The sequence below is a fragment of the Streptomyces sp. NPDC096046 genome (assembly GCF_040303285.1).
GTDB lineage: Bacteria > Actinomycetota > Actinomycetes > Streptomycetales > Streptomycetaceae > Streptomyces.
The window spans coordinates 315,144-371,305 of sequence record NZ_JBEOSZ010000001.1 but is presented as its reverse complement, the minus strand read 5'-3'; the positions used below and the strand labels follow the sequence as shown (position 1 = coordinate 371,305).

General features: G+C 70.6%; 50 protein-coding genes, 2 tRNA genes and 4 pseudogenes (2 of these 56 cut by a window edge). 34 read left to right on the top strand and 22 right to left on the bottom strand.

Annotated features, from left to right (window positions below):
- The 3 genes from ABTX62_RS01760 to ABTX62_RS01750 form a co-directional block, all read left to right on the top strand.
- A protein-coding gene (locus ABTX62_RS01760) for a bifunctional DNA primase/polymerase (RefSeq protein WP_352114314.1) crosses the window boundary here: on the top strand, positions 1-521 show its 3' portion. 346 nt of this gene lie to the left of the window's left edge; 521 of the gene's 867 nt are visible here — the last part of the coding sequence; its start codon lies off the left edge, out of view; the stop codon is at positions 519-521.
- 43 nt (positions 522-564) lie between these two features.
- Positions 565-1,029: a hypothetical protein gene (locus ABTX62_RS01755; RefSeq protein ID WP_352114313.1), complete on the top strand. Its 465-nt coding sequence runs from the start codon at positions 565-567 to the stop codon at positions 1,027-1,029.
- 296 nt (positions 1,030-1,325) lie between these two features.
- Entirely contained in the window at positions 1,326-1,898 is a 573-nt protein-coding gene (locus tag ABTX62_RS01750; RefSeq protein WP_352114312.1) for a GNAT family N-acetyltransferase, read from the top strand.
- 165 nt (positions 1,899-2,063) lie between these two features.
- On the opposite strand, the pseudogene ABTX62_RS01745 reads toward ABTX62_RS01750, so the two are convergent.
- Both ABTX62_RS01745 and ABTX62_RS01740 read right to left on the bottom strand, forming a co-directional pair.
- Positions 2,064-2,635 (bottom strand): annotated as a pseudogene (locus tag ABTX62_RS01745) (WD40 repeat domain-containing protein); the annotation flags it as partial.
- Positions 2,566-3,120 carry an nSTAND1 domain-containing NTPase gene (locus ABTX62_RS01740; protein WP_352114311.1) on the bottom strand — a complete coding sequence of 185 codons (555 nt, stop codon included), beginning with the start codon at positions 3,118-3,120 and terminating at the stop codon, positions 2,566-2,568. The gene ABTX62_RS01740 and the pseudogene ABTX62_RS01745, both read right to left, overlap by 70 nt.
- Positions 3,121-3,219: 99 nt before the next feature.
- Here ABTX62_RS01740 and ABTX62_RS01735 point away from each other — a divergent pair, with 99 nt between their 5' ends.
- From ABTX62_RS01735 to ABTX62_RS01720, 4 genes and pseudogenes are all read left to right on the top strand, one after another.
- Positions 3,220-3,687: a hypothetical protein gene (locus ABTX62_RS01735; RefSeq protein ID WP_352114310.1), complete on the top strand. Its 468-nt coding sequence runs from the start codon at positions 3,220-3,222 to the stop codon at positions 3,685-3,687.
- Between the two features lie 224 nt (positions 3,688-3,911).
- Positions 3,912-4,124, top strand: a complete 213-nt coding sequence (locus ABTX62_RS01730) for a ferredoxin (protein WP_352114309.1) — start codon at positions 3,912-3,914, stop codon at positions 4,122-4,124.
- A gap of 9 nt (positions 4,125-4,133) precedes the next feature.
- Positions 4,134-4,649, top strand: a pseudogene (locus tag ABTX62_RS01725) (PIG-L deacetylase family protein); the annotation flags it as partial.
- A gap of 293 nt (positions 4,650-4,942) precedes the next feature.
- Complete coding sequence (locus ABTX62_RS01720; protein ID WP_352114308.1) at positions 4,943-5,566, top strand: hypothetical protein; 624 nt, start codon at positions 4,943-4,945, stop codon at positions 5,564-5,566.
- Between the two features lie 83 nt (positions 5,567-5,649).
- Here the strand turns inward: ABTX62_RS01720 and ABTX62_RS01715 are convergent, their stop codons facing one another.
- The 3 genes from ABTX62_RS01715 to ABTX62_RS01705 form a co-directional block, all read right to left on the bottom strand.
- Positions 5,650-5,904, bottom strand: a complete 255-nt coding sequence (locus ABTX62_RS01715; RefSeq protein ID WP_352114307.1) for a hypothetical protein — start codon at positions 5,902-5,904, stop codon at positions 5,650-5,652.
- 391 nt (positions 5,905-6,295) lie between these two features.
- Positions 6,296-6,382 (bottom strand) — tRNA-Ser (locus ABTX62_RS01710).
- Positions 6,383-6,441: 59 nt separating this feature from the next.
- Positions 6,442-7,977, bottom strand: coding sequence for a S1C family serine protease (locus tag ABTX62_RS01705; protein WP_352114306.1), 1,536 nt, complete (start codon positions 7,975-7,977; stop codon positions 6,442-6,444).
- A gap of 288 nt (positions 7,978-8,265) precedes the next feature.
- On the opposite strand from ABTX62_RS01705, the gene ABTX62_RS01700 reads away from it, so the two are divergent.
- From ABTX62_RS01700 to ABTX62_RS01690, 3 genes are all read left to right on the top strand, one after another.
- Complete coding sequence (locus ABTX62_RS01700) at positions 8,266-9,093, top strand: glycerophosphodiester phosphodiesterase (protein ID WP_352114305.1); 828 nt, start codon at positions 8,266-8,268, stop codon at positions 9,091-9,093.
- Between the two features lie 167 nt (positions 9,094-9,260).
- Positions 9,261-9,899: an ATP-binding protein gene (locus ABTX62_RS01695; RefSeq protein ID WP_283972281.1), complete on the top strand. Its 639-nt coding sequence runs from the start codon at positions 9,261-9,263 to the stop codon at positions 9,897-9,899.
- Between the two features lie 110 nt (positions 9,900-10,009).
- Positions 10,010-10,999: a DUF5926 family protein gene (locus ABTX62_RS01690; protein WP_352114304.1), complete on the top strand. Its 990-nt coding sequence runs from the start codon at positions 10,010-10,012 to the stop codon at positions 10,997-10,999.
- 231 nt (positions 11,000-11,230) lie between these two features.
- Here the strand turns inward: ABTX62_RS01690 and ABTX62_RS01685 are convergent, their stop codons facing one another.
- Both ABTX62_RS01685 and ABTX62_RS01680 read right to left on the bottom strand, forming a co-directional pair.
- The gene (locus tag ABTX62_RS01685; protein ID WP_352114303.1) at positions 11,231-11,881 is read right to left on the bottom strand and encodes a hypothetical protein; all 651 of its coding nucleotides are present in this window, start codon (positions 11,879-11,881) and stop codon (positions 11,231-11,233) included.
- Between the two features lie 55 nt (positions 11,882-11,936).
- Positions 11,937-12,602: a bifunctional DNA primase/polymerase gene (locus ABTX62_RS01680; RefSeq protein ID WP_283972278.1), complete on the bottom strand. Its 666-nt coding sequence runs from the start codon at positions 12,600-12,602 to the stop codon at positions 11,937-11,939.
- A gap of 504 nt (positions 12,603-13,106) precedes the next feature.
- Between ABTX62_RS01680 and ABTX62_RS01675 the strand changes: the two genes are divergently transcribed.
- From ABTX62_RS01675 to ABTX62_RS01665, 3 genes are all read left to right on the top strand, one after another.
- Positions 13,107-14,621: a PP2C family protein-serine/threonine phosphatase gene (locus tag ABTX62_RS01675; RefSeq protein ID WP_352114302.1), complete on the top strand. Its 1,515-nt coding sequence runs from the start codon at positions 13,107-13,109 to the stop codon at positions 14,619-14,621.
- Between the two features lie 82 nt (positions 14,622-14,703).
- Positions 14,704-16,161 (top strand): aminopeptidase P family protein, encoded by a 1,458-nt coding sequence (locus tag ABTX62_RS01670; RefSeq protein WP_502997885.1) that lies wholly within the window; start codon positions 14,704-14,706, stop codon positions 16,159-16,161.
- 331 nt (positions 16,162-16,492) lie between these two features.
- Positions 16,493-19,531: a glycine--tRNA ligase gene (locus tag ABTX62_RS01665; protein ID WP_352114300.1), complete on the top strand. Its 3,039-nt coding sequence runs from the start codon at positions 16,493-16,495 to the stop codon at positions 19,529-19,531.
- Positions 19,532-19,624: 93 nt separating this feature from the next.
- Here the strand turns inward: ABTX62_RS01665 and ABTX62_RS01660 are convergent, their stop codons facing one another.
- Positions 19,625-20,089, bottom strand: a complete 465-nt coding sequence (locus ABTX62_RS01660) for an ATP-binding protein (protein ID WP_283972274.1) — start codon at positions 20,087-20,089, stop codon at positions 19,625-19,627.
- A gap of 244 nt (positions 20,090-20,333) precedes the next feature.
- Here ABTX62_RS01660 and ABTX62_RS01655 point away from each other — a divergent pair, with 244 nt between their 5' ends.
- The 9 genes from ABTX62_RS01655 (at position 20,334) to ABTX62_RS01615 (ending at position 30,188) form a co-directional block, all read left to right on the top strand.
- Positions 20,334-21,152, top strand: coding sequence for a hypothetical protein (locus ABTX62_RS01655; protein ID WP_352114299.1), 819 nt, complete (start codon positions 20,334-20,336; stop codon positions 21,150-21,152).
- Between the two features lie 188 nt (positions 21,153-21,340).
- Complete coding sequence (locus ABTX62_RS01650) at positions 21,341-22,081, top strand: YcnI family copper-binding membrane protein (protein WP_352114298.1); 741 nt, start codon at positions 21,341-21,343, stop codon at positions 22,079-22,081.
- A 91-nt stretch (positions 22,082-22,172) separates the two neighbouring features.
- Positions 22,173-22,826 (top strand): SCO family protein, encoded by a 654-nt coding sequence (locus tag ABTX62_RS01645; protein ID WP_352114297.1) that lies wholly within the window; start codon positions 22,173-22,175, stop codon positions 22,824-22,826.
- Positions 22,823-23,293: a copper chaperone PCu(A)C gene (locus tag ABTX62_RS01640; RefSeq protein ID WP_352114296.1), complete on the top strand. Its 471-nt coding sequence runs from the start codon at positions 22,823-22,825 to the stop codon at positions 23,291-23,293. Before ABTX62_RS01645 ends, ABTX62_RS01640 begins: the two co-directional genes overlap by 4 nt.
- Before the next feature lie 13 nt (positions 23,294-23,306).
- Entirely contained in the window at positions 23,307-25,286 is a 1,980-nt protein-coding gene (locus ABTX62_RS01635; protein WP_352114295.1) for a copper resistance CopC/CopD family protein, read from the top strand.
- A gap of 6 nt (positions 25,287-25,292) precedes the next feature.
- Entirely contained in the window at positions 25,293-26,582 is a 1,290-nt protein-coding gene (efeB, locus tag ABTX62_RS01630) for an iron uptake transporter deferrochelatase/peroxidase subunit (RefSeq protein ID WP_352114294.1), read from the top strand.
- Between the two features lie 63 nt (positions 26,583-26,645).
- Entirely contained in the window at positions 26,646-27,578 is a 933-nt protein-coding gene (gene pheA, locus ABTX62_RS01625; protein ID WP_352114293.1) for a prephenate dehydratase, read from the top strand.
- A 517-nt stretch (positions 27,579-28,095) separates the two neighbouring features.
- The gene (serS, locus tag ABTX62_RS01620) at positions 28,096-29,373 is read left to right on the top strand and encodes a serine--tRNA ligase (protein WP_352114292.1); all 1,278 of its coding nucleotides are present in this window, start codon (positions 28,096-28,098) and stop codon (positions 29,371-29,373) included.
- Entirely contained in the window at positions 29,370-30,188 is an 819-nt protein-coding gene (locus ABTX62_RS01615) for an HAD family hydrolase (RefSeq protein WP_352114291.1), read from the top strand. The genes serS and ABTX62_RS01615 overlap by 4 nt, the downstream gene beginning before the upstream one ends.
- Before the next feature lie 39 nt (positions 30,189-30,227).
- Here ABTX62_RS01615 and ABTX62_RS01610 read toward each other — a convergent pair.
- The 6 genes from ABTX62_RS01610 to ABTX62_RS01585 all read right to left on the bottom strand — a co-directional run bounded on the left by ABTX62_RS01610 (position 30,228) and on the right by ABTX62_RS01585 (position 34,454).
- Positions 30,228-30,316 (bottom strand) — tRNA-Ser (locus ABTX62_RS01610).
- A gap of 281 nt (positions 30,317-30,597) precedes the next feature.
- Positions 30,598-30,840 (bottom strand): SGM_3592 family protein, encoded by a 243-nt coding sequence (locus ABTX62_RS01605; RefSeq protein WP_352114290.1) that lies wholly within the window; start codon positions 30,838-30,840, stop codon positions 30,598-30,600.
- Between the two features lie 101 nt (positions 30,841-30,941).
- Complete coding sequence (locus tag ABTX62_RS01600; protein ID WP_104779072.1) at positions 30,942-31,661, bottom strand: ABC transporter permease; 720 nt, start codon at positions 31,659-31,661, stop codon at positions 30,942-30,944.
- Positions 31,662-31,670: 9 nt separating this feature from the next.
- Positions 31,671-32,582, bottom strand: a complete 912-nt coding sequence (locus ABTX62_RS01595; RefSeq protein WP_352114289.1) for an ABC transporter ATP-binding protein — start codon at positions 32,580-32,582, stop codon at positions 31,671-31,673.
- The gene (locus ABTX62_RS01590) at positions 32,579-33,496 is read right to left on the bottom strand and encodes an ABC transporter permease (RefSeq protein WP_352114288.1); all 918 of its coding nucleotides are present in this window, start codon (positions 33,494-33,496) and stop codon (positions 32,579-32,581) included. Before ABTX62_RS01590 ends, ABTX62_RS01595 begins: the two co-directional genes overlap by 4 nt.
- Complete coding sequence (locus tag ABTX62_RS01585) at positions 33,486-34,454, bottom strand: ABC transporter ATP-binding protein (RefSeq protein WP_283972260.1); 969 nt, start codon at positions 34,452-34,454, stop codon at positions 33,486-33,488. Before ABTX62_RS01585 ends, ABTX62_RS01590 begins: the two co-directional genes overlap by 11 nt.
- A 168-nt stretch (positions 34,455-34,622) precedes the next feature.
- On the opposite strand from ABTX62_RS01585, the gene ABTX62_RS01580 reads away from it, so the two are divergent.
- The 4 genes from ABTX62_RS01580 (at position 34,623) to ABTX62_RS01565 (ending at position 39,136) form a co-directional block, all read left to right on the top strand.
- Complete coding sequence (locus tag ABTX62_RS01580; protein WP_352114287.1) at positions 34,623-36,380, top strand: SDR family oxidoreductase; 1,758 nt, start codon at positions 34,623-34,625, stop codon at positions 36,378-36,380.
- A 161-nt stretch (positions 36,381-36,541) separates the two neighbouring features.
- Positions 36,542-37,090 (top strand): RNA 2'-phosphotransferase, encoded by a 549-nt coding sequence (locus ABTX62_RS01575; protein WP_352114286.1) that lies wholly within the window; start codon positions 36,542-36,544, stop codon positions 37,088-37,090.
- Positions 37,091-37,197: 107 nt separating this feature from the next.
- Positions 37,198-38,100, top strand: a complete 903-nt coding sequence (locus tag ABTX62_RS01570) for an LLM class flavin-dependent oxidoreductase (RefSeq protein ID WP_352114285.1) — start codon at positions 37,198-37,200, stop codon at positions 38,098-38,100.
- Between the two features lie 148 nt (positions 38,101-38,248).
- Positions 38,249-39,136 carry an HAD hydrolase family protein gene (locus ABTX62_RS01565; protein WP_352114284.1) on the top strand — a complete coding sequence of 296 codons (888 nt, stop codon included), beginning with the start codon at positions 38,249-38,251 and terminating at the stop codon, positions 39,134-39,136.
- A gap of 18 nt (positions 39,137-39,154) precedes the next feature.
- On the opposite strand, the gene ABTX62_RS01560 is transcribed toward ABTX62_RS01565, so the two are convergent.
- The 4 genes from ABTX62_RS01560 to ABTX62_RS01545 all read right to left on the bottom strand — a co-directional run bounded on the left by ABTX62_RS01560 (position 39,155) and on the right by ABTX62_RS01545 (position 46,355).
- Complete coding sequence (locus ABTX62_RS01560) at positions 39,155-40,210, bottom strand: M23 family metallopeptidase (protein WP_352114283.1); 1,056 nt, start codon at positions 40,208-40,210, stop codon at positions 39,155-39,157.
- Positions 40,211-40,311: 101 nt separating this feature from the next.
- A complete protein-coding gene (gene cydD / locus ABTX62_RS01555; protein ID WP_352114282.1) occupies positions 40,312-43,809 on the bottom strand; it encodes a thiol reductant ABC exporter subunit CydD in 3,498 nt (1,165 codons plus the stop codon).
- Positions 43,810-43,821: 12 nt separating this feature from the next.
- Positions 43,822-44,826 (bottom strand): cytochrome d ubiquinol oxidase subunit II, encoded by a 1,005-nt coding sequence (gene cydB, locus ABTX62_RS01550; protein ID WP_352114281.1) that lies wholly within the window; start codon positions 44,824-44,826, stop codon positions 43,822-43,824.
- 20 nt (positions 44,827-44,846) lie between these two features.
- Positions 44,847-46,355: a cytochrome ubiquinol oxidase subunit I gene (locus ABTX62_RS01545; protein ID WP_352114280.1), complete on the bottom strand. Its 1,509-nt coding sequence runs from the start codon at positions 46,353-46,355 to the stop codon at positions 44,847-44,849.
- Between the two features lie 149 nt (positions 46,356-46,504).
- Here ABTX62_RS01545 and ABTX62_RS01540 point away from each other — a divergent pair, with 149 nt between their 5' ends.
- Positions 46,505-46,897 (top strand): cyclophilin-like fold protein, encoded by a 393-nt coding sequence (locus tag ABTX62_RS01540; protein WP_352114279.1) that lies wholly within the window; start codon positions 46,505-46,507, stop codon positions 46,895-46,897.
- Positions 46,898-46,911: 14 nt separating this feature from the next.
- Here ABTX62_RS01540 and hisC read toward each other — a convergent pair whose 3' ends face one another.
- Complete coding sequence (gene hisC, locus ABTX62_RS01535; protein WP_352114278.1) at positions 46,912-47,991, bottom strand: histidinol-phosphate transaminase; 1,080 nt, start codon at positions 47,989-47,991, stop codon at positions 46,912-46,914.
- 431 nt (positions 47,992-48,422) lie between these two features.
- Between hisC and ABTX62_RS01530 the strand changes: the two genes are divergently transcribed.
- From ABTX62_RS01530 to ABTX62_RS01520, 3 genes are all read left to right on the top strand, one after another.
- Complete coding sequence (locus ABTX62_RS01530; RefSeq protein WP_352114277.1) at positions 48,423-49,535, top strand: LacI family DNA-binding transcriptional regulator; 1,113 nt, start codon at positions 48,423-48,425, stop codon at positions 49,533-49,535.
- 325 nt (positions 49,536-49,860) lie between these two features.
- Positions 49,861-50,952 (top strand): metallophosphoesterase, encoded by a 1,092-nt coding sequence (locus tag ABTX62_RS01525; protein ID WP_352114276.1) that lies wholly within the window; start codon positions 49,861-49,863, stop codon positions 50,950-50,952.
- Positions 50,953-51,134: 182 nt separating this feature from the next.
- Entirely contained in the window at positions 51,135-51,998 is an 864-nt protein-coding gene (locus ABTX62_RS01520) for a hypothetical protein (protein WP_352114275.1), read from the top strand.
- Positions 51,999-52,072: 74 nt separating this feature from the next.
- Here ABTX62_RS01520 and ABTX62_RS01515 read toward each other — a convergent pair.
- Positions 52,073-52,205: pseudogene (locus ABTX62_RS01515) on the bottom strand (thiamine biosynthesis protein ThiC); the annotation flags it as partial.
- Between the two features lie 71 nt (positions 52,206-52,276).
- Here ABTX62_RS01515 and ABTX62_RS01510 point away from each other — a divergent pair.
- The 4 genes and pseudogenes from ABTX62_RS01510 to ABTX62_RS01495 all read left to right on the top strand — a co-directional run bounded on the left by ABTX62_RS01510 (position 52,277) and on the right by ABTX62_RS01495 (position 54,488).
- Positions 52,277-52,696, top strand: coding sequence for a recombinase family protein (locus ABTX62_RS01510; protein WP_352114274.1), 420 nt, complete (start codon positions 52,277-52,279; stop codon positions 52,694-52,696).
- An 84-nt stretch (positions 52,697-52,780) separates the two neighbouring features.
- Positions 52,781-53,035 (top strand): annotated as a pseudogene (locus tag ABTX62_RS01505) (recombinase family protein); the annotation flags it as partial.
- Between the two features lie 35 nt (positions 53,036-53,070).
- Entirely contained in the window at positions 53,071-53,841 is a 771-nt protein-coding gene (locus ABTX62_RS01500) for a recombinase zinc ribbon domain-containing protein (RefSeq protein ID WP_352114273.1), read from the top strand.
- 38 nt (positions 53,842-53,879) lie between these two features.
- Positions 53,880-54,488, top strand: coding sequence for an IS3 family transposase (locus ABTX62_RS01495; RefSeq protein WP_352114413.1), 609 nt, complete (start codon positions 53,880-53,882; stop codon positions 54,486-54,488).
- A gap of 595 nt (positions 54,489-55,083) precedes the next feature.
- Here ABTX62_RS01495 and ABTX62_RS01490 read toward each other — a convergent pair.
- Both ABTX62_RS01490 and thiC read right to left on the bottom strand, forming a co-directional pair.
- Entirely contained in the window at positions 55,084-55,794 is a 711-nt protein-coding gene (locus tag ABTX62_RS01490) for a hypothetical protein (RefSeq protein WP_352114272.1), read from the bottom strand.
- A gap of 315 nt (positions 55,795-56,109) precedes the next feature.
- A protein-coding gene (thiC, locus tag ABTX62_RS01485) for a phosphomethylpyrimidine synthase ThiC (protein ID WP_352114271.1) crosses the window boundary here: on the bottom strand, positions 56,110-56,162 show its end. The gene runs 1,750 nt beyond the window's last position; 53 of the gene's 1,803 nt are visible here — the last part of the coding sequence; its start codon lies beyond the right edge, outside the window; its stop codon occupies positions 56,110-56,112.

The window sequence follows — 56,162 nt, the reverse complement described above, 5'->3', positions numbered from 1 at the left end:
CCCTGCGGCACCTGTTCACCATCCCGCCGACCGTGGTCGTCGTGACGCCGTCCGGCGGCCGTCATCTGTGGCTGAGCGGGCCGCCCGAGGTGGTCGTCCCGAACTCGGCCGGCCGGCTCGCCCCCGGCATCGACATCCGGGGCGCCGGCGGCTACCTGGTCGGCCCCGGCTCCCGCACGGCCCAGGGTGTCTACGCCGCCGCCCCCGGCACCGCGCACCTGCCCCCCGCCCCCTGCCCGCGCTCCCTCCTGCGGCTGCTGCTCCCACCGCCCCGCGCCCACCACCCGGCGCCGCAGACGGCCGGCGGACACGGCCAGGGCCTGGTCCAGTTCGTCCTGGCCGCGCACGAGGGCCAGCGCAACACCCGCCTGTTCTGGGCGGCCTGCCGGGCCTATGAGGACGGCATCGGCCCGGCGCTCGTGACCCCCCTGGTCGAGGCGGCCCTCCACACCGGCCTGTCCGAGCGGGAGGCCCGCACGACGATCGCCTCGGCGGCACGGCTGACCGGGCACCGGCCGTGAGCACCGCCCGCACGGCCCCGCCCATGAACACCGAAAGACCTCCATGCAACAGCACGCCACATCACCGGCCCTGGCCCTCGCCCGCCTCGTCCTGGCCTCCGGCCGCTCGGTGGACCTCGCCGACCTGCGGTTGTCGTCGACGTACGGCGACATGCTGGAGGGCTATCCCTGCAAGCCGCTGAACGATCTGCGGATCCGTGGCCTCCTGCTCGCCGCCGAGCGGTCCCGCCCGGGCACGCCGGTGCACCTCGTGCCGCCGCGGCGCGAATACCCCGACCAGTACGCGGGCGGTCTCGGGCCGGTCGAGGTACTGCCCGCCGTGGCCTGCCTCGGCACGTTCCACTCCGCGGCCCTGGACCCGGCCCGCGACCCGGTCGCCTACCGCTCGCGCCTGACCGTCGTCTGGTTCCAGTCCACGCCCCGCCTGCCGTCGGGCTGCGACACGGAGCCCGCGCTGCGCGACCTCGACTGGACGGGGCTGGCCCGGGACGCCCCGGTGCCCCCGTAGCTTCCCGTCCGGAGCCGCCGCGTCGGCAGTCCGAGTCGACCTGGTCGCCGTTCGCGCACCACCGGGAACGACTGGAGCCGGAGGACGTCCTCTGGGATCCCGCGGCACACCACTGGACGCCGCGCCGCGGCCCCGACGACCGCAGGGCCCGGACTGGGCGGACACCCATCCGATCACCCCGCTCGCGCGGGGCGCCTCGGTGCTCGCCGGGATGGTGCGGCCGTTCTGCGGCGCCTTCGGCCCGGCCCTCCCCGGCTTCCGGGGCGGGACCGTCCCGTGCGTGACATCGTGAGGGCATGAGCATCGACGTTCGCCCGGCCACGGACTTCGAGGACGTCCGCGCCGTACTCGGGCCCAAGTCGCCCCAGGCGAATGTCTGCTGGTGCCTGAGCTACCGGATCCCCTCCCGGCTCAACAACGAACTGCGCGGCCCGGCACGCGGCGCGTACGTCGCGGAGCTGTGCCGCGCGGATCCTCCCCCGGGTGTGCTCGCCCATGACGGTGACGAACCGGTCGGCTGGGCCGCCGTGGCCCCGCGCGCGGACACCTCGTTCGCCCGCAACCGCAAGATCCCGCACATCGACGACCTGCCCGTCTGGTCGCTGTGGTGCGTCCGGGTCCGCCCCGGCCACCGCAGGCAGGGCATCTCGCACGCCCTCATCGCCGGAGCGGTCGCGTTCGCCCGGGACCGGGGCGCACCGGCGATCGAGGCGTACCCCCTGGACAACGGCGACGCCAAGGTCGATCCGACGATGGCGTACGCGGGTCTGCGGAAGAACTTCGAGCGCGCCGGCTTCACGCACGCGGCGGACACGACCTCGGTGCTGGCCGGTCATCCCCGGGTTCTGATGCGCCTCGCCCTGCGCTGAAAAAGACCCGACCGCTGGCGACGGGGGATGCACCAGCGGTCGAGCCATGGCCAAGGGTAACAAGCGCTTGCCCACCGCGAGCCGACTGGTCGTCAGGAAAGCCCGGTTGTGACTCGTATCACTCAACTACCGTAATTGCCGGGCCCGTTGGGCGCGAAGGCCGGGTCAGCCGTCGCACGGCGGATCGTAGGAGAGCCGGGGCAGGTACTCCCGCCATCCGGCGTCAGCACCCCCCGGGGCATCGAGCAGACGCGGCGGGCGGCCGCGTCGACGTCGAGATTCCACAGCCGGATGGTGTCCGCGCCGCTCGACACCCCGAGCATGTGGCTGTTCGGGCTGAACGCCAGGAAGGTGCCGCTCTTGGCGTTGGGGCTCATCGACTGGCCGATCGCGGTGGCGTGCGAGGGGTCGGAGACGTTCCACAGCCGGACGGTGCTGTCGTTGCCGCCGCTGGCCAGGGTGCGGCCGTCCCGGCTGAACGTCAGCGACACGACCGCCTCCGTGTGCCCCGTGAGCCGCGCATCCTCGGCGGCCTCGGCCGGGTCCGTGGTGTCCCACAGGCGGACCGAGTTGTCGTCGCCCGCGCTGGCCGGCGTGCGGCCGTCGCGGCTGCAGGCGAGGGCGTTGACCGCCCCGAGGTGCCCCCGCAGCGGCGCCCCGCCGAGGGTCACCCGGCCGAGGTCGGCCGCGTTCCACAGCCGGATGGTGCCGTCCGCGCCGCCACGCTGGAGGAGGCGCCGGACTCTTGGGCTGCGGAGGGACCGGGCTTTTGTACCGAGGAGGCGCCGAGCTCTTGGGCGGGGGCCCCGGGCTCCCTGCCGCGAGAAGGGCCGGGCTCTTTGCCGAGGGTGGCGCCGGGCTCTTGTGCTCCGGAGGCGTCGGACCGCCCTGCCTCCGGCCGGGACGGGACTGTCCCGGGCGCGGTCCGGGCCCGGGCCGGGACGACGGCGGCCAGCTCGGGAACGCACCGACCCAGCTCCGCCAGCGGATCACCGCCCAGTACGAGCTGCACGACCTTCCGCGCCCGCCCGCTGTCGTCGCCGTCGTCGCCGCCCAGCGCGCCGTCCCGCAGGGCGGGCACCAGGTCGGCGTTCAACAGCGAGGATTTCCCCGCCCCCGACGCGCCCACGAGCACGACGAGGCCGCCCGTCCCCGCGACGGCACCGAGCTGGGTAAGACCATGCCGCACACCCCCTACACCCCCTGCGCACCTCGCCGGCATCCCCTTCGTACCGCGCCCCCGACCCTGGATAACTGACGACCCGTCAGCTATGGTCGGCCTGCCGTACCGCTTCCGCAGCGATGTGCAGAGGTGAGCGCAGTGGATTCACATCCCGAGAGCCCACGACCGCAGGGTGTCCCGCGCTGGGTCGCGATGTTCTACCGCCCGGACGCCGGCTCCTGGAAGACGGCCGCCGAGTCGCCCGACCGCTCACCGGTGCTGTACGCCCTCGGCGAGATGACCCAGACCCTGCGCGCACGGGGCGACGAGGTGACCGTCGCCCTGTGGGGGCCGAGGGACGGCGGGTGGCACCGGTTCGACGCCCCGCTGAAACAGACCGTCACATCTCAGCCGAATCCGGAGCCCTCCCCCGGCGCACCGGCCACACTGGCGGAACGGATGACCGGCCGCCGCCACCAGGTCCTCATCGCCGGCCTGGCCAAGGCGGGCCTCTACGACCTCTCCCCCGAGGACGACACGACCGTCCAGGCGCTGGTCGAACGGCTCGACGAGGCCGCCGTACGCCGAGTCGCCCACTGGCTGGCGACCGCCGGGGGCGCGAGGTGACAGGGCTGGTCCGGCCGGGGTGTCGCGGCAACCGGGAAGGTTCAGCCGGGGCACGCGAAAACTAGGCCGCCCCGGCCGGCGACGCACGAAGACCGGACCGATCCAGCCGGCCCGCCCAGCCAGCGGGCCTCCGGCCGAACCGGCCGGTTCGGCCGGAGTCGCGCTGGGCAGTCAACTCCTCGACGGTCACGCTCCCGATGCCGTCAGGAGGGGGACACGAGGAAATGAAGGTCTCCGTAGACCGCGAACTCTGCTACGGCTCCGCCGAGTGCGTCCACCGGGCCCCGGCGGTCTTCCAGTTCGTCGACGGCTTCGGCGCCGTCCGCCCGGGTCGCGAGCGGACGGACGGCGGCCCGGAGATCCTGGAGGCGGTCGAGAGGTGCCCGAGCCAGGCGATCAGCATCACCGGGGCGCCACCGTCGCCGGACCGGCCGTAGCGAGGGCGGATGCCACCGCCGAACCTGCTCGCGGTCTTCGCCCACCCCGATGACGAGTCCCTGTCGGCGGGTGGCGTCCTCGCCCGCCACGCGTCGACGGGAGCGCGCACGGCGGTCGTCACGGCGACCTGGTCGACGGACACTCCGCGCGCCGCGGAACTGACCGAGGCGCTGAGCATCCTGGATGCCGGCAGGCCACGCATGCTGGGTTACGCCGACTCCCGCGTCCCGCACTCGGCCCCGGGCAGACCGCGCTTCCGCGACGTCCCGCTGGACGAGGCGGTGGGGGAACTGGTGGCACATCTTCGGGACTTCCGCCCGGAGATCGTCCTCACCCACGACGCCTACGGTGGCCTGACCGGCCACGAGGACCATGTGCACACCCACCGCGTGACCACCCTCGCGGTCCAGGCCGCCGGACTTGAACGCCTCTACCCGGGCGCCGGAGAGCCCTGGCAGCCGAGCGCCCTGTACCTGGCGACCCACCCGCACACGGCGGTCCGGGAGCTGGGGTGGGTGGTGGGTAATGCAGGGTGTGGCGCACGCTAAGGGCTGTCCCGTAAAGCTGAGCTGCCCGGCACCGGCGCAATCGGTCGCGATCAGACCCCGTTCGGGTGAAGCGGCGCTGCTGGTTCTGTGGCCAGCGGCTGCATCTGGTGATCCTCAGGTACGTAGGTCGGTGGCATCGAAAGGACTGGGGACTGCTCATGAGTCCGGATGAGCGTGTCGGCACAGGGACGGATACATCCGATTCGCGAGGCCGCAGGCTAACGATCGCCGGCGGTCTCATGGTCGGAGGTTTCCTTCTCAATGTGATCATGACCGCTGGCTTCCATCCTTCGGGGGAGGAAGACGACCATCCGGCGATCTTCACCAAGTACGCGGACAGTGACCCCTGGATCGCCGTTCATCTCCTGCAGTTCATCGGCGTCCTCGTGACGCTGAGTGGCCTGCTCGTGCTCTACCGCGTCCTGCGCGGTGCCGATGGGCCTTCCCTGGTAGCGCAGCTGGGAGCAGCGGCAGCTGTTGCGACTGCCGCGATCTGGGCGGTTCTGCAGGGATTGGACGGCGTGGGACTGAAGCAGGCCGTCGACTCATGGGCCAGCGCGTCGGGCAGTGAGAAAGCGATCCGTTTCGCCAGCGCCGAGACCGTGCGCTGGCTGGAATGGGGGTTCCAGAGTTACTTCCGTATCCTGCTGGGGCTGACCCTCGCGCTCTTCGGGGCCGCGATCCTTGTTGGTCGCCAGGTTCCTGGTTGGCTGGGCTGGACGGCCCTTGTCGCAGGCGTGTGCTCTTTGATCTTCGGCGTCGATGTGGGCCACAGCGGCCTGGCCAGTGGACTTCAGGACGTCCTCGGTATCGCCATTTTCATCCTTGTCCTGATCTTCGCCTGCGGAGTGCTCGTCACCGGAGTGCGCGAGCGCGGTCGGCGCCACAGCTGAACGAAAAGCACGCGTGCTAAGGGCTGTCCCACCTTTGACGCCCACTGCCTGCTCGGGGCTGGCCAGCAGATACGGGACACCCCTTAGTCGGCGTCCAAAGCAGTGCGGGCAGCGCCGGTGAAGGCTTCCATGGCGCGGTCGAACGCCTGCATCTCTTCCGGGATGGGCGGCGGCTGGTCACCAACAATGCCGCCTTGCTCCAACAACCGGTCCAGGGCGTCTCCAATCGCCAGGGCCGCAGCCTGAGCGGACTCAAAGGCTGCAGCCACTACAGGCGGACCAGCCAGTTCCACCTCAGCAGGTCTGCGCATCATCATCTTGGCCCCGTCGGCGGCCATTTGGTGAGCTTCCCCTCGGACGCGACGGGCCATCAGCGTCATGGACCAGGTGACGTGCGTGGTCAGCAGCTCAAGACACGCTGCGTAGATCTCCCGACGGTGCTGTTCGCTACGGGCCCGCTTCTGATCTCGCAGTTGGAGAACAAGGGGATTGCGCCCGGCCAGCCACGTTAGACCACCGGTGATCAAGCTTGCTGCTCATGCAGATCCTGCGCTGATCAGTGCGACCGATGTGTCAGACATGGAACCCCCATCGAGACCCATCCCGTGCCCCAGCCGTGCCCGATCGAGCGGGAAGCCACGGGGAACATCGGGCAGTCACGGTAGCCGGAAATGAGAACGACCCCTGACCAAATACCCAGGTCAGGGGCCGTTCTCACTGCTCACCGCGCGGAGGCGGTGGGATTTGAACCCACGGTGACATCGCTGCCACGACGGTTTTCAAGACCGTTCCCTTCGGCCGCTCGGGCACGCCTCCCCGCGCCGGCCGTGATCGGCGGCGCGGGGACAAGGGTAACGGGTCGGAGCGGGCGGGGGTCAGTTGTCGCCGACGCGGGAGCCGAGCGTGACGTCGACCGTGTGCTGCTTGCCGCCGCGCTCGTAGGTGATCGTGACCTTGTCACCGGGCTGGTGCGTCCAGATCTCGCCGATCAGGGTGGGGCCGGAGTCGATCACCCGGTCGTCGAGCTTGGTGATGACGTCGCCCGGCTTGAGGCCCGCCTTGGCGGCCGGGCCGCCCGGTTCGACCGGTGCCGCGCCGCCCGCGCCCTGTTCGGTGATCTGCGCGCCGTCGGAGCCGTCGTCCAGGGAGACGGATGCGCCGATCTTCGCGTACACCGGCTTGCCGTTCTTGATCAGCTCCTGGGCCACGTACTTGGCCTGGTTGATCGGGATGGCGAAGCCCAGGCCGATCGAGCCGGACTGGCCGGTGCCGAAGCCGCCGTTGCCGGTCGACTGGATCGCGGAGTTGATGCCGATGACATTGCCCTGCGCGTCCAGCAGCGGACCACCGGAGTTGCCCGGGTTGATCGAGGCGTCGGTCTGCAGGGCGCTCATGTACGACGCCTGGCTGCCGCTGCCGTCGCTGGAGGCGACCGGGCGGTTCTTGGCGCTGATGATGCCCGTCGTCACCGTGTTGGACAGACCGAACGGGGCGCCGATCGCGATGGTCGCGTCGCCGACGGCCACCTTGTCCGAGTCACCGAGGGTGAGCGGCTTCAGGTCGTCGGGGGCGTTCTTGAGCTTGATGACCGCCACGTCGTAGCCCTGCGCGTGACCGACCACCTCGGCGTCGTACTTCTTGCCGCTCGCGAAGGTCGCCGTGAGCTTGCCGCCGTCCACCGCGTCCGCCACCACATGGTTGTTGGTGACGATGTGGCCCTGCTTGTCGAAGACGAAGCCGGTGCCGGTGCCGCCCTCGCCGCTGGTGCTCTCGGCCGCGATCGTGACGGTGCTCGGCAGCGCCTTGGCGGCGACCGCCGCGGTGGTGCCCGGGTCGCGCTTGACGTCGCCGCCGCTCGCGGAGGCCGACACCGTCGTCGAGCCGGTGCTCTGGTCGTTGTTCTCCGCCAGCACATAGCCGAGCCCGCCGCCCAGGCCGCCCGCGCACAGCGCGGCCACCAGAACCGCGGCGATCAGACCTCCGCGCCCGCGGCCCGGCTTCGGCGCCGGCTGCTGGTACGACGAACCCCAGCCGCCCGGGCCGGACCCCGACCCGCCGTCGCCGTACGGGGAGGCCGGCGGCGGGGGCGGGGGCCAGGAGGGATCGGGGGCGGAAGAGGAGACGCCGGGGTGACCGGCGTCACCGGAGGCGCCCTGCCCCTGGGGGTGCTGTCCCCGGGCGTCCGGCCCCTGGGGGTGCTGTCCCTGGACGTCCGGCCCCTGGGGGTGCTGTCCCTGGACGTCCGGCCCCTGGGGGTGCTGTCCCTGGACGTCCGGCCCCTGGGGGTGCTGGGCGTCCGGCCCGTACGGCCCGGCCTGTGCCTGGGGCGCCGGAGCAGCGGGAGCGTCCACCGGCACGGGGGGTGCGGACGGGGCGGGGGGTACCGCGGTGCCCTCGTTCTCGGTGCTCACAGCTTCTCTCCTAGATCCACGGCCGTTTCTCCGGGGTCGCACGCGATCACGCCTTTCCCACCCGTCGACGGGCCGGCGCGATACCGCGGTGCTTGTCCCTTTGTATGCCGTCAGCTTTTCCCACAGGCCGTCAGAGCACCATAAGCGGTGGCTGTGCGTCCGAGGCCATTCTTTATATAGGTCATTACAGGCTGAAAGGATGCAATCCCTATGCCTCCGTCCGGACCTGCGCACCCGTCGAGTCCGTCCGACGGGACGCGTACCCGCACTCGGTGGCACCATGACGCGGTGACCCACGCACGACAGCACGTGATTCAAGTCGTCGCCCACCGCGGAGCCTCCGAGGACGCCCCGGAACACACCCTGGCCGCGTACACCAAGGCCATCGAGGACGGCGCGGACGCCCTCGAATGCGATGTGCGCCTCACCGCCGACGGCCACCTGGTGTGTGTGCACGACCGCCGGATCAACCGTACGTCCAACGGCCGCGGCGCGGTCTCCGCACTGGAGCTGGCCGACCTCGCCGCCCTGGACTTCGGCTCGTGGAAGACGGGCGAGGCCTGGAAGGGACGCGACGAGGAACCCGACTGGGAGCACCGCCCGGAGGACCGCGAGGCGACCTCCGTGCTCACCCTGGAGCGGCTGCTGGAACTCGTCGCCGACGCCGGGCGCCGCGTGGAACTGGCCATCGAGACCAAGCACCCCACGCGCTGGGCGGGGCAGGTCGAGGACCGGCTGCTGGTCCTGCTGAAGCGGTTCGGTCTCGACGCCCCGCCCTCCGCCGAGGAGTCCCAGGTGCGCGTCATGAGTTTCTCGGCCCGCTCGCTGCACCGCGTGCGTGCCGCCTCGCCGACGCTCCCGACGGTCCATCTGACGCAGTTCCCCTCGCCCCGGCTGCGCGACGGACGGCTGCCCCCGGGCGTGCGGATCGCGGGCCCCTCCCTCCGGATCGCACGCCATCACCCCATGTGCATCGAGCGTCTGAAGCAAGCCGGGCACCAGGTGCACGTATGGACCGTGAACGAGCCCGCGGACGTGGATCTCTGCGTCGGGCTGGGTGTGGACGCCATCATCACCAATCGCCCGCGCGCGGTGCTGGATCAGCTCGGCCGCTGACAAACGGACCGGCGCGTAATCCCTCAAGTCCCATCAGACCCACGCACACCTCTTGACCCCGCGCCCCGAACAGCGGGATCCTCCCTTTTCCGGCCACGCCGATGATTTCCAGCCAGGCGATTACCAGGAGTGCTCCGGCGCGTTCGGTCCGTATTCGCCCGTGGTGAATGCGTCACCGGGGGTGGATCGGCCGGTTTCCGGTACAGGCCAAAGGGGCATCCACACCGTGGCGTGGGGCGAAGGAGGTCTCGGGGGTGGCGTTGGTGGTGGCACAGGAGGTGCCCACGTCGTCGAGCATGGCCGTACCCCACGGCCCTGCGGGCGTGGGGGAAGCGCGACACCGGATGCGTACGCAGCTGCGCAGAGGCGGAGTCGCGGAGTCGGTCATCGACGACGCCGTACTGATTCTTTCCGAACTCTTGAGCAACGCGTGCAAGCACGGCAGACCCCTGGGCGACGCGCTGTCCGGCGACGGCGACGTACGTGCCGCGTGGCGCGTGGACCCGACCGGGCGGCTCGTCGTCGAGGTCACGGACGGCGGCGGCCCGACCCGCCCCGCCCCCGCGACCCCGTCGGTCACGGCGCACGGCGGCCGCGGGCTGAACATCATCACCGCGCTCGCCGACGACTGGGGCGTGCGGGACGACATCCGCGGCGAGGTCACCGTGTGGGTCGTCGTCCACGACGACGTCCACGACCCCGACGCCGGACACCGCCGCGACGACTTCGCGACGCGCGTCACCGCCCCCGCGGTCTCCCGGATACCCGGGCTGGGCTTCGCGGACGCCTTCGACGACAGGGACTGAGCGCCGCACGCCGCGCTGGACCGGGTGTTGTCCACAGGATCCCGTGGCCCGGGTCACGAACGGCTAGGCTCGCGACCGTACGAGACGAGCCGTAACCGGGAGACCCATCGATGGCCAAGAAGCGACCCCAGACGAAGGCCAAGCGCCCGCAGACCACGGGCGGCGCCCGCACCGCGGGTGCCGAGGGAGACGTTCCGGTCGTCGGCGCCCGCGAGCCCTGCCCCTGCGGCAGCGGCCGCCGCTACAAGGCCTGTCACGGCCGGGCCGCCTCCCACGCCGCGACCGAACTGGTGCACCGCCCCTTCGAGGGTCTGCCCGGCGAGTGCGACTGGGTGGCCCTGCGCGAGCTGGTGCCCGCGGCCACGGTCGATCTGACCCTGAAGGACGGCCTGCCCGAGGGCGTCCCCGCGGTCACCCTGGCCACGGTCCTGCCCATGGCCTGGCCCGCCCTGCGCCGCGACGACGGCTCGGTCCTGCTCGGCCTGCAGAACGACACGTCTTCCGGCGACATCAGCCGCGACCTCGCCGACACCCTTCAGCGCGCCCTTCAGGCCCGGCCCGGCACACCCGTCCAGGGTCGCCGCGCCCCGGCCGACAGCCCTCGGCTGCAGGACCTGCTCGACCCCGAGGGCGCGTTCGAGCCAGAAGTGCACAGCGGCTTCGAGTTCTGGGTCCCGGACCCGGAGAACGCCACGCCCGACGTGACCGCCTCCCTGGAGCGGGCCAACGCCGCGGCCATCCCGACCGTCAAGCTCCAGGGCGTGGACGCCGCGTACTGGTGCGAGACGCCGGAGAAGAACCATCTGCGGTGGGTGATGCCGCACGCCGAGGAGCGGCTTCTGGACGCCCTCGCGCGGCTGCACGCGGCGGGCCGCTCCAGCCTCGGCGAGGGCACCCGCCTGGTGGGCTCCTTCCGCGCTCACGGGCTCACGGTGCCGGTGTGGGACCTGCCCAGCGAGGTCAAGGCCGAGGACATCGAGAAGCCGGCGGCCGAGTTCGCCGAACGCCTCGCCGCCGCCCTGGCGACGGACGCGCCGCTCACCGCGGACGAGCGCCGCGCCCGGGGCGGCCTCACCAACCGGCAGGTCACGCTCAGCTGACACCCGCCGGTGGTCCGGCCGGCCGCTCCACCGGCGGGCCGGACCCGCGCGTCCCGCGTCGATCACAACTCCCGGTCCGGACAAGCCAGTCGGTGACCGGAAAGACGAGATCGAATTTGCGAACCGCAGATCTCTTGTTACCGTTCCCGTAGCCCGGTTGCTGGTGCATCCCCCGTCGCCAGCAACCGGGTCTTTTCGTCTCCGTTTCCGTCCACGGAACGCAGCCGGCCGTCAACTGCGCGTTCTCACGGGCGAGTTGCTCCCCGAGCGCAGCAGCAGCGGCCCCCACCCGCCCCGCTCGGCGAACTCCGCGACGGCTGTGTACGCCGCCGGACTCCCGCGTACGGGTTCCCGCGGCGTCTCACACGTCCCCGGCTCGTCCCCGGCGCCCACGGCGCACCTGATCCGCACACTCCGGTCGTCGGGGCCCATGAGGCTCAGCACGGCGTCCAGCGCCTCGCCGGTCGCATTGCGGTAGTAGGTCCGCGCCCAGGTGTCCGCACCCCGCGTCACGACACAGGTCTGCGCCTCGATGCCGTCGGGGGACGAGAGTTCGGGACCGCAGCGCACGGCGGTCGACAGGCTCTGGCCGAGCACAGGGAGGCCGGGGGCGGAGAAGGACGCCCCCGGCGCCTTGCCGTCGGCGCGCGGGGAGGGGCGTACGGCGCCGGAACCGGACGTGCGGACGTCGGAACCCGCCGAATCCACAACGCCCTGCGCCCCCGCAGAGCTCGCGGGCCCCAAAGACCCCATGGACCCCACCGACCCCGCGGACGCCACCGCCAGCGGCAGCGCGACCGCGCACGCCACCACGACCCCCGCGAGGGCGAGCAGTCCGGTCTTTCGGGAGTCCCGGGAGCGGCCCCGGGCATGACGCCGCATGGTTCCGGAACTTAACGCGCCGGGGCGGGCGCCGGGCCCGGCGCGCCCGACCGCCCTACAACTCGGGCGCGCTCACACCCGTACGAGTGAGAGCTTCCACCACGGCGTCCACCACGGCCTCGACATCGGGCACCCACGGCGAGGCCGAGCCGGGCAGCGGCGCGCGCTCCCAGCGGATCTCGCCGTGGCCCGTCCCGGACGGGGGCAGGGCCAGATAACCGCCCTCACCGTGGAAGCGGAGCGAGCCGGGTACGAAGTCCTTGGCGTAGAGCAGCTCGCCGAGCTGCTCCATGGAGTACGGCTTGACGAGGATCGCCCAGCGGGTGGGGGAGGCGACGACCGGGCCGAGCCGCATGCCCGTCCGGTCGAGCGCCTTGAGCGCGCGGGCGGCCGGCAGGGCCGGCAGGGAGACCGCGCAGGGGGCGCGGCCGCCGGTGGCCATGACGATCGGCGCCGTCGGCCGGTTGCCCCACCACCAGCGCACCATGCGCCCGTCGGTGGTGGCCGCGAGGAGGCCGGGGTCGAAGGGGTGCGCGCCGGGCACTGTGCACTCGGGGTCGGGGCAGCTGCAGCGGGAGTGCCCCTCGGGGTCCGCCGCCACACCCGGGAGTACGGGCCACTGCCATTGAGTCGCGTAGGTCAGGGCCGCGCCGATCAGCTCAGGCCTCCCGTCGCTGCGCTGGGACAGGAGCCTGCGTCGCCTTCCGAGGATCTCGCGCATCAGCGCTCGTTCCTTTCCGTTGCACGCCTGGCAACACGGTGGTCCACATCACATCATGTGTCGGTCACTTCACTGTGCGTACCTGTTGGCGCATCACACCCCTGCTCGTGGCAAGGGGAACCCCTTGTGGGTCGAGCTTCGGGCTGCCTCCGCGGCCGTCCCGCCCATACTGCGTCTACCGAAAGCAGGGGCCTGGCGTAGGGGTGGCGAAGTATGGCGTTTGCCGTCGCGCGTATTTCTCTCCGCCTCCGCCACGGGAGGATGGGGCACGGTCGTCGGTGGATAGGACGCCCGGTTCCGTCACCAGGTTCCGGGTGGCTCCCAACCACCCCTGGCCTTTACCGAGTACGTACCCATCACGACCGTTGTGACGCTCCGTCGAGCAAGCCCAGTCGACCGCAATAAGCCGTCCCCTGAGGCAGTTTTCAGCCAACTTCGCTTTTCCGCAAGAGGAAGGAGAGGTGTTCGTCGGACCTCACGGACACCAGTAATCCCGGCAGGACAATGCTGGACATCTCCTCACGAGTGCGTGTACATGTGGAGACACTGCTAGCGACGCAGAATGACATGGGGGTTTGCGATGCTTTTGAGCAGTACGTACCGGTTGCAAGGCCGGACGCCATGAACGCTCCGCACCCTCCGAAAGTGGCTGGAATCGATTCAACGGTTCCAGCGCCCGCACACACTGTCGCGCCCGTCGCGGCGGGTTCACCTCCCGCCGCCCCCGCACAGCCCCCGGTTCCCGCCGGCGCGGTGCTCCAGGACCGTCTCGCCGGCTGGGTCTCCGACCTCACCACCCTGCACGAACTCACCGAACGCCTGGCCCGCACGGCCACGCTCGACGCGGCGCTCCCGGAACTGCTGGGGGCCGGTGCCGCCCTGGTGGGCGCCCGGCGCGGCCTCGTCGTCCTGGAACCCGGTGACGGACTCGGCCCGGACACCACCACCGGCCTGGGCCTCGCCCGCGCCGACCTCGGCCACATCGAGACCGTCCCGCGCAGCGCCCTGTCCTACGGCCGGATCCTCGAAGGGCGGCCGGGCGGCGAGGGCGGCATCGCCGAGCCCGACCTGTTCGCCACGGAAGGGCTCGACCCCCGCCACCGCGAGGTCGCGGCCCGCCTGGGCTACGCGGCCAGCTACGCCCTCCCCCTGGCCACCGAGACCGCCGGCCGTCTCGGCGCAGCCGTCTGGTTCTACGACGAACCCGCCGAGCCGGGCGAACGGCAGCGCCACCTCGCCGGCCTCTACGCGCGCTACGCCGCCGAGCACCTGGCCCGGCTCCTCGAACTGGAACGCACACGCACGTCCATGGCCACGATGTCGGACGAGCTGCTGCCCGCGCGGCTGCCCCGGGTCGCCGGGGTCCAGCTCGCCGCCCGGCACCGCACCGGCCCGCGGGGCGGCGGCGACTGGTACGACGCGCTGCCGCTGCCCGACGCCGCCCTCGGCCTCGCCGTGGGATCCGTCACCGGGTCGGGCCCGAGCGCGGTCGCCGCGATGGGACGGCTGCGGGCGTCGCTGCGCGCATACGCCGTGATGGAGGGAGAGGACCCGGTCGCCGTCCTGTCCGACCTGGAGCTGCTGCTGCGGCTGACCGAACCGGCCCGCTCGGCCACCGCCCTGTTCGGCTACTGCGAACCGGCCGCGCGCAAGATCACACTGGCCGGCGCCGGGCACAGCCCGCCCCTGCTGATCGGGCAGCGCCGTACGGAGTTCGTCGAGACGTCCGTCTCCGCCCCGCTGGGCATGCTCGCCTGCTGGGAGGCGCCGAGCGTGGAGGTTCTCGCCGAGCCCGGAGAGACGGTTCTGCTCTACACCGACGGGCTGCTGCACCGCACCGGCGAGACCACGGACCGCGCCTTCGCCCGGCTGCACGCGGCGGCCGCCGGAGTGCCCCGGGGCCTGCGCGGCGATCCCGGCGCGATCGCCGACCACGTCCTGCGCCGTGTGCTGCCGGAGGAGCTGGACGCGGCGGACGGTGCGGAGGACGTCGTGCTCCTCGCGGTCCGGTTCGAGTAACGCTCCTCGTCATCGCCCTGGGGCCCCTTCCGCGCCGCCGTACAGTGGACGGTGGTCCAGTGGCGTATCGAGGAGGATGACCGTGGCCGAGGAGCTCACACCGGCGATCCCGGACGAGAGCGAAGAGCCGATCAAGCAGCGGAAGAACGGACTGTACCCGGGCGTGTCCGATGAGCTGGCCGAGAACATGAAGAGCGGCTGGGCCGACACCGAGCTGCGCGACCTCGACCCCATCCCCCAGGCCGCCGAGACCGCCGCCCGCCGGGCCGCGCTGTCCGCGCGCTTCCCGGGCGAGCGCCTGGTGATCCCCGCGGGCAACCTGAAGACCCGCTCGAACGACACCGAGTACGCCTTCCGCGCCTCCGTCGAGTACGCCTACCTCACCGGCGACCAGACCGAGGACGGCGTCCTGGTCCTGGAGCCCAAGGACGAGGGCCACGAGGCGACGATCTACCTCCTGCCGCGTTCCGACCGGGAGAACGGCGAGTTCTGGCTGGACGGCCAGGGCGAGCTGTGGGTCGGCCGCCGGCACTCCCTCACCGAGGCCGGGCAGCTGTACGGCATCCCCGCCTCCGACGTGCGCGAGCTGGCCGGCGCCCTGCGCGAGGCCACCGGCCCGGTGCGGGTCGTGCGCGGCTACGACGCCGGCATCGAGGCGGCCCTGACCGACAAGGTCACCGCCGAGCGCGACGAGGAGCTGCGGGTCTTCCTCTCCGAGGCGCGACTGGTCAAGGACGCGTTCGAGATCGGCGAGCTGCAGAAGGCGGTCGACTCGACCGTGCGCGGCTTCGAGGACGTCGTGAAGGTCCTCGACAAGGCCGAGGCGACCTCCGAGCGGTACATCGAGGGCACGTTCTTCCTCCGCGCGCGCGTCGAGGGCAACGACGTCGGCTACGGCACGATCGCCGCGGCCGGCCCGCACGCCTGCACGCTGCACTGGGTGCGCAACGACGGGGCCGTGCGCTCGGGCGAGCTGCTGCTGCTCGACGCGGGTGTCGAGACACACACCTACTACACGGCCGACGTGACGCGCACCCTGCCGATCAACGGTCGGTTCGACGAGATCCAGCGCAAGATCTACGACGCCGTGTACGAGGCGCAGGAGGCCGGGATCGCGGCGGTCAAGCCCGGAGCGAAATACCGCGACTTCCACGACGCCGCCCAGCGGGTGCTGACCGAGAAGCTCGTCGAGTGGGGGCTCGTCGAGGGGCCCGTGGAGCGGGTGCTGGAGCTCGGGCTTCAGCGGCGCTGGACGCTGCACGGCACCGGGCACATGCTCGGCATGGACGTGCACGACTGTGCGGCGGCTCGGGTCGAGGCGTACGTCGACGGTGTTCTCGAGCCGGGGATGTGCCTGACGGTGGAGCCCGGGCTTTACTTCCAGGCCGATGACCTGACGGTGCCACAGGAGTACCGGGGCATCGGGGTGCGGATCGAGGACGACATCCTCGTGACGGAGGACGGCAACCGGAATCTGAGTGCGGCGCTGCCTCGGCGGTCCGACGAGGTCGAGGCATGGATGGCCGCCCTCAAGGGCTGAGTGGCGCCCGAGGGCCAAGTGTCCTCCGAGGGCTGAGTGTCGTTCGCGGGTGCGGGGGCCGGTCGCGCGGTTCCCCGCGCCCGCACAGGGCTGAGGGCGTCCGGGAACGAGGCGGGCCCGGGTGGCTCGCCCGTGTGGCGGGCTGTGGCGGCCATCGCCGTGAGGCCGGCAGCGGTGTCCGGTCCGACCAGCACAGGGCGCTGTGGTCGCGGCCGGCGGCCCGGGCTGTCAGGAGCGTGGGGACCGGCTGTGGACCCGCTGTGAAGGAGCCGGGAACGTCCGACCGGTCGGTCAAGAAACAGCAGGTCAGCGGTAGTTGACGTATGAGATCATGGCCGACCTTGCCGGGCCGATCCAGGGAACGGGCGCGATCACCATGAAGAACGTTCAGACGGCGCTGACCATGCAGGACGCCATCCTGACGCTGCAGAAGTACTGGAGCGACAACGGCTGCATGATCACGCAGCCGCTGAACACCGAGGTCGGAGCCGGTACGGCCAACCCGGCCACGGCACTGCGGGTGCTCGGCCCCGAGCCGTGGAGCGTCGCCTACGTGGAGCCGAGCGTGCGGCCGGACGACTCGCGTTACGGCGAGAACCCCAACCGGCTTCAGACCCACACCCAGTTCCAGGTGATCCTCAAGCCCGACCCGGGCAACCCGCAGGAGCTGTACCTGGGCAGCCTGCGCGCCCTGGGCGTCGACCTGAACGCGCACGACGTGCGGTTCGTCGAGGACAACTGGGCCTCGCCGGCGCTCGGCGCCTGGGGGCTGGGCTGGGAAGTCTGGCTGGACGGCATGGAGATCACCCAGTTCACCTACTTCCAGCAGGTCGGCGGCGTCGCACTGGACCCGGTGTCGGTGGAGATCACCTACGGTCTCGAACGCATCCTGATGAATCTCCAGGGCGTGTCCCACTTCAAGGACATCGCCTACGCCCCGGGCATCACCTACGGCGAGGTGTTCGGGCAGAACGAGTACGAGATGAGCCGCTACTACCTCGACGACGCCGACATCGACACCAACCACCGGTTGTTCGAGTCGTACGCGGCCGAGGCCCGGCGCCTGCTGGACCTGGAGCTGCCGGTCCCGGCGTACACCTACGTGCTGAAGTGCAGCCACACCTTCAACGTGCTCGACGCCCGCGGTGCGATCAGCACGACCGAGCGGGCGAAGGCGTTCTCGCTGATGCGCGGGCTGACACACGAGACGGCGAAGCTGTGGGAGCGGCGGCGGGCCGCCCTGGAGCATCCGCTCGGACTGGCTCCGGCACCGGCTCCGGCCGAGCGGGGCATGCTGCCCAAGGTGCCCGGCGTCGAGACGCTGCTGTTCGAGATCGGCGTGGAGGAACTGCCGTACGCCGAGGTCCCCGCCACCACCGAGGCGGTGCGCGAGTCGGTCACCGCCAAACTCGCCGCGACCCGGCTGGGGCACGGCGCGATCACCGTGCTGGCCACACCGCGCCGGATCGTGATCACGGTCGACGGTGTGCAGCCGCGCGAGCGGGACACCATGCGGACCGTGCGCGGGCCCAAGGCCGCCGCTGCCCACAAGGACGGCGCTCCCACTCCCGCGCTCCTCGGTTTCGCCCGCAGCCAGGGCGCGGAACCGACCGACGTACGGGTCGTCGAGGTCAACGGGGTCGAGTACGTGGCGGTCACCCGCCACGAGGAGGGCCGTCCGGCCGTCGAGGTGCTCAGCGAGCTGCTGGCCGAGGTCGTCTCCGGACTGCGGGCCGGGCGCAACATGCGCTGGAGCGACCCGGGGCTGTCGTTCTCGCGTCCCGTGCGCTGGCTGCTCGCGCTGCTGGGCCGTACCCCTCTGCCCGTGGTGGTCTCCTCGCTCTCCGCGAGCGACACGACACGGGTGCAGCGGAACGCCCCCTACCCGGAGGTCCGGGTGACCTCCGCCGAGGGGTACCCGCACTTCCTGCACATGCACGGCATCCTGCTCGACCGGGAGGCCCGGCGTGGGGCGGTCGTGCGCGGCGCCCTGGAGGCGGCGGCCGAGGTGGGCGGGCGCGTCGATGTGGAGGGCCAGGCCGGGCTGATCGACGAGATCACCGACATCCTGGAGTTCCCCTACGCCGTGCGGGGATCCTTCGACGAGCGCTACCTCGAACTGCCCGCGAGCGTCCTGACCACCGTGATGCGCAAGCACCAGCGCTATCTGCCGGTGCTGGACGGGGAGCGGCTCATGCCGCACTTCGTGACCTTCGCCAACGCCCTGTGCGACGACGACGTGGTGCGGGCGGGCAACGAGGCGGTGCTGCGGGCCCGTTACGAGGATGCCGCGTTCTTCTGGCGGGCGGACCTGAAGGTGGCGCCGGAGGAATTCCGGAGGCGGCTGGACAAGCTGACCTTCGAGGACCGGCTCGGTACGGTCGCCGACCGCGCTGTCCGGCTCGCCTCCCTCGCCCTGGATCTGGCCGGGCGGGCCGGGCTACCGCAGGACACGGTGGAGGTCGTGCGGCGGGCCGGTGCGCTGGCCAAGTTCGACCTGGCCTCGCAGATGGTCATCGAGTTCTCCGGACTGGCCGGGGTCATGGCGGAGGAATACGCCCGCCGGGCCGGCGAGTCACCCGAGGTCGCCCGGGCGCTGGCCGAGATGGAGCTGCCGCGTTCCGCCGGTGGTGCCCTGCCGACCGGGGACGCGGGTGCCGTGCTGTCCCTCGCCGACCGGTTCGACCTGGTGACGGGCATGTTCCTGATCGGGGCGGCACCGACCGGCAGCTCCGACCCGTACGGGGTGCGGCGGGCCGCCATCGGGCTGCTCAACGTGCTGCGAAGCCTGCCCGCCGTGGCCGGGGTGCGGGTGAGCGAGGGTCTGCGCGCGGCGGCCGTGCGGTATGCCGCGCAGGGCGTCGAGGTGCCCGCCGAGCGGGTCGCCGAGGCCGCCGAACTCATCACCCGGCGCTACGAGCAGCAGCTCACCGACGCCGGGCACGAGCACCGGCTCGTGCAGGCCGTACTGGTGTGGGCCGACCGTCCCGCCCATGGCGATCGCACGCTGGCCACCCTGGAACGGCATGTCGGCAGCGAGGCGTTCGAGGCGCTCGCCGCCGCGTTCCAGCGGGTGGTGCGCATCCTGCCCGAGGGCGGTGCCCAGGAGGCCGACCTGTCTCTGCTGACCGCGCCCGCCGAGCTGCGTCTGGCCGAGAGCGCGCAGGCCGTGCGAGAGGCCTTGCAGGGGCGGGAGGACGATCTCGGCGCGCTGATCGAGGTCTCCGCACCCCTGGTCGACGCCATCGGCACCTTCTTCGACGAGGTGCTGGTGATGGACCCCGACCCGGCGCTCCGGACGGCGCGGCTGGCGCTGCTGACGGACGTGGCGGGGCTGGCCCGTACGACGGTGAACTGGGGCGCGCTGTAGGGCGGTGTTTCGAGGACGGCCGTTCAAGGGCGGTGTTTCACGTGAAACACCGCACGGCCCCGCACGGCCCGCACGGCCCGCACGGCCCCAGAGTCAGACCGCCATCAGTGGTGCGTCGCTGCGCCACTTCAGGACCTTGTCGAAGCTCACCACGGCTCCGCCCCGGCCCGGCTTGTTGCCGATGTGGACGTGGTCGGCGAGCTCCTCGATGAGGCCCAGCCCCCTGCCGTTCTCCGCGTCCGTGTGCGCGGGACGGATCGGCGGGCGGGACCGCCCGGCGGACGCCGCGGGGAACCCCGGGCCCGCGTCGGCGACCTCGATCCGGCACTTCTCGCCGTCCAGGTACGCGGTGACCCGGTAAGCCTCCGAGCCGGGTCCCCGGCCGGTGTCCCCGCCGTGCTCCACGGCGTTCGCGCAGGCCTCGCTGAGGGCGACGGAGAGGTCGTAGGAGATGTCCGGGTCGACGCCCGCGGTCTCCATCGTGCCGATCAGCAGGCGGCGGGCGAGCGGCACACTCGCAGCTTCGCGCCGCAGATGGAGTGACCACCAGATGCTCATGCTCCAGCCTCCTGGCCGCGGCTCGACATACCGTTACGTATTGCCCTGCGTGCCCGTGTGTAAGCGCGAAGTTGACGTGATGCCGCCCATACGGCGGATGCGCGCTGGTCCTGATCGGTGTATGTGGGGGCGGACATCGGCGCATCCGGGGGCGCGTGGGGCCAGAGCATGACGTTCCGGTCGTACGGCATCTTATGGACCTGCCGCACGGGGCGTGCGGGGCCAGTGCGATGATGAGCCCGCCATGACTGCCCCCCACGCGCGCGCGACGCGCTCCGGACACACGCTCCGGATCCTGCGGGCCGCGGTGTTCGCCGCGGTCTGCGTCGTGCTTGCCGGGGCAGGTCACGCGCTCGCCTCCTGCGACGGCATTCCCCTGTGGACGCTGGGCGCCGGGTTCCTCGGGGTGGTCACGGTGGCGGCTCCGCTGGCCGGGCGCATGCGCTCGCTGGCGGGAATCACGGCGCTGCTCGCGGTCGGCCAGACGGTGCTGCACACACTGTTCGGCCTCGGCCAGCACGGTACGGCCGCCGTCACATCCTCGGTACCGGCAGGCGGGAGCGATGCCACGCTGGTCCAGCAGGCCGCGCGGTTCGTCTGCGGCACGACGGCTGCGGCCATCAGCCCGGCGCAGGCCCAGAGGATCCTCACCGAAGCCCGGGTCCAGCCGTCCCCGGGGACGCACACGCATCCGGCCTCGGACGCCGTGTACTCCTCGGCCTCGCTGTGGCCGTCCCTGCCAATGCTGCTCGGTCACCTCCTCGCGGCGCTCGCCGCCGGCTGGCTGCTGCGCCACGGCGATCTGGCGCTGCAGCGGCTCACCGAACTGTCGGCGCAGGGTGTCGCCGAGGGGGCGCTCGTGCGCTCCCTGCGGGCCGCCCTCGCACTGGTGCGCGCCCTGTGCGCCGGGCTCCCGGGAGTTCCGGAGGCCCGCCCGCGCCCGGTGTGCGCCGCGCGGCCCGTGCCCCCGGTGCCGCGCACCCCGGCCCTCCAGCACACGGTGATCCGGCGGGGCCCGCCGGCCGGCACGGCTTCCGCAGCCGCACTCGCCCTCGCCGCCTGACGCGACGCGACCACCACCACTTCCGCTCCGGGACGCCCCGGGCCTCCTCTCCGGGAGCCCCGGACCCCCCGGACCTCCGGATCCCCGGACCCTGGATCCCGCGGAGGAGGCCGTCGTCGTGCGGCACGCGCGTGTGCGCGCATTCCTCCTTCCACATCCAGACCGAATCACAGCGGAGTGCTCCTTCCATGAAGGCTTCCCGTATCGCCGCGGCCGGTGCCGCCGCCGGTGTCACCGTTCTCGCCCTGTCCGCCCCCGCCTTCGCGCACGTCACCGTGCAGCCCGAGGGCACGGCCGCCAAGGGCGGCTACGCGGTGGTGGACTTCAAGGTCCCCAACGAGCGTGACAACGCCTCGACCACCAAGCTCGAGGTCAACTTCCCCACCGACCACCCGCTGGCCTCGGTGATGCCGGAGCCGGTGCCCGGCTGGGACATCAAGGTCACCAAGTCCACGCTGGACAAGCCGCTGGAGATGCACGGCAAGAAGATCTCCGAGGCCGTCACCAAGGTCACCTGGACCGCCGACGGTGAGGGCATCAGGGCCGGCTTCTTCCAGAAGTTCCCGGTCTCCATCGGCACCCTGCCCGAGGACACCGACCAGCTGGTCTTCAAGGCCCTGCAGACGTACTCCAACAAGGAGGTCGTCCGCTGGATCGAGGTACCTCAGAAGGGCCAGGAGGAGCCCGACAACCCGGCCCCGGTGCTGGAGCTGTCCGCTACCTCCGAGGACGGGCACCACGACGCGGCCGGTGACGACTCCGACGCCAAGTCGGCCGAGAAGGCCTCCGCCGAGACGGCCGCCTCCGACTCCGCCTCCTCCGACGGCACCGACACCACCGCCCGCGTCCTGGGCATCGTCGGCATCGTGGTCGGCGCGGCGGGTGTCGCCTACGGCGTGCTCGCCGGCCGCCGGCGCGCCGACGCCTGAGGCCGCATCCGTTGCCGGCGCGCACCGGCCCCCCGCCTCGTGCGGGGCACCCCGGTGCGCGCCGGGTAACCGACATCTGGGACATTCTTCTATGCGCACCAAGACCTTCGCCGCGGCGGCTCTGCTCGCCGCCGCCTCCCTGACCCTGACCGCCTGCGGCAGCGGCGGCGACAGCGACAAGCCCGTCTCCGTGGTGTCGGAGGCGCCCGGGACCGACAAGGCCGCCACCGTCCTCGACAAGCCGTTCGAGAAGCCGGACCTGGTCCTCACCGACACACAGGGCAAGAAGTACGACCTCCGCAAGGAGACCGCGGGCAAGCCCACGCTGGTCTACTTCGGCTACACCCACTGCCCCGACGTCTGCCCGCTGACCATGAACAACATCGCCGTCGCCAAGAAGCAGCTGCCCAAGGCCGAGCAGGACGAGCTGCGCGTGGTGTTCGTGACCACCGACCCCGAGCGCGACACCTCGGCCGAGCTCGGCAAGTGGCTCAAGGGCATCGACTCCACCTTCGTCGGTCTCACCGGCGACTTCGCGACCATCCAGGCCGGCGCCCGCACCCTCGGCATTTCCATCGAGCCGACCAAGAAGGACAAGAACGGCAAGCTCGTCTCCGAGCACGGCACCCAGGTCATCGCGTTCTCCCCGAAGACCGACGCCGGCTATGTGCTCTACGGCGAGGACGCCACCGTCGACGACTACACCAAGGACCTCCCCGAGATCATCAAGGGGGAGAACCCGTGAGGCGCATCGGCCCGGCGGCCCTCGTCATAGCCGGGGCACTGGCCCTGGCGGGCTGCGGCGGCTCGGACTCGGGCGGCGACAGCGGCTCCGGCAAGGCGGAACTCTCCGTCGGCGCCGCGTACATGCCGCAGCCGGTGTCCGACGACATGGCGGCCGGCTTCCTGACCGTCACCAACAAGGGCGGCGCCGACGACGAGCTGACCTCGGTCACCAGCGGCGTCGCCGGGCAGGTCACCGTGCACGAGACCGTCGGCGGGGCGATGCGGGAGGTCAAGAGCCTCAAGATCCCCGCGGGCGGCCGGCTGGAGCTGAGGAGCGGCGGTGACCACCTGATGTTCGAGCAGCTGAAGGACAAGCCGAAGGAAGGCCAGACGGTACCCGTCGAACTGCATTTCGCCCACTCCGCCCCCGTGAAGGTCGAGATGCCGGTGAAGCCGGCGACCTACACGCCCACGACCGGACACTGAGGGAGGGACTCCTGTGACGCAGACCATCGCCCCCCGCGTCCGGACACTGGTACTGCTGCTCCTGACCGCGGCCTGCGCACTCCTCGCCGGAGCCGGCCCGGCCTCCGCGCACGCCGCGGTGACCGGCAGCGACCCCGGACAGGGGACGGTGGTCGACAAGGCACCGGCCCGGATCTCGCTCACGTTCTCCGAGCAGGTGGCGCTGTCCGACGACTCGCTGCGCGTGCTCGACCCCGAGGGCAAGCGGGTCGACACGGGCAAGCCGGCCAACGTCAGCGGCACCACGTACGCCGTGCCGCTGCACTCGGGACTGCCCGACGGCACGTACACGGTGGCCTACCAGGTCGTCTCGGCGGACAGCCATCCTGTCGCCGGTGCCTACACCTTCTCCATCGGCGCCCCCTCCAAGACCTCCGTGTCGGTCTCCGGGCAGTCGGCGGACGACGGGGTCGTGGGCTGGCTGTACGGCTTCGGGCGGTACGTGTCGTACGCCGGGTTCATCGTGATGGCCGGCGGCGCCGCCTTCGTGCTCGCCTGCTGGCGGCGCGGTTCCGGGGTGCGGCCGGTACAGCGGTTCGTCGTCTCCGGCTGGGTCGCGCTCACCGCGGCGACCCTCGCCCTGCTGCTTCTGCGCGGCTCCTTCACGGGCTCCGGAAAGGTCTCCGACATCTTCGACCTGTCCCTGCTCGGGCAGGTGCTGCAGACCAAGAGCGGGGCGGCCCTGGTGTCCCGGCTGCTGCTGCTCGCGGCAGCGGCACTCTTCATCGCCGTGCTGTTCGGGGCGTACGACAAGCGGGAGGACGCCCAGGAGAAGCGGGACCTGACCTTCGGGCTCTCGATCGGCGGCATCGTGGTGGCGGCCGGTCTGGCGGCGAGCTGGGCTATGTCCGAACACGCCTCGGTCGGTCTCCAGGCGGATATCGCCATGCCGGTCGACGTGCTCCATCTGCTGGCCGTCGCCGCCTGGCTCGGCGGACTGGGCGCGCTGCTGGTCGCCCTGTACGGCGCGCCCGCCGACACGCCCCTCGACACCGCGGCCGTGCACCGCTTCTCCCGGCTCGCCTTCGGCAGCGTCCTCGCCCTGATCGCGACCGGCACGTACCAGTCCTGGCGCCAGCTCGGCTCCTGGTCGGCCTTCACCGACACCCGCTACGGCCAGCTCCTGCTGGCCAAGATCGCCCTCGCGGTCGTCCTGGTCGGCGTCGCGTGGACCTCGCGCCGGTGGACGGGACGGCTGGCGGATACGGCACCGGTGGAGGCAGCGGCGGTACGGGAGAAGGAGCGGGTCGGAGCGGGGGCGGACAGCGCCGCGGCCGGCGACGAGGTCGACGCCTCGGACGCGCGCGAGGGCGACACCGGTCCCGACACCGGCACCGGTGAGCGGCCCGGCTCCGAGCCCGCCGACAGCGAACGCGCCGCGCAGCTCGCCCGCCAGCAGGCCGCCCGGGATGCCGCGCGGCACAAGCGGATGCGGGACGCCGACCCGAACCGCTTCGGGCTGCGGCGCTCCGTGCTGGCCGAGGCCGGCATCGCGGTGGTGCTGCTCGCCGTCACCACCGTCCTGACGCAGACCGAGCCGGGCCGCACCGAGCAGGAGGCCCAGGCAGCCACCTCGTCCGCCGCTTCCTCCACCGCCGACACGGGCGCGTCCGGGGCGCTGACCCTGAACATGCCGTTCGACACCGGCGGCGAGGACGGCAAGGGCATCGTCACCATCGACATCGACCCCGCGCGCGTGGGCGACAACGAGATGCACGTCTACGTGGAACGGCCCAACGGCCGGGCCTTCGACATCCCCGAGGTGAAGGTCGCGTTCACCCTCGAAACCAAGGACATCGGGCCTCTGCCCGTCGTCCCCGACCACATCGCTACCGGACACTGGTCGGCGAACGGAGTGCAGATCCCCATGGCCGGCGACTGGAAGGTCGACGTGACCGTGCGGACCTCCGACATCGACGAGGTGACCGTCTCCAAGAACGCTCAGATCGGCTGAACGACCATGCCTGAACAGTCCCTTCCGAAGGCCCGCACCCCTGAGGCCACCACCGGGGAGCGCGAAGCGCCCTCCGCCCACGAGGCCATCTCACGGCGGCGGCTGCTCGGCACCGCCGGTGCCACCGGCCTCGTCCTCGGCACGGCGGGCGCCGCCGTGGGCTACGCCGCCGCCCCCTCCGAAGCCGCCGCTCCGCTGACCTCGCTCGGCACAGGCCGGGCGATGTTTCACGGGAAACATCAGCCCGGCATCACCGACGGTCTTCAGGCCCGCGGCCACCTCGTGGCCTTCGACCTGGCGGCAGGCGCCGGCCGCAGGGAAGCCGCCGCTCTGCTGCGTCGCTGGTCGGAGACGGCCCGGCGGCTGATGGCGGGTGAGCCGAGCCCTCACGACGACACCGACGTGGCCCGTGACGCCGGCCCTTCGTCGTTGACGATCACCTTCGGCTTCGGCCACAGCTTCTTCGCCCGGACGGGCCTGGAGAAGCAGCGCCCGACCGCCCTCGACCCGCTGCCCGAGTTCTCCTCCGACCAGCTCGACAAGAACCGCAGCGACGGCGACCTGTGGGTGCAGATCGGCGCCCATGACGCCCTGGTCGCCTTCCACGCCCTGCGCGCCATCCAGAAGGACGCGGGCCGTGCGGCCCGGGTGCGCTGGCAGATGAACGGCTTCAACCGCTCACCCGGCGCCACCTCCCACCCCATGACGGCCCGCAACCTCATGGGCCAGATCGACGGCACCCGGAATCCGAAGCCGAGCGAAGCGGACTTCGACCAGCGCGTCTTCGTCCCCGAGAAGGGCGAACCGGCCTGGATGGCGAACGGCTCCTACGCTGTCGTACGCCGGATCCGAATGCTCCTCGACGACTGGGAGCAGCTCCCCGTAACGGCGCAGGAGGACGTGATCGGGCGCCGCAAGTCCAACGGAGCGGCGCTGTCCGGGGGCACCGAGACAACCGCGATGGACCTGGAGAAGACGGACGCCAAGGGCAATCCGGTCGTCCCGATCAACGCCCACGCCCGCATCACACGGCCCGATCAGAACGGTGGGGCGGCGATGCTCCGCCGCCCGTTCTCCTTCCACGACGGCATCGACGGCGACGGGGTGCCGGACGCGGGTCTGCTCTTCATCTGCTGGCAGGCCGATCCGCTGCGCGGGTTCGTGCCGGTGCAGCGCAAGCTCGACCGCGGCGACGCCCTGTCGCAGTTCATCCGGCACGAGTCGAGCGGGCTGTTCGCCGTGCCGGGTGGGGCCACGGAGGGTGAGTATGTGGGGCAGAAGCTGCTGGAGGGGTGAGAGTTCACTCCAGGGGCGGGCTTGTGAGGGATAGCGCTTCCGCGGGCCCATTAGGGTGAGGTCATGCCAGCGAGCTATGCGTATCTCGGCCCCGAGGGCACCTTCACCGAAGTCGCCCTGCGCACGCTTCCCGAGGCCGCCACCCGGGAGCTCATCCCGTACGTGTCCGTCCAGTCCGCGCTCGACGCGGTACGCGCCGGCGAGGCCGAGGCCGCGTTCGTGCCGATCGAGAACTCCGTCGAGGGCGGCATCACCACCACCCTCGACGAGCTGGTCGCCGGCGCCCCGCTGATGATCTACCGCGAGGTCCTGCTGTCGATCACCTTCGCGCTGCTGGTCCGCCCGGGCACGAGGCTGTCGGACATCAAGACCGTCTCCGCCCACCCGGCCGCACAGCCGCAGGTGCGCAACTGGCTGAAGAAGCATCTCCCGGACGCGCACTGGGAGTCGGCCGCCTCGAACGCGGATGCCGCCCGGCTGGTCCAGGAGGGTCAGTACGACGCCGCCTTCGCCGGTGAGTTCGCCGCCGCCCGCTACGGCCTGGAGGCGCTGGAGACCGGGATCCACGATGCGGAGAACGCCCAGACGCGGTTCGTGCTGGTCGGCCGGCCCGCCCGGCCCGCCGCCCCGACCGGTGCGGACAAGACCTCGATCGTGCTGTGGCAGCGCGACGACCACCCCGGCGGTCTGCGCGACCTGCTGGGCGAGTTCGCCACGCGCGGCATCAACCTGATGCTGCTCCAGTCCCGGCCGACCGGCGCGGGCATCGGCAACTACTGCTTCTGCATCGACGCCGAGGGCCACATCTCCGACCGCCGGGTGGCCGACGCCCTGATGGGCCTGAAGCGGATCTGCCTCCAGGTGCGCTACCTCGGCTCGTACCCGCGCGCGGACATGCGGCCGGGGGATGTGCGGCCACCGCGGCTGGGCACCTCCGACGACGAGTTCGTCACGGCGGCGGACTGGGTCGCGCGGTGCCAGGACGGCCGCTTCTAGGCCGGTCGTACCTGCCGATTGTCGTTATCCACAGAAGTTATCCACAGGCCGCTTCTCGACCTGGGGACAAGTCGACAACAAGGCATGACCCAGTCGACAAATCGCCCTACAGTCCCCTGACGGGTCCATCCGCACGCAGGTCACCCCTCGTCCATCGTTTCCCTTTGCGCAACCCGTCAGAGTGACCTCTTTCCACTCGAAAGTGAGGATGGAGCGGGTTTCCCTCGGGAATTCCGAGGGGTGACGGGTCTTCCGGAGTGATCAATTCCGAAGTCCACAGATCTTCCACACAGCCTGTGGATAACTCTCCAGGGTGCAGGGATCCCTGTGGACAACCGTGGCCCAAGTCCCGCTTCCCGCAAGGGATTCCCGTCAATGCGACGCCCTGCGGATGCCTCGCGCCGGGGATGGAGGGCCATAGCATTGACACTGCACGCAATTCGCCCATAACGGCATGTATGTCACCGCGACCATAGTCAGTCGTGGGCGGTCACCCCGCACCGGTAGCCTTGGGCGCGTGATTGACCTTCGCCTGCTTCGTGAGGACCCCGACCGTGTGCGCGCGTCGCAGCGCGCCCGTGGAGAGGACGTCGCCCTCGTCGACGCCCTCCTGTCTGCCGACGAGCGGCGCAGGTCGTCCGGCGTCCGCTTCGACGAGCTGCGCGCCGAGCAGAAGGCGCTCGGCAAGCTCGTCCCCAAGGCGGCCGGCGAGGAGAAGGCCGAGCTGCTGAAGAAGGCGGGCCAGCTCGCCGCCGACGTCAAGGCGGCCGACGCGGACCGCGACGCTGCCGCGACCGAGACCCAGGAACTGCTCCAGAGGCTCGGCAACCTCGTCCACCCGGACGTGCCCGTGGGCGGCGAGGAGGACTTCGTCACGCTCGAGACGCACGGCACGATCCGCGACTTCACCGCCGAGGGCTTCGAGCCCAAGGACCACCTGGCGCTCGGCCAGATCCTCGGAGCGATCGACGTCGAGCGGGGGGCCAAGGTCTCCGGCTCGCGTTTCTACTTCCTGACGGGCGTCGGCGCCCTGCTGGAGCTCGCCCTGGTGAACGCGGCGATGGCGCAGGCCACCGCGGCCGGCTTCACCCCGATGCTGACCCCGGCGCTGGTGCGCCCCCAGTCCATGGCGGGCACGGGCTTCCTCGGCCAGGCCGCGCAGGACGTCTACCACCTCGCCGACGACGACCTCTACCTGGTCGGCACGTCGGAGGTAGCGCTCGCGGCGTATCACATGGACGAGATCCTCGACGCCGACCGCCTCCCCCTGCGCTACGCGGGCTTCTCGCCCTGCTTCCGTCGCGAGGCCGGCTCGCACGGCAAGGACACCCGGGGCATCTTCCGCGTGCACCAGTTCGACAAGGTCGAGATGTTCTCCTACGTCGCTCCGGAGGACTCGCAGGCCGAGCACCAGCGCCTGCTGGAGTGGGAGAAGCAGTGGCTGACGTCGCTGGAGCTGCCGTACCGCGTGATCGACGTGGCGAGCGCCGACCTGGGTTCCTCGGCCTCCCGCAAGTTCGACTGCGAGGCGTGGATCCCGACCCAGGGCAAGTACCGCGAGCTGACCTCGACCTCGGACTGCACCGAGTTCCAGTCCCGCCGCCTGTCGATCCGCGTCCGTGACGGCAAGCAGGTCCGCCCGCTGGCCACCCTCAACGGCACGCTGTGCGCCGTCCCGCGCACGATCGTGGCGATCCTGGAGAACCACCAGCAGGCCGACGGTTCGGTGCGCGTGCCCGAGGTGCTGCGTCCGTACCTGGGCGGCCGGGAGGTCCTGGAGCCGGTGGCCAAGTGAGCGACACGGCTTCGCCGGGCGGCTTCCCGTACCGGCTCGTCGCCACCGATCTCGACGGGACGCTGCTGCGCTCCGACGACACGGTGTCGCAGCGCACCCGTGACGCACTCGCCGCGGCCACCGCGGCGGGCACCGCGCACATCGTCGTCACCGGCCGGGCGGTCCCGTGGACCCGGCACATCCTCGACGACCTCGGCTACCAGGGCCTGGCCGTCTGCGGCCAGGGCGCTCAGGTCTACGACGCCGGTGCGCACCGCCTGCTGACATCGGTGACGCTGGACCGGCAGCTGGCCGGGGTGGCACTGGCCAAGATCGAGGCGGAGGTCGGCCCGCTCCACCTGGCGGCGAGCCGCGACGGCCTGGACGGCGAGGTGCTGGTGGGCCCGGGCTACGCGGTCCAGGGCACCCTGCCCGCCACGCCGTTCACGGACGCGTCGGACCTGTGGACCGCGCCTTTGAACAAGCTGTACATCCAGCACCCGACGCTGACCGACGACGAGCTCTGCGAGGCGGCCACGCGGACCGCCGGAGGTTTCGTCACCGTCACGATGGCGGGCGCGGGCATCGTCGAGTTGCTACCCCTGGGGCTGTCCAAGGCGACGGGGCTGTCCCTGGCGGCCCGTCGGCTCGGGCTGAAGGCGGCGGACACGATCGCCTTCGGCGACATGCCCAACGACATCCCGATGTTCGCCTGGGCCTCCTACGGCGTCGCCATGGCGGACGCCCACGAGGAGTTGCAGGCGGTGGCCGACGAGGTGACGTCCTCCCACGACGAGGACGGCATCGCGGTGGTGCTGGAGCGGTTGCTGGGCTGAGCCCCGGGCGCTGGTGCCCTGCGGCTCGGTGGTGCTGGGCGGAGGATGCACGGATCGAACGTGCGCGGGCCCTTCCGGACCCGACCACGGTGTAGCAAACCGGTGCCTTACCACTCGGCCAATCCTCCGGGTGGGCGGCCCACGCGATGTGCGATTCGCGTGCTCGAAGCGGCCGCCCCGGGCAGCTCCCCGTGTGGGGCGAGTTCTACGGAGGGGTGCTGACTACTCCGGATCCCGCCGCGGGCTGCCCTGAAGGGAGCTGGACGTACTGCCGTGCATGGACATCGTCCCGCTCCTCTCCCAGAACGTGGCGCCGGGCTCCTCGCCCGGCCGTGACGACAACCACTGTGCCCGCCGGGCGAAGGGGACGCCACTGATTAAACCGGTGGTCCGACCGGCGGAGGTCCGGCTACTTCCTGCGCCACTTGCGCCGCCGGGCCTTGCTGAAGAACCAGCCCGCGGGCGGCTCGTCGGAGCGCCAGGGCTGCGGCTCCGGTTCTTCGCGCCGCCATTTCGCGGCGAGCATCCGGGCACGGGCGGACGGCTCGGAGGTCCCGGCGGAGCGTATGAAGTCCTCATCCAGGACGACACCGTCGAGGTCGTCCCCGGCCTCGCCCCCGGCATCGTCGTACTGTGCCCTCTCGCCCGCCATACCCGTCCTCCAGCCGTCCAACTCCCGTTGCGGTTCCCCTGCAATCCCGTTCGCCCAGTGTGCCCGGGCGAAGGTGAAGCCCCCGTCAAGACCGGGTCACGTCACTCCTCGCCGGCGAGCGTCAGGGAGCGCAGCTTCTGGCCGGCGAACCAGGTGGCCAGCACCGTGACCGCCACCAGCAGCACCGTCGCCGTGGTCAGACCCACGTCGGAGGAGACCAGGTCCCCGCCGGACACCTTCTGGGCCACGGCCAGCGACCACTGCTGGACACTCAGGGTGCGGGCGCCCGGCACCAGGGAGCCGAACAGGGCCTCCCAGACCAGCGCGTAGACGAGCCCGAACACCACCGCGTGCCGGGAGACCGTGCCGAGCAGCAGGAACAGGGCCGCGTACGCGATGGAGGCGACCAGTGCGGCCACCGTGTAGGCGACGGCGACCTGCTGGCCGTTGCCGTTCAGGATGAAGCCGGCGATGAGCGTCGGCACCGCGGAGAACACCATGGTCACCGCGATGGCCACGATCAGCTTGGTGAAGATGATCGTCGGCCGCTTGATCGGCTTGGACAGCAGGTACACCACCGAGCCGTCGTCGATCTCCGGTCCGATCGCGCCCGTTCCGGCGATGACGCCGATGATCGGGACCATCGTCGCGAGGGCGAGTCCGCCCAGCAGGTCGGACGCCGTCTGGTCGTCCGCCCCTGCCAGTGCGCGCACCGCCACGGCGATCACGATCAGCAGCATGGGCAGGGCGCCGAGGATGAGGGCCCGGCGCCGGCCGAGCAGGGCCCGGTACGTGAGCCGGGCGACTGTGGGGTCGTACATCAGGGCCTCCTACGCCGCGACGAGATACGAGAAGACGGACTCGAGGGACTCGTCGGACGGCGAGACCGTGAGCAGCCGGATGCCGTTGTCCCTGGCCACTCGCGGCAGCAGGGCCGTGAAGCGGCCGAAGTCGACGGCCTGGATGCGCAGCGCGCCCTCGGCGAGGTCGACCTCGATGCCGGACGTCGACGGGTCGGCGATCAGCGCGGCCGCGAGGGCACGGTCGTCGCTGGAGCGCACCAGGTAGCGGTGCGGCCGGTCGGTCATCAGGCGGCGGATCTTGCGGAAGTCGCCGCTGGCGGCGTGCCGGCCGGCGACGACGACCTCGATGTGCCAGGCGAGTTGCTCGACCTCTTCGAGGATGTGGGACGAGAACAGCACCGTGCGGCCCTCGTCACCCATGCGCCGCAGCAGGTCCATCAGCTGCATGCGCTGGCGCGGGTCCATGCCGTTGAAGGGCTCGTCCAGCAGGAGCAGGGACGGGTCGTGGACCAGGGCGGAGGCCATCTTCACGCGCTGTCGCATGCCCTTGGAGTACGTCTGGATCTTGCGGTCCTGCGCGTACTCCATCTCGACGGTGGCGAGCGCCTTCTGGGCCGCCTTGGCGCCCAGGCCGTGCAGTTCGGCGTTGGCGAGGACGAACTCCTTGCCGGTGAGGAAGTCGTACATCGCCTCCCGCTCGGGCACGACGCCGATCTGCCGGTAGATCTGCTCGTTGCGCCACACGGCCTGGCCGTCGAGGGTGACGGTGCCGGTGGAGGGGGCCAGGAATCCGCCCATCATGTTGATGAGGGTGGACTTTCCGGCGCCGTTGGGGCCGAGCAGGCCGGTGACGCCGGGGCCGATGGTCATGGTGATGTCGTTGACGGCGACCACGTTGCCGAACCAGCGGGAGACGTGGTCGATGGAGAGCGTGGTCACAGTCCCACCTTCTTGTAGCGGCGCATCAGGAGGGCGTAGCTCGCCGCGATCAGGCCCAGGGCGACGAGGACGTAGACGACGCCCTCGACGGTGCTCGGGTCCACCCCGCTGGGGGAGGCGGAGGTCGCGCCCAGGAACGCGGACTGCACACCGTCGACGAGCGTGATCGGTGAGAACAGCCCGATCCACGGCACGGCGTCGCCGCTGCCCTGGGCGTCGGCGATGGCCTGGAGGGTGGAGACCGCGCCGTAGGTGATGGTCAGCACGGCGATCACGGCCGCGATGCCGAAGCCGCGGCGCGGGGTGAAGGACGCGATGACCAGGCCGATGCCGGCGAAGAGCAGTGAAAGCAGTGTTACGGACACGAGTCCCTGTGCGAATCCCTTGGTCTGGTCGGCGAAGTCGAGCTTGGCCAGCAGGGCGCCCACGTAGAGCACGAGCAGGGGAGCGGCCGTGAGGACGAACAGCGCCGAGGCGAGCGCCGCGTACTTGGCGCGGACGTAGTCGGCGGTCTCGATGGGCCGCGAGAAGTACAGCGGAACGGTCTTGAAGCGCAGGTCCCGCGAGACGGACTGAGGGGCCTGTGAGGCGACGTACAGGCTGATGACCGCCTGCATGACGATCGCGTAGCGGGTGTAGTCCAGGGGCAGGGCGTTGGCCTTGGTGGCGACCGCGACGGCGACCATGATGGCCGCGGGCACGCACATCACCACGAACAGCAGCATCGGCAGCACCTTGGACTTCACCGAGCGGCCGAGGCCGTAGGAGCCGCGCAGGGACTGCGAGTAGAGGGAGCGGCGGGCGTAGGCGCGGCCGAGGCGGGGGCCGTCGTAGCTGCGGTAGCCGATGTTGTGGATGCGGGTCTGGTCACCCGATGCCGGGGCGGATGTCCCCGTGGAGTGCTCAACCGCCATGGCCGACCGCCTCCTTCCGCTGCTCGTGCCGGTCGCTGGTCGTGAAGACCTCGGAGATGTGGTGCCTGCGCTGCTCCATGCGCACCAGGCCGAGTCCGAGGTCGGCGATCACGTCCCGGACCAGGTCGTACGTCTCCTCGCCCTGCGCGGTGAGCAGCAGGACGTGGCCGGCGCCCGGCAGGCCGCTGCCGTCCTCGACGCTCACCCCGCGCGCGTGCAGCGCCTCGCGCACCGCACGGGTGCCGTCCGGGTGCTCGTCGCTGTCGGTGACCTCGATCGCGAGGGTCGTGGTGGTCTGCGTGAAGTCCGTGGTGGAGCTGGAGCGCAGGAGCTTGCCGCCGTCGACCACCACGACGTGGTCGCAGGTGCGCTCCAGCTCGCCCAGCAGGTGGGAGGTGACCAGGACCGAGATGCCGAAATCGGTGTGAATGCGGCGGATCAGGCCGAGCATCTCGTCGCGCCCGACCGGGTCGAGACCGTTGGTCGGCTCGTCCAGGAAGACCAGCTGCGGGTCGTGGACGAGGGCCTGCGCGAGCTTGACGCGCTGCTTCATGCCGGTCGAGTAGCCGCCGATGGGGCGGTAGCGCTCCTCGTACAGGCCGACGTGGCGCAGGGTGTCGGCCGTGCGCTCACGTGCGGCGGTGGGCGGCAGGCCGGACATGCGCGCCATGTGGACGACGAACTCGGTGGCGGAGACGTCCGGCGGCAGGCAGTCGTGCTCGGGCATGTAACCGACGCGCTCACGGATGTCGGCGCCCTGGGTGGCGACGTCGAGGCCGAGCACTTCGGCGCGGCCCTCGGTGGCGGGGGACAGACCCAGCAGGATCTTGATCAGTGTGGACTTGCCGGCTCCGTTGGCTCCGACGAGTCCGGTCACACCGGGTCCGACGTCCACGGAGAGCCGGTCAAGCGCGGTCACCCGGGGGAACCGCTTGCTCAGGCTTTCGGTCGCGATCACAGTCACCCCTCGAAGGTACGGGCCGCGCGGGTGGCGGTCGTCACTCCGCAGAGCTGTCTTGGGATCAGCCCTGAGTATTACGGGCCCCTAGGGGTGCTGGTTCTTGAGGGTTACCACGACCGGGAAGCCTCTATTGACGAACTCTCTAACAACTGCCAGATTCGCCGGATGACGTTGCTGACGGGCGCGCGGGAGCGCAGGGTGCGGACGGGCGAAGTCGAGCTGTGCGTGGCCGAGCTGGGTGATCCGGGGCGGCCGACGGTCGTCCTGGTACATGGCTATCCCGACAGCAAAGAGGTGTGGTCCGAGGTCGCCGAGCGGCTCGCCGGGCGCTTTCACGTGGTGGCGTACGACGTCCGCGGCCACGGCCGCTCGACGGCGCCGCGGCCACTGCGCGGCGGGTTCACGCTGGAGAAACTGACGGACGACTTCCTGGCCGTCGCGGACGCGGTGAGTCCGGACGAGCCGGTGCACCTGGTCGGGCACGACTGGGGTTCGGTGCAGGCCTGGGAGTTCACCACCGTCCGGCGTACCGAGGGCCGCATCGCCTCCTTCACGTCGATGTCCGGCCCGTCGCTGGACCACTTCGGCCACTGGATCGACCGGCGCGTGAAACGTCCCACCCCGCGGCGGATCGTCCAGCTCCTCGGGCAGGGTGCCCGGTCCTGGTACGTGTACCTGCTGCATACGCCCGTGCTGCCCGAGCTGGCCTGGCGAGGGCCGCTCGGCAAGCGCTGGCCCCGGGTCCTGGAGCGCGTCGAGAGAGTACCCAGGGGCGACTACCCCACCGCGTCCCTGCCGTCGGACGCGGCCCATGGGGCCTGGCTGTACCGGGACAACGTCCGGCCGCGGATGCGCAGCCCGCGCCCGGACGCCCGTGCCCACGCACCCGTGCAGATCATCACGCCTCTGGAGGACCGGTTCCTCTCGGAGCGGCTCCACGACGAACTGGATCAATGGGTTCCGCAGCTCACCCGCCGGGCGATCCAGGCGGGGCACTGGATCCCGCGTACCCGCCCGGACCAGCTGGCCTGCTGGATCGACGAGTTCGTGACGTCCGTCGAGAGCGGGCGGTCCCCGGCGGTGGCCGGCGGCGAACACGCCGAGCGGTTCGGCGGGCAGCTCGTGCTCGTCACCGGGGCGGGCAGCGGCATCGGGCGGGCCACGGCGCTCGCGTTCGCCGAGGCCGGGGCGCGCGTGGTGGCCGTCGACCGGAACGCGGAGGCCGCGGCCCGCACCGCCGAGGCCTCCCGCCGGCTCGGCGCCGCGGACGCCTGGGCGGAGACGGTCGACGTCTCCGACGAGCAGGCCATGGAAAAGCTCGCCGAGAAGGTCACCGCCGAGTACGGCGTGGTGGACGTCCTCGTGAACAACGCCGGGATCGGACTGTCCGGTTCCTTCTTCGACACCACGCCGGAGGACTGGAAGAAGGTCCTCGACGTCAACCTGTGGGGGGTCATCCACGGCTGCCGGCTCTTCGGCCGCCGGATGGCCGAGCGCGGGCAGGGCGGTCACATCGTCAACGTGGCGTCGGCCGCGGCGTACCAGCCGTCCCGGGCGCTGCCCGCCTACAGCACCTCCAAGGCGGCCGTGCTGATGCTCAGCGAGTGCCTGCGGGCGGAGCTCGCCGGGCAGCGGATCGGTGTGACGGCGGTCTGCCCCGGGTTCGTCAACACGGCCATCACGTCGACGGCGCACTTCGCCGGGGTCGACGCCCGGGAGGAACAGCGGCTGCGGAGGCGCACCGCCCGGCTGTACGGGCTGCGCAACTACCCGCCGGAGAAGGTCGCCCGCGCCATCCTGCGCGCGGTGACGCGCGACGAGGCGGTGGTGCCGGTGACGCCCGAGGCGCGGGGTGCGCGGTGGCTCTCGCGGTGGGCGCCGGGGACACTGCGGAGGATCGCGCGGGTGAAGCCTCCGGTATGAGGCCCTCCGGTGTGAGGCCGGGTGCCTCAAATACCGTGCGCCCACCGCTAGTTGTCCACAGAACTGTCGATTCCGGTGTGGATAACCACACTTGGCTGTGGATCAAACCTGCGAAGCGAAACTCGATCGCGTGATTCGCGTCTCTCCCGCACCCTGAGGGGGTGGACGAGAGACGCACCGTGAAGGTGTCGAAGTACCTGTCGAAGCATCTGCGCCACCAACCGGAACGCATCGGGCTGACCCTCGACGCGGCCGGCTGGGTGGAGATCGACGCGTTGATCGCCGCGGCCGCCGCACACGGCTTCCGGTTCACCCGCGCCGAACTGGACCATGTCGTCGCCACCAACGACAAGCGGCGTTTCGCCGTCGAGGGAACCCGGATCCGGGCGAGCCAGGGCCACAGCGTGGAAGTCGATCTGGGACTGGCCCCGGCCACCCCGCCCGCGTACCTCTACCACGGCACCGTCGCCCGCGCCCTGGATGTGATCCGAGCCGAAGGGCTCCGTCCGATGACCCGGCATGCCGTGCATCTCTCTCCCGACCGGGAGACGGCAACCCGCGTCGGCGCCCGCCGGGGGCGGCCGGTCGTGCTGGCGGTGCACGCGGGCGCCATGCACCGGGACGGCCATGTCTTCCAGGTGAGTGCGAACGGCGTGTGGCTGACGCAGTCCGTGCCGACCCGCTATCTGCGCTTTCCCGGGTCGGACTGACCTTCACGTCCACCGATCACTCCTGGCGCCGTGTCCACCCGGACGCGCACGGTGACTGTTTCACGTGAAACACGGGCGGTCGGCGAGGCTCCCTTAGGCTCGATGCCATGAGTCTGCGTCTGAGCACCGTGATCCTCCCGTACCGCCGCTGGCACGAAGGCGGCCGCGCGGCCTGGACGCGCGCCGAGCAGCTCGGCTTTCACACCGGGTACACCTATGACCACCTGTCCTGGCGCACCTTCCGGGACGGCCCGTGGTTCGGCGCCGTACCGACCCTCACGGCCGCCGCGAGCATCACCGACCGGCTGCGGCTGGGCACCCTGGTGACCTCGCCGAACTTCCGGCACCCGGTGACCCTCGCCAAGGAACTGATCTCTCTCGACGACATCTCCCGTGGGCGGGTCACGCTGGGCATCGGCGCGGGCGGCTCCGGCTTCGACGCCACCGCGCTCGGCCAGGAGCCGTGGACCCCGCGCGAGCGCGCCGACCGTCTCGCCGAGTTCGTCCCGCTGCTCGACCGGCTGCTCAGCGAGGACGCCGTGTCCTACGAGGGGGACTTCTACTCAGCCCACGAGGCGCGCAACATCCCCGGCTGTGTGCAGCGCCCCAGGCTGCCGTTCGCGGTGGCCGCGACCGGGCCGCGTGGGATGCGGCTCGCCGCCCGGTTCGGCCAGGCGTGGGTGACCACCGGCGACCCGAAGCTGTACGAGAACGGCACGCCTGAACAGTCGATTCAGGCCATTCGGGGGCAGGCGGAGAGGCTCGACGACATCTGTGCCGAGGTCGGCCGGGACATGACCGACCTCGACCGGGTCCTGCTCACCGGATTCACGCCGGACCGCAGCGGCCCGCTGCAGTCCCTGAACGCATTCGTGGACTTCGCCGGGCGGCATGTGGAGCTGGGCTTCACGGAGATCGTGATCCACTGGCCGATTCCCGACTCGCAGTTCGCGGCGGACCAGAAGGTCTTCGAGCAGATCGCCATGGAGGCGCCCGCACAGTTGCGCTGAAGCATGGACGGGGGTACCGAGGAGCTTCCAACGAAGGGCTCCGGCGGAGAAGGCCCAGGTGTCGGCTCTGCCGGGAGTCCCCGGCAAGAGTCCCGGCGAGGGCGGTATCCACTCACCTGTGCGGCGCCCCGCACGCACGTGCAGGCATGTGCGGGACAATGGCCGGGTGACCTCAGCGACCCGACAGCCCGAGACCGCGGCCGAGACCCTCCCGCCGCGGCTGATCGCCACCGACCTCGACGGCACCCTGCTGCGCGACGACAAGTCGGTCTCCCCGCGTACGGTCGCCGCGCTCGCCGCGGCCGAGAAGGCGGGCGTCGAGGTATTCTTCGTCACCGGCCGCCCGGCCCGCTGGATGGACGTCGTAAGCGACCACGTGCACGGCCACGGTCTGGCGATCTGCGGCAACGGCGCCGCCGTGGTCGACCTGCACGGCGGACCCGGCGCCCACCGGTTCGTGAAGGTGCGGGAACTGGCCCGGGAGAACGCCCTGGACGCCGCGCGGCTGCTGCGCGACGCGGCGCCGGGCACGGTGTACGCGGTGGAGCAGACATACGGCTTCTACCAGGAGCCGGCGTACCCGAAGCTGCACATGGAGATACCGGACAGTCTCGCCCCGGCCGAGGAACTGCTGGGCCCGGACCACCGGGCCGCCGGCGAGCCGGTGCTGAAGATCCTCGCCTATCACCCCGAGATCGACCCCGACGCCTTCCTGACCCTGGCCCGCCTCGCCATCGGCGACCGCGCCAACGTCACCCGTTCCAGCCCCAGCGCCCTCCTGGAGATCAGCGGTCCGGGGGTGTCGAAGGCCAGCACCCTCGCCCTGTGCTGCGCGGAGCGCGGCATCTCGCACGAGCAGGTCGTCGCCTTCGGCGACATGCCGAACGACGTGGAGATGCTCACCTGGGCGGGCCGGTCCTACGCGATGGGCAACGCGCACCCGGACGTGATCGCCGCCGCCTCGGGCCGGACGGTCGCGAACAACGAGGACGGGGTGGCGGTCGTGATCGAGGAGTTGCTGGCGGAACTGCCGTAGCCGAGGGGGCAGGGGGTCTCAGAGGGACACTCCGCGCGCCGCCAGCCAGGACACCGGGTTCACCGCCGAGCCCGTCTCCGGTGTGACCCGGGCCTCGAAGTGCAGGTGCGGCCCGGTGGAGTTGCCCGTGGTGCCCGACTGGCCGATCCACTGGCCCGGGCTGACATGCTCCCCCTGGTCGACCGCGACGGACGCCAGATGGGCGTACTGCGTGTAGTAGCCCCCCGCGTGCTTGAGCACGATCTCGATGCCGAAGGCGCCACCGCAGGACACCCTCACGACCCGGCCCGTCCCCACGGCCCGCACCGGCGTGCCGATCGGCACCGCGAAGTCCTGCCCGGTGTGCCGGTTCGACCAGCGCGCGCCACCGCTGCCGTAGGAGGCGGAGAGTTCGTACGTCTCGACCGGCGCGACCCAGCCGCCGTCGCCGAAGCCCGTCTCCGGCTGATCCAGCCGGACCGCTCCGCGGCACGCTCCGGCGGACACCGCGGCGTCCGCCTGCCCCTGGAGCCGGACACGGGCCGACTCCAGCTTCTGTTCGATGTCCGCCTTGAGAACGGCGAGTTGGGCGTTGCGCTTCTCCAGCGCCTGCCACTGGGCCGCGGCCTTGGCCTCGTCCGCCGCCAGCCGGGCCTCGGCACGCCGGTTCTTGGAGATCGCGTTGTTCACGGCGAGGTCCGCCTGGGCGAAGGCGTGCTGACCTCGCATCAGGCCGTCGGGGCTCCCGGCGAGAATCATGTGCGCCGCCACCGGCAGACCACCGCTGCTGCGGTACTGGGCCCGGGCGATGCGGCCCAAATCCTCCTGCAGCACGGCGATGTTCCGCCGCTGCGCGTCCAGGAGCGCCTCCGCCCGCTGAGCTCGGCCCCGCTGTTCCTCGGCCTCCGCGCGGCCGGCCTCGTACTGCTGCGTCGCCACCGCGGCTTCCTCGTACAGCCGCGCCACCTCGGCGCTGAGGCCCGTGTCCGTGCCGTTTCCGGGTTCCTCGGGCGCCCTCGCCGGCCGGGCGGCGAGCACGGCCAGCGCGCACAGCAGGACCGGAACGACCAGCCGATGACGGCGATATGAGCGCATGTCAGCGATCGTCGCCCAGTCCGGCCGACCCAGCCCTGTTCACGTCGTACAGCTGGGGGAACGGCTGCGCCGAACGGCCCAGTGCGTGCTGCTCGCGGCCGCTACCGCGCCCCCACCAGCGAGTCCGCCGCCGCCTCCCGCTGCGCCATCCCCCGGAACGGCCCGTCCGCGGCCACCAGCTCGGCGTACGGCCCGCGCTGCACCACTCGTCCCCGGTCGAGCACGATCACCTCGTCGACCGCTTCGAGCCCGGCCAGCCGGTGCGTGATCAGCAGCGTCGTACGACCCTCGGTGGCGGCCAGCAGATCGGCGGTGAGTGCGTCGGCGGTCGGCAGGTCGAGGTGCTCGGCGGGCTCGTCGAGCACCAGGACGGGGAAGTCGGCGAGGAGTGCCCGGGCCAACGCCAGTCGCTGCCGCTGCCCGCCGGACAGCCGTGCTCCGTGCTCGCCGACAAGCGTGTCGAGCCCATCGGGCAGGCTGTCGGCCCAGTCCAGCAACCGGGCCCGGCCCAGCGATTCGCGCAGTCGGTCCTCGGTGGCGTCCTTCCTGGCGAGCAGCAGGTTCTCGCGCAGCGAGCTGTCGAAGAGGTGCGCGTCCTGCGCACACAGCCCGACGAGCCCTCGAACGTCGTCACTGTGCAGCGCGTACGCGTCCACGCCCGCCAGCGTGTACGAGCCCGCGTCCGGGTCGAGGAACCGGAGCAGGACCTGTGCCAGCGTCGTCTTGCCGGAGCCGGAGGGTCCGACCACGGCGATCCGACGGCCCTTCTCGAGGGTCAGGTCGAGCCCGGCGAGCGCGTCCCGCCCCTGCCCGGCGTGCCGCGCGGTCAGACCCGCGACGACGAGCGGGAACGGCGACGCGGGCGCCTGCCGCGGCTGCTCCGGCTCCCGCACCGGCTCCGGGGCGTCCAGCACCTCGTAGACCCGCTGCGCGCTCCGGTGCACGCGCTGCCGGTACCGCACGGCGAGCGGCAGTCCGAGCACGGCCTCGAAGGCGGCGAGCGGGGTCAGGACGACGACGGCCATGGCCACGCCGTCCAGCCGCCCGGCGGCGACCCCCTGCACTCCGGCCAGGGCGGCGGCTGCGACGGTCAGGCCGGAGATCAGCGCGGTGAGACCGTCGCCGAGGGCCGTGGCGGTGGCGGCGCGTGAGGCGATGCGGGTGAGCACCCCGTCGGCCTCGCGGGCCTGGGCGGTCCGCGTGGTTAGGGCACCGGCGACCGTCAGTTCCGCGGTACCGGTGAGCAGATCGGCCACCCGCGTCGCGAGCGCCCCGCGTGCGGGTGCCAGCCGGTGTTCCGCCCGCCGGGCCACCGCGCCGGTGATCAGCGGTACACCGACCCCCGCCGCCAGGAGCCCGGCCGCGAGCACCGCCCCCGCCTCGGGCAGCAGCCAGGCCGTGAAACCGACGGAGGCGGCCGACACGACGACGGCCGCCCCGGCCGGCAGCAGCCACCGCAGCCAGTAGTCCTGCAGCGCGTCCACGTCCGCGACCAGGCGGGTGAGCAGATCGCCGCGGCGGGACCGGTGCAGTCCGGCCGGCGCCAGCCGCTCCAGCCTGCGGAACACGGCGACCCGGGTGTCCGCCAGCATCCGCAGCACGGCGTCGTGTGACACCAGCCGCTCGGCGTAGCGGAAGACGGCCCGCCCGATCCCGAACGCCCGCGTCGCCGTGACGGCCATCATCAGATACAGCACGGGCGGCTGCTGCGAGGCCCGCGAGATCAACCACCCGGAGGTGGCCATGAGCCCCACGGCACTCCCCAGGGCGAGACTCCCGAGCAGCAGGGCCAGTCCGAGACGACCGCGCCGGGCACCGGACAGGGCGCGCACGCGGGCCAGCACCCCGCCCGAAGCCGATGTCTCGACGGGCTCGGCCGGGGTGGGCTGCTCGGCCTCGACGGCCCGCGTGTCGGTGTCTCGGGCCGTGGCGGGCGCGTCGGCCGCATCGGGCAAGGCAATCGCGGTCCGGGGCTCCGCCAGCCGCACGACCCGGTCCGCGATCTCCAGCAGCGCAGGCCGGTGCACCACCAGCAGCACCGTCCGGCCGACCGCGAGGCGCCGCACCGCCGCGACGACCTCGGCCTCCGTGCCTCCGTCCAGTGCCGCCGTCGGCTCGTCGAGCAGCAGCACGGGCCGGTCCGCGAGGAACGCCCGGGCCAGCGCGAGCCGCTGCCGCTGCCCCGCGGACAGCCCGGCGCCGTCCTCGCCGAGCACGGTGTCCACACCCCCGGCCAGCGCGTCGACGAACTCCAGCGCCCCGGCGTGCCGCAGCGCCCGCCGTACGGCATCGTCGTCGGCGTCGGGCCGGGCCAGACGTACGTTCTCGGCGATCGTCCCGGCGTACAGATGCGGTCGCTGCGGCACCCACGCGATCCGGGAGCGCCATTGCTCCAGGTCGGCGCCGGTGAGGTCGGCTCCCCCGATCCGTACCCGCCCCTCGGCCGGTCGCACGAACCCCAGCAGGACGTTCAGCAGCGTCGACTTGCCGGCGCCGCTCGGACCGACCAGCGCGACCGTCTCACCGGGCTCGACACTGAAGGACACGTTCGAGACGGCGTCCACCGACCGACCCGGGTACCGGACGGTCACGCCCTCGAAGGACAGCGCCCCCTCCGGCACGGCCCCGGAGCCGGACGCCGGGGCGGGCGTCTCCAGGACCTCGAAGATCTCCTCGGCTGCGGCGAGCCCCTCCGCCGCCGCGTGGTACTGCGCCCCGACCTGCCGCAACGGCAGATACGCCTCGGGGGCGAGGATCAGGATGACCAGGCCGATGTACAGGTCCATCTCCCCGTGCACCAGCCGCATGCCGATCGTCACGGCGACCAGCGCCACCGAGATCGTCGCGAGCAGTTCCAGCGCGAACGAGGAGATGAAGGCGATCCGCAGCGTCCGCATGGTCGCCCGCCGGTACTCGCCGGTGATCCGCCGGATCGACTCGGCCTGGGCCTTGGCCCGTCCGAACACCTTGAGCGTCGGCAGCCCCGCGACCACGTCCAGGAAGTGCCCGGACAGCTGTGACAGCAGTCGCCACTGACGGTCCATTCGGGCCTGGGTGGCCCAGCCGATCAGCACCATGAAGACCGGGATGAGGGGCAGGGTGCCCACGATGATGGCCGCGGAGACCCAGTCCTCGGTGACGATCCGCGCCAGCACCGCCACCGGCACGACCACCGCGAGACCCAGCTGCGGCAGATACCGGGAGAAGTAGTCGTCGAGGGCGTCGACGCCCCGGGTGGCCAGGGCCACCAGCGAGCCGGTCCGCTGGCCGCCCAGCCGGCCCGGACCGAGATCAGCCGCACGCTCCAGCAGCCGGCCCCGCAGCTCGGACTTCACCGCCGCGCTCGCCCGGTGCGCGGCGAGCTCGGTGAGCCAGCCGATCAGCGCCCGGCCGACCGCGACAGCGGCCAACAGCAGCAGGGGAGTGCTGAGTTCGGACACCGGCATGCGGTGCTGGAACGCGCCGACCACCACCTCGGCGATGAGCATCGCCTGGGCGATGACCAGGCCTGCGCCCACCGCCCCCAGGGCGACGACCGCCACCAGGAAGCCCCGGGTGGCACGGGCGTACCGAAGCAGGCGCGGATCGATTGGTTTCACGTGAAACACACCTCAGTGCACGGTCTCGGCGATGTGCTGGGTACCGATCCGCTTGCGGAACACCCAGTACGTCCAGCCCTGGTAGAGCAGGACGATCGGGGTGGCGATCCCGGCACACCAGGTCATGATCTTCAGTGTGTACGGGCTGGACGAGGCGTTGGTGACCGTCAGGCTCCAGTCCGGGTTCAGCGTCGACGGCATGACGTTCGGGAACAGCGTCAGGAAGAGCATCGCCACCGTGGCCACGATGGTGAGCCCCGACAGGGCGAACGCCCAGCCCTCACGCCCGGCCCGTGCCGCGACCAGGGCCATGAGAAGCGATGCCACGGCCGCGACCATCGCGACGAACGACGCACCGTCACCCCGGTCGGCCTGCGTCCACAGCAGGAAGGCGAGCGCCAGCAGGACGGTGACCAGTCCGACGCGCAGCGCCAGCTTCCGCGCCCGCTCCCGGATCTCCCCGACGGTCTTGAGGCCGACGAACACCGTCCCGTGGAAGGTGAACAGCGCCAGCGTCACCAGACCGCCCAGCAGCGCGTAAGGGTTGAGCAGATCCAGGACGCCGCCGGCGTAGTTGAAGTCCTGTGCGATCTTCACGCCCCGCACGATGTTGCCGAAGGCCACACCCCACAGGAACGCGGGCAGCAGCGAGGTCCAGAAGATCGCCGTCTCCCAGTTGCGCTGCCAGTTCTCCTCGGGCCGCTTCACTCGGTACTCGAAGGCCACACCGCGGACGATCAGGCAGACCAGGATGAGCAGCAGGGGCAGGTAGAAGCCGGAGAAGAGCGTGGCGTACCACTCGGGGAAGGCGGCGAAGGTCGCGCCGCCCGCCGAGAGCAGCCACACCTCGTTGCCGTCCCAGACGGGGCCGATGGTGTTGATCAGCACCCGCTTCTCAGGCCGGTCGCGGGCGAGCAGCTTCGTGAGCACGCCGACCCCGAAGTCGAAGCCCTCCAGGAAGAAGTAGCCGGTCCACAGGACGGCGATCAGGACGAACCAGACGTCGTGCAGTTCCATGACTGTGCAGCTCCCTCGGCCTAGTACGAGAAGGCCATCGGCTTGTCGGCGTCACGGGAGTCGCCGCCGATCTTCGTGGGCGGGTTGAGGTCGGCTTCGGTGAGCTCCGGGGGGCCTGCCTTGACGTACTTGACCAGCAGCTTGACCTCGACGACGGCGAGGATCGCGTACAGCGTGGTGAAGACGACCATCGAGGTGATGACCTCGGCCTGGGAGACACCGGGGGAGACCGCGTCACGCGTCTGGAACAGGCCGTAGACGACCCAGGGCTGACGGCCCATCTCGGTGAAGATCCAGCCCCAGGAGCTGGCGATCAGCGGGAAGCCCAGGGTGAGGATCGCGATGCGCCAGTACCACTTGGTGAGGGTCGGACCGAGCGCCTTGTTCGGCAGCAGCACGAGATGCGGCACTTCGTCGTCGCCTACCCTCAGGTGCTGTGGCAGCAGGAACTTCTTGCGGGTCAGCCACAGACCGGCCAGGCCGATGGCGAACGACGTCATACCGAAGCCGATCATCCACCGGAAACCCCAGTAGGCGACGGGGATGTTGGGGCGGTAGTCGCCGGGCCCGTACTTCTCCTGCTCGGCCTTGTTGACGTCGTTGATGCCGGGCACGTACGAGGTGAAGTCGTCCTTCGCGAGGAAGGAGAGCAGGCCGGGGATCTCGATGGCGACCTTGTTGTGGCCCTTGTCGACGTCGCCGATGGCGAAGACCGAGAAGGGGGCCGGCTTCTCGCCGTCCCACAGCGCCTCGGCCGCGGCCATCTTCATCGGCTGCTGCTGGTACATGATCTTGCCGAGCACATCGCCGCTGATCGCGGTGAGGAGACCGCCGATGACGACGGTGACGAGGCCCAGCCGCAGCGACGTCTTCATCACCGGGACGTGCTTCTTGCGGACCAGGTGGAAGGCGGCGATGCCGACCATGAAGGCGCCGCCGGTCAGGACGGCCGCGGTGAGCGTGTGGAAGACCTGGGCGAGCGCGGTGTTCTGGGTGAGCACCAGCCAGAAGTCGGTGAGCTCGGCCCGGCCCTTCGCCTCGTTGATCCGGTAGCCGACCGGGTGCTGCATCCAGGAGTTGGCCGCGAGGATGAAGTACGCCGAGAGGATGGTGCCGATCGAGACCATCCATATACAGGCCAGGTGGATCTTCTTGGGCAGCTTGTCCCAGCCGAAGATCCACAGGCCGATGAAGGTCGACTCGAAGAAGAAGGCGATCAGGGCCTCGAAGGCCAGTGGCGCACCGAAGACGTCACCGACGAAACGGGAGTAGTCCGACCAGTTCATGCCGAACTGGAACTCCTGCACGATGCCGGTGACCACCCCCATCGCGATGTTGATCAAGAAGAGCTTGCCCCAGAACTTCGTCGCCTGGAGGTACTTCTCCTTCTCCGTCCGCACCCAGGCCGTCTGCAGACCGGCCGTGAGCGCGGCCAGCGAGATCGTCAGGGGGACGAACAGAAAGTGGTAGACGGTGGTGATGCCGAACTGCCATCGCGCCAGGGTCTCCGGCGCCAGAGCCAGGTCCACGTCGCCGCTCCTTACCTACGCTTGTGAAAGCGTTCACATTCACAAGCCATTATGCAGCACGCACTTTCGAGTACTGGAGGGGGTCCCCTGTCTCCCCCGTCACAGTCAACCCCTTGGCCGGAACTTCAACATATTGTTGAATCGGTGGCATGCAGACACCGGCATCGCTACGGATACGGATCTCCTGGCCGGCGGGGCATCTCACCGCCACCCTCGACGACTCCCCGACCAGCCAGGCCCTCGCCAAGGCACTGCCGCTCGTCTCCATCGCCCGCACCTGGGGCGAGGAGGTGTATTTCGACACGAGCCTGGCGGTTTCACGTGAAACAGGCGCCCAGGACGTCGTCGAACCGGGCACTGTCGCCTTCTGGACCGACGGTGCCGGCCTCGCCCTGCCGTACGGCCCCACGCCGATCTCACAGGGCGACGAGTGCCGCCTCGCGAGCCCGTGCAATGTCCTGGGCCGCCTCGACGGCGATCCCGGGCTGCTCGCGACCGTGCGGGACGGCGACCCCGTGCGTGCGGAACTCGTGGACGCCTGAACTGGCTCCGGGTCCTACAGCTCCTTACGGAACCCTTCCGCCACCTTCAGGAAGATGTCGTTCGCCTCGGCTTCCCCGACCGTCACCCGCACACCCTCGCCCGGGAACGGCCGGATGACCACCCCCGCCTGCTCACACACCTCCGCGAACGGGACCGTGCGCTCCCCCAGCCGCAGCCATACGAAGTTGGCCTGGGTCTCGGGCACCGTCCAGCCCTGAGAGCGCAGTCCGTCGACCACACGGGCGCGCTCACACACCAGCGAACCGACCCGGCCGAAGAGCTCGTCCTCGGCCCGCAGCGAGGCGATCGCCGCCTCCTGCGCGAGCTGGCTCACGCCGAACGGCACCGCCGTCTTGCGCAGCGCCGCGGCCACCGGCTCATGAGCGATGGCGAATCCGACGCGCAGGCCGGCGAGGCCGTACGCCTTGGAGAAGGTCCGCAGAACACAGACGTTGGGCCGCTCCCGGTAGAGCTCGACTCCGTCCGGCACCTCGGGGTCCCGGATGAACTCGCGGTAGGCCTCGTCGAGAACCACCAGCACGTCCCTCGGGACCCGGTCGAGGAAGCGCTCCAGCTCCGCCCGCCGCACCACCGTGCCGGTCGGGTTGTTGGGGTTGCAGACGAAGATCAGCCGCGTCCGGTCGGTGATCGCGTCGGCCATCGCGTCGAGGTCGTGCACATCCCCCGACGTCAGCGGCACCTGGACCGACGTCGCGCCGCTGATCTGCGTGATGATCGGGTACGCCTCGAAGGACCTCCAGGCGTAGATCACCTCGTCGCCCGGGCCGGAGGTGGCCTGGATCAGCTGCTGGGCGACGCCGACCGAACCGGTGCCGGTGGCCAGATGAGTGAGAGGCACACCGAACCGCTCGGACAGCTCGTTCATCAGCGCCGTGCAGGCCATGTCCGGGTAGCGGTTGAAGTTGCAGGCCGCCGCGGTCACGGACTCCATCACGCCGGGCAGCGGCGGGTAGGGGTTCTCGTTGGAGGACAGCTTGTAGGCCACCGGACCACCTGCCGCGGCGGGCTTGCCCGGCTTGTAGGTGGGGATTCCCTCCAGCTCGGCGCGCAGCTTGGGGCTCGTCTCGCTCACCGCAGTCCTCCTCGTGAAGACCGGCGGCCCATGACCGCCGCCGACATCCAATACTCCTCACCTTATGAGGATTCGGCGCGCCTGCGTATAGCCACGGCCGACCGGACGGCGTCGGCCTCCTCGGTCCCACCGGCATCAGGGGCATCGCCGCACCAAGGCGTACGAATCCGGGGGCGCGCCTCACATATATCTACGCGCCGGTGGTGCACGCCGTGGCGCGCATCCCCCGTGCAGGTGAGTTGAGACCTCTTCGCAACATCGGCCACGTGGCAGGCCCGTGTGGGCCACCACGTCACGTACTGCCATAGGAACCCTCAACGCCCTTGTCTTCCAAGGCAATTGACGTTAAATGATCATGCAGAAACGTGCCTGTCAACGCGTGCATATGCGTCCGCACTACCCCACCGCATGAGCCCTACTATCGGCTCGCCATGACAGCAGCAGGGAAGCACCAGGTGAGCCGCGCGGAAACCTCACGGCGAGGCAATCGGCCGGGTCGGGCCGGCATCAGAGACGTGGCCGCCGCCGCCGGAGTCTCGATCACGACCGTCTCCGACGCCCTCAACGGCAAGGGTCGGCTCCCGGACGCCACCCGGCGCCACGTCCGGGAAGTCGCCGACCGGCTCGGCTACCGGCCCTCGGCCGCCGCCCGGACCCTCCGTACCGGCAAGTCGGGCCTCATCGGTCTGACCGTGACCACATACGGGGATGAACCTTTCACCTTCACCGAGTTCGCGTACTTCGCCGAGATGGCGCGAGCCGCCACCTCCGCCGCGCTCGCCCGCGGCTACGCCCTCGTCATCCTGCCCGCGACCTCCCGCCATGACGTGTGGTCGAACGTCGCCCTGGACGGCACGGTCGTCATCGACCCCTCCGACCAGGACCCGGTCGTCAGCGAGCTCGTACGACAGGGCCTGCCGGTCGTCTCCGACGGGCGCCCTGCCGGTTCGCTGCCGGTCACGGCCTGGGTGGACAACGATCACGAGGCCGCCGTCCTCGGCATCCTCGACCACCTGGCCGACGCCGGCGCCCGCCGCATCGGCCTGCTGACCGGCACGACGACGGACACGTACACCCACCTGTCGACCACCGCGTACCTGCGCTGGTGCGAGCGCGTCGGCCAGGACCCGGTGTACGAGGCCTACCCCGCGCATGATCCGTGCGCGGGCGCCGTCGCCGCCGACCGGCTCCTCGCCCGGCCCGACCGGCCCGACGCGGTCTACGGGCTGTTCGACCCGAACGGCACCGACCTGCTCGCCGCCGCCCGCCGCTACGGCCTGCGCGTACCGGAAGACCTGTTGCTGGTCTGCTGCAGCGAGTCCACGGTGTACGCCAACACCGAACCGCCCATCACCACGCTCTCCCTGAAGCCGCGCCGCATCGGCACGGCGGTGGTGCAGCTCCTCATCGACGCCATCGAGGGATTGGAATCCGACCGTCCGGTGGAGCAGGTGATACCGACGGAGCTGATCGTGCGCACCTCGTCCCAGCGACGCCCGCCGCGCACGACGGTCAGCCCGCCGCGCTCACCCGAGGGAACCTAGGTCCAGCGGGGGGACGGCTCGCAGGGGGCGTCCGGCTGAGGGCCTCTCCCCGCAACGGGGGTAGAGGGAAGGTCCTCCTCCTGAGGAGAAACAGGGCCGGTCCCCCGGAGAGAAGGGATCGTTCTCGCGAAGAGAAGAAGAGCGAGGACGGTCACACGGTGGTCAAAGCCCGGCTCAATCGGGGCGAAAGCCGCGGTGAACTGGACGCTTGCCCTGATTCACCACCCCTGGGTCATCACATGACGCGATCCGCATTCCTATGATGGGCCCACGGCATCCGCGGGCCGCTACGACCAGGCAGTCCGATGCGGTGCAATGCGGCGCGATGGTGGAGGGGTCGATGACTCAGGGGGCCGGTCAGGGACCCGAAGTGGAGCGGACGGCGACGTTGCGCGACTTCCGGGTGCCCGCGTACGTCCACGAGACCGGTCCGTACGTCCCCAGCGCCCACCCCGGGGAGGTCGCCCCGCCGCCCGAGGAGACCTACCCCGAGGGATACACGCCGACCCAGCGCGACCTTCCCGTCATCAACCGGGGTGACACTGTCCAGGTGACCGTGGACCCCGAAACCACCGCCGCCCCGCAGGCCAGCACCGGGCAAGGCCCGCTGTACGTCGTGGGTGACGTGCACGGCTACCTCGACCAGCTGGTGTCGGCCCTCCAGGAGAAGGGCCTGCTCGACGCCTCCGGCAACTGGTGCGCGGGTACCGCCCGGCTGTGGTTCCTCGGTGACTTCACCGATCGCGGCCCGGACGGCATCGGCGTCATCGACCTGGTGATGCGGCTGTCCGCCGAGGCCGCCGCGGCCGGCGGCTACTGCAAGGCGCTCATGGGCAACCACGAGCTGCTGCTGCTGGGCGCGAAGCGGTTCGGCGACACCCCCGTCAACTCCGGCGCGGGCACCGCCACCTTCCAGGCGGCCTGGCTGCTCAACGGCGGCCAGAAGACCGACATGGACCGCCTCCAGGACCACCATCTGCAGTGGATGTCCCGTCTGGACGCCGTCGAGGAGGTCGACGGTCACCTGCTCGTCCACTCCGACACCACCGCCTACCTCGACTACGGCCGGTCCATCGAAGAGGTCAACGACACCGTCCGCGAGACGATCACCCGCAACGACGCGGACGAGGTCTGGGACCTGTTCCGCAAGTTCACCAAGCGGTTCTCCTTCCGCGACGAGGGGGGCGCGGAAGCCGTGCGCCGCCTGCTCGATACGTACGGGGGCACCCGGATCGTCCACGGCCACAGCCCGATCCCGTACCTGCTGGGCGAAGTCGGTGCCGAGGACGACGAGGACAACAGCGACCCGGTCATCGAGGGACCGCACGTCTACGCCGACGGACTCGCCATCGCGATGGACGGCGGCGTGACCATGGCCGGAAAGCTGCTGGTCCAGCAACTGCCGCTGGAAACGTGAACGTTCACCGGCAGGCGCCTCCGGCCGGAGGACCGGGCCGGTGAGGGGCCAATTTCGGTAAACCCCCTGTCACCGCATACCGTCACCGCTCTACCATCGGCTTATCCGTAGCAGGCTCCCCTCCGTTTCTGCCCGACGGCTCGTCAGCATGCCGAGCCCCAAGCCCTACGGAGCATCGGGGGATGCACATGAACAGCGTTCCGCAGCACCTGCTGAGCGAGGACCGCCAGGAATACGAGCGGGTCCTCGATGAGGCGCTGCGCTCCGCACCACACCGTCCCGACCTGGCCGCTGTCGGACAGCGGCTCAACCCCGAACAGCTGCGCACCATGGCGCTGAACGCCACCGCACTCATCACGGCCGCCGCGTCGGACGAGTACCAGCACTACGTCAAGGTCCGCGACGAGCTGCGGCAGCCGGCGTCGTCCGCTTCCCCGACCGTGCACGAGTCCGATTCCGCCGAGCCGGGCGCGGGCGCCTCGGGACTCGCCGTCGGCATGGCAGTCGCCGACGCCGCCGGCGCGGGCGCCGTCGCCGTCGTCGCCGTCCTCGCACCCGTCCTGGCCGGCACCGCGGCGGCGATCTTCCTGCTCGTCGGCTACCTCCTGCAGATACTCGACCCCGAGCAGGGGTTTGCCCGGACCATGCTCACCACGGGCTGGGTGTTCGGCGCCCTGACCGCGGCCGCGATCCTCGTCGCCGCGGTGGGACTGCTGCTCACCGCCCTGCGCAACAAGCCCACGGCCGAAAGCGGGCTGTACGGCGAATTGCAGGGGGAGGTGGCACAGGCCAGAGCGGCCTGGCACGAGGCGCTGCTGGAACGCGGAATCCTGCCCTTCCTGCGCGAAGCACTCCTCGACCCGGGCGCGACCGCCGCACTGCACCCCATGCCCTCGTCCACCCCGGTCAGTCGCATGCCGCACCTCGGCTACGACCGCCCGGGGTTCACCAGCCCGGACGACGGCGACCGCGGCTCGCGCCCCAGCTTCAGCAGTCCGGACTACTCCAGCCCGGACTTCGGCGGCCCGGAGCACCAGCCGGAGTAGCCGTCGGATCCCGTCCGAGTAGGCGCCTCCCACAGGCCGGGGGACCATCGGCCCCCGGGCCTGTGCGCGGCCGGTCAGTCCGCGATCGGCAGGTACACGCGGTTCCCGCTCGCCGCGAACTCCTTCGACTTCAGGGCCATGCCCTCCTCGAATCTCGGTCCGTGTGCCGCCGTGTTCACGGCGGATGTCCTGCGGGATCTTCATGGTGTAGAGCATTACTAGAACCTCCACATGCGCTACGGTCCCCAGCAGCCCGGACATGGACCGAGGGGGAACAGGTGGGCAAGCGCGAGGAGTTGGTCAGCAAGCTGCGAGGTACGCCCGAGGGACTGCCGTCCGTCGAGGAAGTACGCGCCATGCTGGCTTCCGACCCGGAGCTGAAGTGCGTCGTCTGCTACGCACGGATCTCGTTCGACGGCCGGGTGAAGCACGCCCACGGCGTCGAGGACCAGCACCGGGACATGACCGAGACCGCCCGAAGGTTCGGCTGGCTCGTCGTCTACCGCTACACGGACAACGACAAGAGCGCGAGCAAGGAGAACATCGTTCGCGATGACTTCGAGCAGCTGCTCGCCGATCTCGCCGCCGGGACGACGCCGGACGGCTACCCGATCCACGGCGTCATGGTGGTCAACGACGACCGGCTGTACCGGCGCCCGAGTGACTGGGAGCGGTACCTGAAGGCGTTCACCACGTAGGAAGGACGCGTCTACCACGACTCGAACGGCATCCAGGACCTCTACGCCGAAGGCTTCGAGATCAAAGGGCTTCTAGGGGTCGCCATGTCCCTCAGCGAGACGAGGAAGAAGGAGCGCAGGAGCCGGAACAGCCACCGCAGCCGGGCGATCCGTGGGCAGTCGGTAGCTGCATGGCGCCCCTTCGGATGGGAGGACGACAAGGTCTCCTTGCGCCCGGACGAGGCAGAAGCCATCCGTCAGGCAGTGAAGGACCTGATCGCGGGTGCCTCCATCTCCGAGATCACGCGCCGGTGGAAGGAGGCCGGGTTCATCACGAGTCGCGGGAACCCCTTCCAGTACCAGACCGTCAAGCAGGTCCTGGTGAACGCGCGGCTGTGTGGATACGCGAGATCAAGGGCGAACTTGTCCGTGACGGCGATGATCAGCCCATCGTGGGCGAATGGGAGCCGATCATCACTCCGAAGGAGTGGTTCGCGGTCACGGCCAAGATCAGGGAACGTGGCCGCGGAACCGGGATGCCGCGCGGCGGCCTGGTCCACAAGTACCTGCTCACCGGCATCCTGCGGTGCGGCCACGCGCTGGAGGACGGCACGGTCTGCAACAACAAGATGATCGGCATCAAGGCGAACGACTGGCTCAAGTACCGGCACGCCTACATGTGCAAGAAGACCGTGGACGGCGGCTGCAACAAGACCTACAAGCGTGGCGACAAGACGGACAAGGTCATCGAGGAACTGGTCATCGCCAAGTTGGAGCGCGATGCGGCCAGCAAGGCCCAGGACGTACCTGACTGGGACAAAGCCGATGCCCTGGAGCGAGCCGTCAGGAGCCGCAACGAGCTGGAGCGGCGTTGGCACGACGACGAGGACACGGACATCGACGATGAGACGTTCTTCCGTAATCTCCCGGTCCTCGAACGGCGGATCAAGGAGCTTCGTGCGGACCAGCGTGCGCACGAAGCACGGAAGGCGGACGCCGAGGAGGCCCAGGAGGACGTCAGGAACTCGTGGAAGTCGAAGACCCTCACGCAGAAGCGCGAGGCGATCAAGAAGGTTCTGAGCGCCGTGATCGCAGTGCCGGGCGGCAAGGGCAACAAGACATTCGACCCTGACCTTCTCAAGCCTGTGTGGCGGACTTCCGAATGAGCTGAAGTCTGAAATTAGCGGATCATGCGTGAGCGCGGATCACCGGGGTCACCCGGCGCAAGCACCGGTCGCTGACGCGTCCGGCGAAGAGGGCGGTGCCTGCCACGGACCTGATCGGCCGCGACTTCACGGCCGACGCGCCGGGCCGGAAACTGGTCGGGGACATCACCTTCATCTCCACCGGCGAGGGCTGGCTGTTACTGGCGACCTGGCTGGACCTGGCCACCCGCGAGATCGTCGGCTACTCGATGGCCGACCACCACCGCGCATCCCTGGTCGTCAACGCTCTGACGATGGCCGCCGGACGCGACCGGCTCGATTCCGGCTGCATCGTGCACTCGGACCGCGGAGCGGAGTACACCTCCGGCGAACTTTGCCGCGAGATAATCCGGTTGGGGCTACGGCAGAGCATGGGCCGAACCGGCTCGTGCTATGACAATGCTGCCGCCGAGAGCTTCTTCGCGCTGCTCAAGGCAGAGATCACCACCCGCCGTTGGCCCGACCGGACCACCGCCCGCGCGGAAATCTTCGCCTTCATCGAGACCTTCTACAACCGAAAACGACTGCGGAAGCACCCGGTCTGGGGGTACCTCACCCCGCTGGAGATCCGACAGCGACACGAGCAAGAACACGCCCTCGCAGCGTAAGCAACGAGTGTCCAGCATCACGGGGAAAGTTCAACGTGGGTGCGAGCGTGGACTGCGGGGCGTTTCGGTAAACACCGGGACGCCCCGCAGTCGCACTCGCGCCCCTACTGTCCGGCTGTAAGGGACCAGCGGACTGTCGAGGGAGCCGCAATCTTAATAGAAGACGAATGGCGGTCGCGTTTCAGGTCTATTTGATTGTAAGTGGTGCTGGCTTTCCCTTCGGCACATTCCAAGGGGAAGGTTATGCCCTGGGGCGTCAGCGAGACGGTCAGGGTTCCCTTTCCCTCGCATGTCACCATGACGGCCAGCGGATCCCCGGCAACAAGCTTCTCTAGGGGCAGAGTGCTGTTTCCCAAGCGGTTCTCTGCCCGAGCAAGCACATGCCCATCAGGGAGCTTCGGCGCTTTCGACGCAGATCCGCCTGATGCAGGTTCTTCATGACTCGTGGTCTCAGGGCCCGGGCTTCGCGCCGTGGAAGAGGTCGGTGACGGCGCGCTCGTCGGTTCTTCCTCCGAGCATCCCACTGCGCCTGCGGCGATCAGAATGATGCCCGCGAGTGAAACCACTCGACGTCGGTTTCCGCGTGCGGCCAGCCCTAGCGCTCCCATACGTGCCAACCCACGTACCAGGGCGTGTAACTGGTGACGGTCTTCTTCGCGGACGTCTGGCAGTTGCTGTAGATCGTGTAGCTGGTGCCGGTGTTCTTCATGCGCCATACCCCGTACTTGCCGAAGGAGGTCTTCTTCGGGGGCGTCTTGACCTCGATCCAGTTTCCGATCTTGGCGTTCATCTTCAGGGAGAGCTCGACACCGTACTTCGCCTCGATCTCGCCAACCATGGCCTTCACGGACGTCTTGAGCTCACCGCTGATAGCCACGCCTGCTTCTCCGCCTGCCTCGGCGATGAACTTCGAGGTGGCAGTGCGAGAACCCTGGTTGTAGTTGGACTGGGTAGGTCCGATTCCCTTGATTTTCCTCCCCTTGTTCCCGGTGGGTCGGTAGATGTTCTGTGTCGGCCCGCAGTGCTCCGCAGGCGGAACTCCGGCAGAAGGCTTTCCTCCGGGGAGCGGCTCTTGGGGAACATCAGGCGCCTTGTCGACGTCTTCCGCCGAGACCTCCGTTACGTCCTCCTCCTCAGGAGTCGGCGGCCCCGGCTGGAGGACCGTGTCATCGGCCGGCGTGGTTGCCTGGCTGGTTTCGGTACCCGTCGGCAGTGAGCTGTCGGCAGCGGCCTGGGTGGTCAGCCCGGCCAGCATTGCCATGGTCGCGGCGGAGACTGCGAAGCCTCTCCTCGCGGTGATGCGCACGTATGTACCCCGTTTCATGTATCGCTCGTCTGAGCGGTCAACTGGGAGTGATCTTGCGATCACCACACCGCTTATGTGACCGGCCAGTAGGAATGTTGAGCGAAACATGAGGTTGCGAGTCTCCGAGCGCGATGGTTGGCCAAGGCTGCAGCACAGGCGTTCCGAGCACTGGGGGTCATGCAGCGCTGACTACAACGCTGCACTTGCGGCCAGTAGTACACGGTGTCAGCGAGGGCCAGAACCAAGCTGCGGTTCCGGCCCGTCGCTTCGCAGTAGGAGTACTTCCCGCGAGTCGTTGACTCCAGCGCTTCAGGCTCAGTCGGCGATCGGCAGGTACACCCGATTGCCTGCCTCAGCGAACTCCTTCG

What these genes read in the sequence shown, in the direction of transcription:
- ABTX62_RS01685 (WP_352114303.1), bottom strand. Translation starts at nt 11,881, where the DNA reads ATGCGGCGTCATGCCCGGGGCCGCTCCCGGGACTCCCGAAAGACCGGA.
- ABTX62_RS01660 (WP_283972274.1), bottom strand. Translation starts at nt 20,089, where the DNA reads ATGAGCATCTGGTGGTCACTCCATCTGCGGCGCGAAGCTGCGAGTGTG.
- ABTX62_RS01750 (WP_352114312.1), top strand. Translation starts at nt 1,326, where the DNA reads ATGAGCATCGACGTTCGCCCGGCCACGGACTTCGAGGACGTCCGCGCC.
- ABTX62_RS01530 (WP_352114277.1), top strand. Translation starts at nt 48,423, where the DNA reads ATGACAGCAGCAGGGAAGCACCAGGTGAGCCGCGCGGAAACCTCACGG.
- ABTX62_RS01730 (WP_352114309.1), top strand. Translation starts at nt 3,912, where the DNA reads ATGAAGGTCTCCGTAGACCGCGAACTCTGCTACGGCTCCGCCGAGTGC.
- ABTX62_RS01695 (WP_283972281.1), top strand. Translation starts at nt 9,261, where the DNA reads ATGCGTCACCGGGGGTGGATCGGCCGGTTTCCGGTACAGGCCAAAGGG.
- ABTX62_RS01540 (WP_352114279.1), top strand. Translation starts at nt 46,505, where the DNA reads ATGCAGACACCGGCATCGCTACGGATACGGATCTCCTGGCCGGCGGGG.
- ABTX62_RS01655 (WP_352114299.1), top strand. Translation starts at nt 20,334, where the DNA reads ATGACTGCCCCCCACGCGCGCGCGACGCGCTCCGGACACACGCTCCGG.
- ABTX62_RS01720 (WP_352114308.1), top strand. Translation starts at nt 4,943, where the DNA reads ATGACCGCTGGCTTCCATCCTTCGGGGGAGGAAGACGACCATCCGGCG.
- ABTX62_RS01600 (WP_104779072.1), bottom strand. Translation starts at nt 31,661, where the DNA reads ATGTACGACCCCACAGTCGCCCGGCTCACGTACCGGGCCCTGCTCGGC.
- ABTX62_RS01680 (WP_283972278.1), bottom strand. Translation starts at nt 12,602, where the DNA reads ATGCGCGAGATCCTCGGAAGGCGACGCAGGCTCCTGTCCCAGCGCAGC.
- ABTX62_RS01650 (WP_352114298.1), top strand. Translation starts at nt 21,341, where the DNA reads ATGAAGGCTTCCCGTATCGCCGCGGCCGGTGCCGCCGCCGGTGTCACC.
- ABTX62_RS01755 (WP_352114313.1), top strand. Translation starts at nt 565, where the DNA reads ATGCAACAGCACGCCACATCACCGGCCCTGGCCCTCGCCCGCCTCGTC.
- efeB (WP_352114294.1), top strand. Translation starts at nt 25,293, where the DNA reads ATGCCTGAACAGTCCCTTCCGAAGGCCCGCACCCCTGAGGCCACCACC.
- ABTX62_RS01740 (WP_352114311.1), bottom strand. Translation starts at nt 3,120, where the DNA reads ATGCCGGCGAGGTGCGCAGGGGGTGTAGGGGGTGTGCGGCATGGTCTT.
- ABTX62_RS01605 (WP_352114290.1), bottom strand. Translation starts at nt 30,840, where the DNA reads ATGGCGGGCGAGAGGGCACAGTACGACGATGCCGGGGGCGAGGCCGGG.
- ABTX62_RS01520 (WP_352114275.1), top strand. Translation starts at nt 51,135, where the DNA reads ATGCACATGAACAGCGTTCCGCAGCACCTGCTGAGCGAGGACCGCCAG.
- ABTX62_RS01560 (WP_352114283.1), bottom strand. Translation starts at nt 40,210, where the DNA reads ATGCGCTCATATCGCCGTCATCGGCTGGTCGTTCCGGTCCTGCTGTGC.
- ABTX62_RS01580 (WP_352114287.1), top strand. Translation starts at nt 34,623, where the DNA reads ATGACGTTGCTGACGGGCGCGCGGGAGCGCAGGGTGCGGACGGGCGAA.
- pheA (WP_352114293.1), top strand. Translation starts at nt 26,646, where the DNA reads ATGCCAGCGAGCTATGCGTATCTCGGCCCCGAGGGCACCTTCACCGAA.
- cydB (WP_352114281.1), bottom strand. Translation starts at nt 44,826, where the DNA reads ATGGAACTGCACGACGTCTGGTTCGTCCTGATCGCCGTCCTGTGGACC.
- ABTX62_RS01645 (WP_352114297.1), top strand. Translation starts at nt 22,173, where the DNA reads ATGCGCACCAAGACCTTCGCCGCGGCGGCTCTGCTCGCCGCCGCCTCC.
- ABTX62_RS01590 (WP_352114288.1), bottom strand. Translation starts at nt 33,496, where the DNA reads ATGGCGGTTGAGCACTCCACGGGGACATCCGCCCCGGCATCGGGTGAC.
- ABTX62_RS01570 (WP_352114285.1), top strand. Translation starts at nt 37,198, where the DNA reads ATGAGTCTGCGTCTGAGCACCGTGATCCTCCCGTACCGCCGCTGGCAC.
- ABTX62_RS01675 (WP_352114302.1), top strand. Translation starts at nt 13,107, where the DNA reads ATGCTGGACATCTCCTCACGAGTGCGTGTACATGTGGAGACACTGCTA.
- ABTX62_RS01690 (WP_352114304.1), top strand. Translation starts at nt 10,010, where the DNA reads ATGGCCAAGAAGCGACCCCAGACGAAGGCCAAGCGCCCGCAGACCACG.
- ABTX62_RS01665 (WP_352114300.1), top strand. Translation starts at nt 16,493, where the DNA reads ATGGCCGACCTTGCCGGGCCGATCCAGGGAACGGGCGCGATCACCATG.
- ABTX62_RS01715 (WP_352114307.1), bottom strand. Translation starts at nt 5,904, where the DNA reads ATGGCCGCCGACGGGGCCAAGATGATGATGCGCAGACCTGCTGAGGTG.
- ABTX62_RS01525 (WP_352114276.1), top strand. Translation starts at nt 49,861, where the DNA reads ATGGTGGAGGGGTCGATGACTCAGGGGGCCGGTCAGGGACCCGAAGTG.